This window comes from Streptomyces sp. NPDC024698 (assembly GCF_055559015.1).
In genome coordinates this window covers 338,533-394,494 of the sequence record NZ_JBVHLK010000002.1, presented here as the reverse complement: position 1 = coordinate 394,494, position 55,962 = coordinate 338,533, and the positions used below count along the sequence as shown (strand labels likewise).

Genomic DNA, 55,962 nt, shown 5'->3' with positions numbered 1-55,962 from the left:
GTTCTTCTCCAGGCCGAAGTCGGTCGACCGGTGTCGCGCGAACTCGTCGAACTCGACGAAGGAACCGTCGTCCATGAGCAGTTCGATGCGCTCACGAGCCGTCAACTTGCCCTTGGCGTGCTGCTTTTCGACAGCGCGCTCCGAGCCGGCGTGCGTCGCTTCCTGGATACGGCGCTGAAGATCCGCGAGCTTGCCCGCGGTGGTGTGGATGTCGGGGTGGTGCAGCTCTTCCGGCTCGGACATCGGGATGCGGCTCCCTGCCTGATCTAAGGGGACGTGAGGGTGACTGCTCGGAAAACACGGCGCTCGGGGACGAGACGCCCGGAAACGGGATGCTCGGAAACGGGTGCTCAGAAGGGGGGCTTGCTACTCATCCGTAGCGTAGTGGCGGGCCTACCGATCGGCAGTGCGGCGTTTACCACACCTAGGCTGGGTTGCATGACGCCGCGAGATGCAGCAGACGCGAACGACAACCGGTGGTCCGACCTGGACCGCCCGCCGCTGAACGGGGCCGCCCTGCGCAGGGCGCTGGTCCGCGACGGCGGCCTGTGGCGCGACGTGGAGGTGGTGGACCGTACCGGTTCGACCAACACCGATCTGGCCGCCGTCGTCACCGGAGCGAAGGGGGCCGACGAGGGCACGGTCCTCGTCGCCGAGGAACAGAACGCCGGGCGCGGCCGCCTCGACCGCAGTTGGACGGCTCCCGCCCGCTCCGGCCTCTTCTTCTCCGTGGTCCTGAAACCCGTCGGAGTACCCGTCGAACGCTGGGGCTGGCTGCCGCTGCTCACCGGCGTCGCCGTCGCGACGGCGCTCTCGCGCTCCGCGGGCGTCGACACGGCGCTCAAGTGGCCCAACGACCTGCTGGTCACCGTGGACGGCGAGGAGCGCAAGGCCGGCGGCATCCTCGCCGAACGCGCGGGCTCCGACGCGGTCGTGGTCGGCATCGGCGTCAACGTCTCCCTGCGCGCCGACGAACTGCCCGTGCCCGGCGCCGGATCGCTGGCGCTCGCGGGTGCGACGACCACGGACCGTGACACCGTGCTGCGGGCCGTGCTCCGCTCCCTGGAGGAGTGGTACGGGCGCTGGCGCGACGCGGGCGGCGACCCGGTCGCCTCCGGCCTCCAGGAGACGTACGCGGCCGGTTGCGCGACGCTCGGGCGCGCGGTGCGGGCCGAACTGCCCGGCGGCCGGTCGGTCGTCGGGGAGGCGGTGGCCCTGGACGGAGACGGACGGCTGGTCATCGCGACCGCGGACGGCGCGCGGGAGCCGGTGGGCGCGGGGGATGTGGTGCACCTGCGCCCCGCGTGAGCCGGACCCGCGTGAGCCGCCCCGGCGACCGCTGACCCGCGTGGGTCGTCTGCCCTGCCGACTTGATGGCCCGCGCGGGGTGCCGGCCCTGTCGGCCCGTCGGCCCGCGTGAGCCGTCCGCCGCCTCCCGGTGCGTCCGGCCGGGACGGTCGGGGTTTCCGGGCGTCGTCCCCCGCCCGGTCGAACCTGCCTTCGGCCTTCGCGGGACCGGTTCCGGTGGGTGGCCGCCGGGGGCGTGAAGGGTGCGGTCCGGCGCGGTGGGCGGGAGAGGGCGCGCTGTCGCGCGGCGGGCGGGGTGAGGGTGTGGTCGGGTGAGGGGTGGGACGGCGTGCGGCCACGGGTGGTCCAGACCTTCGGCACCGTCCCTGGCCTCGGTCCCGCCATCGGGAGTGAGCCAGCGCACACCTGCCGTAGAGTTGAGCGCGGTCGAACCTGACCACGGCAGATCGGAAGGGCAGCAGGAGTGACCGTCGACGACACCGGCTCCGGCACGGGTGCCCATCCCGCCCCCGGCGGCGAGCCCGGCCGCAGCGCCGGGCCGGTCACGGACGCGACCGCCGCACGGGCCGCCGCGGACGGTGAGGCCCGGCAGGACGGCCGTCCCGACGCCGGGACCGGCTCCCGCCCGCAGGACCGCCCGGACCACCGCCCCGACGCGGGCGGCGACCTCGTCGAGGACGACCACGGCACAGCGGTCGGCGACACGCGAAGGGACGTCCGGCCCGACGCACGGCACGAGGCGAACGGCCGGGTGGACCCCCAGGCCGAGCCCGACTCCGGTGAGGACCCGCTCGCGCTGCGCCTGGAGGGGCTGATCCTCGGCGCCGAGCGGCGCTACACCCCGTTCCAGGCCGCCCGTAGCGCGGGCGTGTCCATGGAGCTGGCCTCCCGCTTCTGGCGCGCGATGGGCTTCGCGGACATCGGCCAGGCCAAGGCGCTGACCGAGGCCGACGTGCTCGCCCTGCGCCGCCTCGCCGGTCTCGTCGAGGCGGGCCTGCTGAGCGAGGCCATGGCCGTGCAGGTCGCCCGGTCCACCGGGCAGACCACCGCCCGTCTGGCCGAATGGCAGATCGATTCCTTCCTGGAGGGTCTGACCGAGCCCCCGGAGCCGGGGATGACCCGCACCGAGGTGACATACCCCCTGATCGAACTGCTCCTGCCCGAGCTGGAGGAGTTCCTCGTCTACGTCTGGCGCCGCCAGCTCGCCGCGGCCACCGGCCGGGTCGTGCAGGCGGCCGACGACGAGGAGATGGTCGACCGCCGGCTCGCCGTCGGCTTCGCCGACCTGGTCGGCTTCACCCGGCTGACGCGCCGCATGGAGGAGGAGGAACTCGGCGAGCTCGTCGAGGCCTTCGAGACCACCGCGGCGGACCTGGTGGCGGCCCACGGCGGCCGGCTCATCAAGACCCTCGGCGACGAGGTGCTCTACTCCGCGGACGACGCCGGCGTCGCCGCCGAGATCGCGCTGCGGCTCATCGAGACCATGGCCAACGACGAGACGATGCCCGAACTGCGCGTCGGCATCGCCTTCGGCACGGTCACCACCCGGATGGGCGACGTGTTCGGCACGACCGTGAACCTGGCGAGCCGGCTCACGTCGATAGCGCCGCGCGACGCCGTCCTCGTCGACGGTGCCCTGGCCGAGGAACTGACCCGCACCGGTGACGCGCCCGCCTCCGAGGCGGAGGCCGCCGAGGCCGCGGCCGCCGCGGAGAAGGAGGGCGAGGAGCCCCCCTCGTACCGCTTCGCGCTCCAGCCGATGTGGCAGCGGCCCGTGCGCGGGCTCGGCGTCATCGAGCCCTGGCTGCTGGCCCGCCGCTCCGACGAGTCGTAGCACCCCCCGGTCACTGTTCGTCCTGGCCGGGTGAGAGCAACCCGTTCACACAGATCCCCACGATCGGTACGCACACGTCCGGCGGCCGGTGGGACGGCGCTGACGTGGCCGGGGCCGGGGACGGGGTGTGCCGGGGTGCCTCGGCGGTCGGGGTGGCCGCCGGTGTCGGCCGGGCGGCGGGCGGTGTCGTCACGGGAGCCGTGGGGATGCCGGTGGTGCCCGGTGCCGCCGTGGCGGGGTGCTCACCGCGGGCCGCGGGGATCGCCGCCGCGGAGCTCGCGACCGGCGCCGGGATCCGGTCCGTGTCCGAGGTGGGCGCCGGGCTCGTCCCGCCCATCGCGGGGCTCGCCGGTGCGGCTCCCGCCCCCGTGGGCGAGGGCATGGCCGCGACGGTGGGGACGGCGTCGCCCGCCGTGTCGTTGTCGGTGGCCGTCGCGACGGGGTCGGCCTCCGCGTTCCCGCCGGCCGTGCCCCCGGTCACCGCGTCCGGTGTCATCCGGGCGAGGGTCAGCACCCCCGCGGCGAGCGCGAGCCCGCCCGCGGCGAAGAGCACCCGGCGCCGACGGGGCTTGCGGTGCCGGCCCCGGACGGTACGCAGCCGCACCGGCGCGGTCTCGTCCCCACCGGGCTCGTACGGGCTTCCGTGCGCGCCGGCCGACCGCGGCGGCGGAACGATCCCTCGCGCGGCACCGCCGGTCGCGCCCGAAGCCTCCCGAACGCCCACACCGGTCGCGCCCACTGCCCCTCGAACGCCCGCATCGGTTGCGCCCGACGCCTCCCGAACGCCCACGGCGGTCGCGCCCACCGCCTCCCGAACGCCCGCACCGGTTGAGCCCACTGCCCCTCGAACGCCGGCACCGGCTGCGCCCGACGCCTCCCGAACGCCGGCACCGGTTGCGCCCGACGCCCCTCGGACGCCCGCACCCGCTGCGGCCTCCGCCGCGGTCGGCTTCGGCTCGGTCTCCGCGCCCTGGGGGCTCGTGACCCCGAGCGCCCTGGTCCCGGTGCCCGACGCAGGAATACGCGCCGCAGCCGCGGCCGCGGGCGCCCCGGCCTCGGCCCGCCGAGCCCCCGCCGCGACGGATTCCGCGCCTCGGACGGCGGTCGTGTCACCGGCCGCGCGCTTCTCGGCCCGGGCCTCCGGCTCCTGCGCGTCAGCCGAGACTCGGGCGTTCCGTGACCCAGCCCCGGATTCCGTCGTGTTCGCGTTCGCCGTGATGGTGGCCTCGCCCGTGGCCGCGGCGGATTCCGCCTCGCGGGCGTCGTGCGCCCCGGCCTGCGGAGCACGAGCGCCCGTCGCGGCACCGGCCGTTCGGGGCTGGGTCGCGGTTGTCGTCGCGCGGGTCCCCGTCTCCTGGACGTCTGCCGCGAGCGTGCCCTCACGTGCTCCGGTCCTTGCTCCGGTCTCGCGTGTCGTCCCGTTCGTCGTGGCCGCCGCGGACCCGGTCGCGGGGGCCCAGGCCTTCGCGGCCCGCTCCGGCGCGGTCCCGGGCTTCCCGATGGCGGCGTCCGCCCGCTTCCTGGCGTCCGCCAGGGTCGCGCCCATCCCCGCCGTGGGCGTCCTCACGGCGGCCGCGTCCCGCAGCGTCGGGGCGGGCATCGCCTTGCTGAGCGGTGTGACGCGGATCCATCCGTCGTCCGCCGGAGCCGGCGAGGTGCCGGGCGAGGTGTCCGGGGCGGTGACCTCGGAGGCCGTCCTCTGGGCCGGCGGTCGCGTGAGTGCGGTGCGTCGGCCCGGCCGGGTGCCGGCGGCCTGCGGTGTCTCGCGGTTCGTCATGGTCGTCCCTCCCCGGTGAGCCGGTGTCCCTGATGCGCTGCGGCGGTGCGCAGGTTATGCACGGTGTGAGAGCGCGGAAACGAAGTTGGGCGCCATGTCACTCGAACGAGGACATACGGCTGGAGGGCACGGCTTTCGCCCGACGGTCCGGGCTGCGATGATCGGGTCATCGATTGTTAACCCGCGTTAACCGGGAGGGTGTCATGGCGGAGCAAGAGGCGGAGCGGTCGGCGGAGCCGGCCGAGCGCAGGTTCGGGGAGTTCGTGGCCGTGCGGCGCCACGGACACGTCGCCGAGCTCGTCCTCGACCGGCCCAAGGCCATGAACGCCGTGTCCACGGACATGGCGCGCTCGATCGCCGGCGCCTGCGAGGCACTCGCCGCCGACCGGGACGTACGTGTCGTGGTGCTGACCTCCACCCACGAGCGCGCCTTCTGCGTCGGCGCCGACCTGAAGGAGCGCAACTCCTTCACCGACGCCGACCTGGTACGACAGCGGCCCCTCGCGCGATCCGCGTACACCGGGGTCCTGGAACTGCCGATGCCGACCGTCGCCGCCGTGCACGGCTTCGCGCTGGGCGGCGGGTTCGAGCTGGCGCTGTCCTGCGACCTGATCGTGGCCGACCGTTCGGCCGTGGTCGGGCTGCCCGAGGTGTCCGTCGGCGTGATTCCCGGAGGCGGCGGCACGCAGCTGCTGCCGCGCCGGGTTGGGGCCGCGCGCGCCGCCGAGCTCATCTTCTCGGCACGCCGTCTGGAGGCCGCCGAGGCGCGGGAGTTGGGTCTGGTGGACGAGCTGGTCGAGGCCGGGCAGGACCGGGCCGAAGCACTCGCCCTGGCCGCCCGTATCGCCGCGAACTCCCCGGTCGGGCTGCGGGCCGCCAAGCGGGCCCTGCGCCTCGGCCACGGACTCGACCTGCGCGCCGGTCTGGAGGTCGAGGACGCGGCCTGGCGGTCCGTCGCCTTCTCCGGTGACCGGGCGGAAGGCGTCGCCGCCTTCAACGAGAAGCGCAGGCCGGAGTGGCCGGGGGAGTAGCCCACGGGGCCCGCGCTCGTACGCCCGTACCCCTGTTCGCCCCACCGATGTCCCAAATGCGGGCAAATATACCTAGCCTGGGATGATGGGTGAGGACAGTCGGCTGAGGGCCGTGGTGACGCTGGCGCAGGGCATGGCGGCGGCGCACACCCCCCGGGAGTCGTGGCGGGCCGCGGCGCTCGGCGCGTGTCACGCGCTGGCCGGGAGCTTCGCCGCGCTCTCCGTGTGGGAGCGCGAGCTCGGCCGGCTGCGGGTGCTGGTCAATGTGGGCGACCGCGCGCCGGACGAGGAGGAGTTCCCCGAGGGGGAGGCCTATCCGGTGCACCAGTTCCCGGAGATCGCCGAGTTCCTGCACGAGCGCTGGGCGGGCGGCGGCGAACCCAACGCCTGGGTCGAGACCGCCGACGGCCCGGCGGCCGGGCCCGCCGGGTACTGCCACCAGCGCGTGGCGGCTCTGCGCAGGCGGGGCCGCGGCTGCTGCGTCGTCGCGCCCGTCGTGCTGCACGGACGGGCGTGGGGCGAGCTCTACGTGGCCCGCCCGGCCGGAGTCCCCGTCTTCGGCCCGCAGGACGCCGACTTCGCGACCGTCCTCGCCTCTGTCGTCGCCGCCGGGATCGCCCAGACCGAGCGTCTGGAGGAGGCCCGGCGCCTCGCGTACACCGACTCCCTGACCGGACTCGCCAACCGCCGCGCCGTGGACGTACGGCTGGACGAGGCGGTCGAGCGGCACCGGGAGGACGGTGTCGTGGTCAGTCTCGTCGTCTGCGACCTCAACGGGCTCAAGCGCGTCAACGACACCCTCGGGCACGCCGTCGGCGACCGGCTCCTCGAACGGTTCGGGTCGGTGCTCTCGCTCTGCGGGGCCATGCTCCCCGGCACCCTCGCGGCGCGGCTGGGCGGTGACGAGTTCTGTCTGCTCGCGGTGGGCCCGAAGGCGGACGACGTGGTCCGTATCGCCGGTGAACTCTGCGTCCGCGCGGCCGAGTTGGAGTTCGGGGAGGGAGTGGCGTGCGGGGTCGCCTCGACCGGGGACCCGATCGGACCCGTACGGTCGGCGCGCCGGCTGTTCCGGCTGGCGGACGCGGCCCAGTACCGGGCGAAGGCCGTCCGTGCCGCGAAGCCCGTGGTCGCCGGGCGCGAGGGTCCCGACGACCCGGTCGTACGGCTCGCGGACGCGCCCCCGCCCACGGCGGGCGAACGCCGCAGGTTCCGCGGCCGCCACGACCGGCCCCGTGCGTGACGGCCCGTGCGTGATCGTGGCCGACGCCGGTCCGGCCGTTGTGACGTACGCCGGAGTAAGGGGTCAACCCGCCACCCACTAGTGACATCAAGGAATTCACTGCGTACGCTCCTGAATATGGATATGCACACTGTGGTGGTGGGGACGTCCGGAGTGACCGCGTCCGACGTTCTCGCCGTGGCGCGCGAAGGCGCCCGGATCGAGCTCTCCGGCGAGGCGGTGGCGGCCCTGGCCGCGGCCCGCGCGATCGTGGACGCGCTGGCCGCGAAGCCGGAGCCCGTCTACGGCGTCTCCACCGGTTTCGGCGCCCTGGCCAGCCGGCACATCAGCCCGGAGCTGCGCGCCCAGTTGCAGCGCAACATCGTCCGCTCGCACGCCGCCGGCATGGGTCCGCGCGTCGAGCGCGAGGTCGTCCGCGCGCTGATGTTCCTGCGGCTCAAGACCGTCTGCTCCGGGCACACCGGCGTGCGGCCCGAGGTCGCGCAGACCATGGCGGACATCCTGAACGCGGGCATCACCCCCGTCGTGCACGAGTACGGCTCGCTCGGCTGCTCCGGCGACCTTGCGCCGCTGTCCCACTGCGCCCTGACCCTGATGGGCGAGGGTGACGCCGAAGGCCCCGACGGCGTCGTGCGGCCCGCCGGCGAACTGCTCGCCGAGGCCGGCATCACCCCCGTCGAGCTGCGCGAGAAGGAGGGCCTCGCCCTGCTCAACGGCACCGACGGCATGCTCGGCATGCTGGTCATGGCCCTCGCCGACCTGGAGGCGCTCTACAAGTCGGCCGACGTCACCGCCGCGCTGTCCCTCGAAGCGCTCCTCGGCACCGACAAGGTCCTCGCCCCCGAGCTGCACGCCATCCGCCCGCACCCCGGCCAGAGCGCCAGCGCCGCCAACATGCTGGCCGTGCTGAAGGGTTCGGAACTCACCGGCCACCACCAGGACGACGCCCCGCGCGTCCAGGACGCCTACTCCGTGCGCTGCGCCCCGCAGGTCGCGGGCGCCGGCCGGGACACCCTCGCGCACGCCCGCACGGTCGCCGAGCGCGAGCTGGCCTCCGCCGTAGACAACCCCGTCGTGCTGCCCGACGGCCGCGTCGAGTCGAACGGCAACTTCCACGGCGCCCCCGTCGCCTACGTCCTCGACTTCCTCGCCATCGCCGCCGCCGACCTCGGCTCGATCGCCGAGCGCCGCACCGACCGGCTGCTCGACAAGAACCGCAGCCACGGTCTGCCGCCGTTCCTCGCGGACGACGCCGGCGTCGACTCGGGTCTGATGATCGCCCAGTACACGCAGGCCGCTCTGGTCAGCGAGATGAAGCGGCTCGCCGTACCGGCCTCCGCCGACTCCATCCCCTCCTCCGCGATGCAGGAGGACCACGTCTCCATGGGCTGGTCGGCGGCGCGCAAGCTGCGCACCTCCGTCGACAACCTGACCCGGATCGTGGCCATCGAGCTGTACGCCGCCACCCGCGCGATCGAACTGCGCGAGGGCCTGACCCCGGCCCCGGCCTCGCGGGCGGTCATCGACGCGGTCCGCGCGGCCGGCGTCCAGGGCCCGGGCCCCGACCGCTTCCTCGCCCCCGACCTGGCGGCGGCGGACGCGTTCGTGCGCGCCGGCGGTGTCGTGGCCGCGGTGGAGCCGGTGACCGGCCCGCTCGCCTAGCCGAGTCGAACGCGTAGGGTGGGCCGGGTGTGTCCCGGCCCACACGGCTCTCCTCGCCCTCTGGTATCAGGGTGTGCTACTGTCTCATTGATACGTTTTTGGTACCCATTTACTTTGTGCGCCTGATCGGAATCCTCCGCAGGCGCGTTTTGTTTTACCGGCATCTCCGGCATTACCCGGTGCATCTCCGGATGGGGGCCCAACTACCTGTTCAGGAGAACAACATGGCTACTGGCACCGTGAAGTGGTTCAACTCGGAAAAGGGCTTCGGCTTCATCGAGCAGGACGGCGGCGGCCCGGACGTCTTCGCCCACTACTCGAACATCGCCAGCTCCGGTTTCCGTGAGCTCGTCGAGGGCCAGAAGGTCTCCTTCGAGGTCACGCAGGGCCAGAAGGGCCTCCAGGCGGAGAACATCGTTCCCGCCTAGTTCGAACGCGCTTTTCCAGAGCCGGGTCCCGCGCCTTCGGGTGCGGGATCCGGCTCAGCGCTGTGACAGCTCATGCAGTCGGTGAGCGCTGTGTGTGCAGTCCGTGGGCCCAGGAAGGAAACCAGATCCAGCATGACTCGATCCGAACGTCCCGTCCGTAAGCGGCCGGCGAACGCACGCGCCGACCGCGCCGGCGGCTCCGCGAAGAGCGCGGGCCGGGGAGCCGGCCGCGCCGGCGCCCGCAAGGTCGCGCCTCCGCAGGAGTTCTCCCTGCCCGAGACGATCACTCCGGCGCTGCCCGCGGTCGACTCGTTCGGCGCGCTGGACATGCCGGCCGCCCTGACGAAGACCCTCGTGGCCCAGGGCGTCACCGAGCCGTTCCCGATCCAGGGCGCCACCCTGCCCAACTCCCTCGCCGGGCGCGATGTCCTCGGCCGGGGACGCACCGGTTCCGGCAAGACGCTCGCCTTCGGCCTCGCGCTCCTCGCCCGCACCGCCGGACGCCGTGCCGAGCCGCGCCACCCGCTCGCGCTCGTCCTCGTCCCCACCCGTGAACTCGCCCAGCAGGTCGACGACGCGCTGACCCCGTACGCCACCGCCGTCAACCTGCGCGTGACCACGGCCGTCGGCGGGATGTCGATCGGCCGCCAGGCCGGCACGCTGCGCCGCGGAGTCGAGGTCCTCGTGGCCACCCCCGGGCGGCTGAAGGACCTCATCGAGCGCGGCGACTGCGCCCTCGGCCAGGTCGCGATCACCGTGCTCGACGAGGCCGACCAGATGGCCGACATGGGCTTCATGCCGCAGGTCACCGCGCTGCTCAAGCAGGTCGAGGCGGGCGGCCAGCGGCTGCTCTTCTCGGCGACGCTCGACAAGAACATCGACCGGCTCGTCAAGATGTTCCTCACCGACCCCGTGGTGCACTCCGTCGACCCGTCCGCGGGCGCGGTGACGACCATGGAGCACCACGTGCTGCACGTCGCCGACGAGACCGACAAGAAGGCCGTCGCCACGCGCATCGCCGCGCGTGACGGCCGGGTCATCCTCTTCGTCGACACCAAGCGCGGCGCCGACCGCTTCACCAAGCGGCTGCTCGCCAGCGGTGTCCGGGCCTCGGCCCTGCACGGCGGGCGCAGCCAGCCGCAGCGCAACCGCACGCTCGACCAGTTCAAGAACGGCCAGGTCACCGCGCTCGTGGCGACCAACGTGGCGGCGCGTGGCATTCACATCGACGACCTCGACCTCGTGGTCAACGTCGACCCGCCGACCGACCACAAGGACTACCTCCACCGCGGCGGCCGTACCGCCCGCGCCGGTGAGTCCGGCAGCGTCGTCACGCTGGTGCTCCCCGAGCAGAAGCGTGAGATGACCCGGCTGATGGCGGACGCCGGCATCACGCCGCGCACCGCCCGCGTCAAGTCCAGCGACGAGGAGCTCTCCCGGCTCACCGGCGCCCGTGAGCCCTCCGGCGTCCCGGTCGTCATCGAGGTCCCGCAGCCCGTCGTCGAGCAGCCGAAGGCGCGCTCCAAGACGCGGCGTGCGACCGGTGGCGGGGCCAGGCGCCCGGCGGTCGGCGGCGGCGACACGGCCGGACGCACGGGCGGCGGGTCGGACGGCCAGGCTCGCCGGCAGCGTGCCGGACGTCCGGGCACCGGCGCCGCGACAGGCGCCGCGGGTACCGGACGCCGTACGAGCACCGGGGGAGCGGCCGCGGGCCGTCGTGGCGAGGCCGGCGCGGGCACGGGCCGCCGTGCGGACGCGGGAGGCGCGGCCACGGGCCGTCGCGGTGAGGCCGGGGGCGGCTCCGGCCGTCGTACGGACGCCGCCGGCGGTTCGGGTGCCGGTCGTTCCGGCGGCCGCGGGCGCGCTCCGCAGCGCGGCGGCCAGAACGGCGGCCAGGGCGGCGGCCGCAGGGCCGCCTGACCCGACCGGATACCTTCGGCGTTCACGCCGCGGCCCCGCGACCCCCGGCCCTCGGCTGCGGGGCGCGGGGCCGCGGCGTGAACGGGGCTTCGTGGCGCGGGAGTTCGGACGTCAGAGGTACGGGGGTACGGGGGTACGGGGGTACGGGGGTAAGGCGGGACGGGTTCAGACGTCGCCCAGGAACCCCGGGTCCACTCCGTCCAGCTTCAGGGCGAAGTCCCGGTGCAGGCGGAGCAGTTCGGCCAGCGGCACCGCGCGCCGGCTGGTCGACTGGAGGTCGCGGCGCGCCTCGGCCGACCACAGGAACGGCACCACGGACAGCCCCTGCGTGCCCGTGAGGGCGCCCGACTCGGCCCGCCAGCCGGGCCAGCGCAGTGTGTCGTAGAACTGGTCCGTGCCCTCGTCGAGGAGCCACTGGAGCCATGCCCCGTGGCCCACTTCGAGCGTCTCCCACTTCAGTGAGTCGGGCGCGAAGTACACGATCTCGCCCGGACGGCCGGGGCGCCCCACCGACTCCGGGTCGGGTCCGTTGAGGACGAACACCCCGCCCAGCACGTCGTGTCCGACGACGAGTCCGCCGTCCCGCGGGCGCCAGTGGGGATCGAAGTACTCGGGGAATCCGTTGACCTCGGCGAGCGAGGGCAGGTCCGTCGTCCCGCTGGGCACCCCCGTCGGGGGCTCCTCGGCCGGACTGCCGTAGATCCGCAGCCATCCGCTGTCCAGCACCACGCCGCCGCAGTTGAGCACCATCCCGCCCAGCCAGGACCGTGCGGTGACCTGGAGCTGGTGCAGACTCGCCCGGCCCAGATCGGGGTCCACCGGCGGAACGTCCATGGACACCCCGCTGGCGGAGAGCGCCTTGGACAGCAGCGGCCAGGCCGGTTCCTCGACTTCGGTCAGCTCGCTCAGCTCTCGCATGGCTTCCCTGTGGGTTGTCAGGCGCGCGGTCGATGCGCTCAGTAGGCCATCATGCGCTCTCTGCGCACGGAATACGTCACGAATCCGGCGCCCAGACCGAGGAAGAGCGTCCCGCCGACGAGGTACGGCGTCGTGTCCACGGCACCGGTGTCCGCGAGCCGGGTCTCGTCGTCACCGGAGAGTGCGCGCGGTCCGCCGTCACCCGAGGGCGTGCCCGTGCCGCTGTCGCCGGAGAGCGCCCGGGTGCCGTTGTCGTCCGATCCGGCGGACTTCCGTGTCGCCGTGCTGACGGCCGGTGCGGACGCCGGCCCCGTCGGGGACGCCGGCCCCGTCGCGGTCGGTGTGGGTACGTCCTGGGACGCGTTGGCGGACGGGACGAACCACAGGGCACCCAGGAGGGTCCCCGCTGCGGTGGCGGTCAGCAACGATCGACGTGCGGCGGACACGAAATATCGATCCCCTTGTGGCGCTTGCGAATTGGCCGTGTGGCCCGATGCTAATGAAAGGCACGGGTCGCGGGAAAGTCGCGCATGCCACGGGCCGTACGCTCCCTCTCATGACTACCCCTGAGACCGCACGGTTTGTCCGGCTTCGTGTCGAACTCGTGCTGGAGATCGACGATGCCGACGCCGTCACCCGGGCCGCGCTGGAGCGGATCGGCGACGACACGGACATGCCGGCCGAGGAAAGGGCGCACGCCGAGGGTGCGGTGACGGAAGACACGGCGGAGGCGCTGGCCTATCTCGTCGACCCGTTCGACCTGGTCAGCGAGGTGCCCGGAATCGAACTCGCCCAGGCTTCCTGGAGCAGCGAACCCATCGACTACGACCCCGATTCGCCGGATTGGGACATCGACGAGGATGATGCCGGGGAGGACGACGAGGAAGACGTGCACGGCTGACGCGGTCCGGGAGGCATGACCCCGGCCGGTGACCGCCGTCCGGGGCCCTTCGTTCCGGCGTGGCACGAGCCGCCTCCGCATCGCACCCGCGATCCGCTTCGGTCCTCGCGCCCGAGCGCGGTGGACGTGGCGTGGGCCACACTTCCGCGGGAAGTGGAACGGGGCGAACCGGTTGCGGCGTTGAGACATTGACGGGGCTTCCGTGGTCCTTTCGGGAATCGGCGACGATGGAGAAGCGTGTGATGACGAACAGTAAGCGGCGCAAGCGTCTGACGACTGCGTCCGTACTGCTCGGCGGGGTGCTGGTGCTCTCTGCGTGCAGCGGGGGCGGAGGCGGAGACAAGGCCGGCGCTTCGGGCGGCGGCGACCCCACGTCGCAGGCCAAGGTCGACGAGGCGGCGGCCAAGAAGACGTCCGAGGCCCAGATCAGGATCACGCCCAAGGACGGCTCCGACAACGCCTCGATCAACAACGGCACCGCCGTCACGGTCAGCAAGGGCTCGCTCACGTCCGTCACGATGAAGACCGCGACCGGCACCGCCGTCGCCGGTCAGATATCGGCCGACAAGAAGAGCTGGAAGCCCCTGAACGGGCTGGCGCGCGCCACCACGTACAAGATCGCGGCCGAGGCCGCCGACTCCGCCGGCCGCACGGCCCACGAGAACGCGTCGTTCACCACGGTCTCCCCGGCCAACAGCTTCATCGGCAACTTCACGCCCGAGGACGGCTCCACCGTCGGCGTCGGCATGCCGGTCTCGATCAACTTCGACAAGGCGATCACCGACAAGGCCGCCGTGCAGAAGGGGATCACCGTCTCCTCCAGCAGCGGCCAGGAGGTCGTCGGCCACTGGTTCAACGCCAACCGCCTGGACTTCCGCCCCGAGAGCTACTGGACCGGCGGCTCCACCGTCACCCTCAAGCTGAACCTCGACGGGGTCCAGGGCGCGAGCGGTGTCTACGGCGTCCAGCAGAAGACGGTCACCTTCAAGGTCGGCCGCAACCAGGTCTCCGTCGTCGACGCCAAGACCAAGACGATGCAGGTCATGCAGGACGGCAAGGTCGTCAAGACCATCCCCGTCTCCGCGGGCGCTCCTGACCACACCACGTACCAGGGCCAGATGGTGATCTCCGAGAAGTTCAAGGAGACCCGGATGGACGGCTCGACGGTCGGCTTCACGAACGACGACGGCAAGGGCGAGTACGACATCAAGGACGTGCCGCACGCGATGCGTCTGTCGAACTCCGGCACCTTCATCCACGGCAACTACTGGGGCGCGAAGTCCATCTTCGGCTCCGTCAACACCAGCCACGGCTGTGTCGGCCTGTCCGACACGAAGGGCGCCGGCGACGCGAACACCCCCGCCGCGTGGTTCTTCGACCACTCCCTGGTCGGTGACGTGGTCGTCGTCAAGAACACCGGCGACAAGACCATCGCCCCGGACAACGGCCTCAACGGCTGGAACCTGGACTGGGCGGCCTGGAAGGCCGGTTCGGCCGTCTGAGACAGCCGGGACGGACCGGGACGAGAGCGAACATCGATGCGGCGGTGACCCCCGGGCCACCGCCGCATCGGCGTCTCCCACGGGTTTCCTGGCCCGGCCACAGCCTTCTCATGGTTCTCTTATTTCAGGCTTATTCCTTCATCACGCGCCGTAACTAGCTTGCGGCACATGTTCTTCACCTACCTGAGGCGCGAACTGCGCCGCCGCAGAAAGGCGGCCCTCGTCGTCGCCTCCGGGCTCGCCCTGGGCATCGCGCTGGTCATCGTGGTCAGTTCCGTGTCCTCGGGCATGGAGAAGGCCCAGGGCAAGGTTCTCCAGTCGCTGTACGGGCTGGGGACCGACATGACGGTCACCAAGGCCGCCGCCGCGAGCGGCACCAGTGACCGCCCGCGCTTCAACTTCGACGCGAAGGACAGCGCCTCCGGCACGGACCAGAGCAGCGACCGCGTCATGGTCCAGGGCTTCCAGACCCTGGCCTCCTCGACCGTCTCCAAGGTCGACGCGCAGAAGGGCGTCGCGGACTCCGTCGGCGGTCTGAGCCTCACGGTCATCCGCATCAACGGCCAGTTCACCCGAGGCCAGTTCAAGCAGGACCCGAGCAGCGGCGGCACCCGGCAGCGGGGCGGCGGGCAGCAGCCCCCGCAGGGCCGCGTCGAGGGCGGCGGCGCCAACTTCGACGTCAACAACTACACGGTCTACGGCACCGACGTCACCAAGCCGTCCCTGGGCCCGCTGACCTCGTCGAAGATCACCAGCGGCCGTACGTTCAAGACCTCCGAGACGAACGCCAAGGTCGTCGTCGCGGACAAGTCGTACGCCAAGGAGAAGAAGCTCAAGCTCGGTGGCACCGTCACCATCAAGAGCGTCAAGTACACGATCATCGGCATCGCGACGCCCGACAGCGGCGACGCGGCGGCCAACCTCTACATCCCGCTCCAGCAGGCGCAGACGCTCAGCGGCTCCAAGAACAAGGTCACGACGATCTACGTCAAGGCCTCGGACTCGCAGCAGATCGCCGGCGTCAAGAGCACCATCCAGAAGAACATCTCGGGTACGACGGTCACCACCTCCGCGGACCTCGCGAGCACCGTCTCCGGTTCCCTGTCCACCGCCTCCGACCTCGCCTCGAACGTGGGCAAGTGGCTCTCGATCGCGGTGCTCGTGGCCGCGTTCCTGGTCGCCGGTCTGCTCACCTCCTCCGCCGTCTCCCGCCGGGTACGTGAGTTCGGCACCCTCAAGGCACTCGGCTGGAAGTCGAGCCGGGTGACCCGCCAGGTGGTCGGCGAGGCCATCGTCAACGGCCTGGTCGGCGGCGTCCTCGGCATCGCCCTCGGCCTCGCGGGCGCCTATGTGGTCACCGAGATCAGCCCCAGCCTCTCGGCGCAGGTGGCTTCCGTGGGCCGTGGCGGTCCTGGCGGCGGAGGCGGCGGCTTCGGTGGCGGCGGCTTCGGCGGCCCGGCACGGCAGAGCGCCTCCAAGGCCCTCGACGTCGCGCTCACCGCGCCCGTCAGCGTCGACACGATCGTCCTCGCCGTCGCCCTGGCCGTGGCCGGCGGTCTGATCGCCGGTGCCTTCGGCGGCTGGCGCGCCTCCCGGCTGCGCCCCGCCGACGCCCTGCGCCGCGTCGAATAAGCCCCGCCCCACGTACTCACGTATCCCAGGAGTAGCACCATGTACGAACTCAGAGGCGTCACCAAGCGCTATGCGCGGGGCAAGGAATCGATCAACGCGCTCGCCGGGATCGATCTGACCATCGGCGACGGCGACCGGCTCGTCATCCAGGGCCCCACCGGCGGCGGCAAGTCCACCCTGCTCCAGATGCTCGGCGGGCTCGACCGTCCCACCGAGGGCAGCGTCGAACTCGACGGCGTCGACATGGCGAAGCTGTCCGAGGCGAAGCTCACCCGGGTGCGCAGCGAGAACATCGGCTTCGTCTTCCAGAGCTTCAACCTGATCCCCACGCTCACCGCCCAGGAGAACGTCGAGACCGCGCTCGTACCGCTGCGGGTCAAGGCGAAGGAACGGCGTGAGCGGGCCGCCGCGGCCCTGGAGTCCGTGGGGCTCTCCGAGCGCCTCGGGCACCTGCCCGCCGAGCTCTCGGGCGGCCAGCAGCAGCGGGTGGCGATCGCTCGCGCCCTGGTCAAGCAGCCCAAGGTGCTGCTCGCCGACGAGCCCACCGGCAACCTCGACGAGGGCATGCGCGACGAGATCATGGACGTGCTCGAAGCCATGTGGAAGGAGCACGGGCTGACCTTCATCATGGTCACCCACGACTCCGCGATCGCGAAGAAGGCCCCGCGCGTCGCGACGATCCGCAAGGGGAAGATCACCGTCAAGGAGAACGCGGGAGCCTAGCGCGCCGTCGCCCGGCCTCGGCGCGGGAGTGAGCCCGCAGCGAAAGGGCCACCGGAAAGAGAGCCTCCGGTGGCCCTTCCGTGTTTGTGTGGGGACATGACCGTCTCGACAGTCGAATACATCCGGTACCGCATTCCCGAGGACCAGTCGGCCGAGTTCCTTGCCGCCTACACCCGTGCCGCCCGCCTGCTCGCCGAGGCGCCGCAGTGCGTGGACTACGAACTCGCGCGCTGCGAGGAGGACTTCGAGCACTTCGTCCTGAGGATCACCTGGACCTCGACCGAGGACCACATCGAGGGCTTCCGCACCTCCGAGCTCTTCCCGGACTTCCTCGCCGAGATCCGCCCGTACATCGGCAGCATCGAGGAGATGCGTCACTACAAGCCCACGTCCGTGCGCGGCCGGGGCGCCTCCGAGCCCACGCTCTACGCCTGGGCGGGCGGCGCCGAGGCCTTCTCCCGCCTCACCGAGCAGTTCTACGACAAGGTCCTCAAGGACGACCTCCTCGCGCCGCTGTTCGCCGGTCTCGCGCCCGAGCACGCCGCCCACGTCGCCCTCTGGCTCGGCGAGGTCTTCGGCGGACCGGCCGCCTACTCCGAGACCCAGGGCGGCCACGGCCACATGGTCACCAAGCATCTGGGCAAGGGCATCACGGAGCCGCAGCGCCGCCGGTGGGTCAATCTGCTCCAGGACGCCGCCGACGACGCGGGACTGCCCACCGACGCCGAGTTCCGCTCCGCCTTCCTCGCGTACGCGGAGTGGGGCACGCGGCTGGCCGTGTACTACTCAGGCCCGGACGCGACACCTCCGGCCGAGCAGCCCGTACCGCGGTGGACCTGGGGAGCGGCACCGCCCTACCAGCCGTGAGCCGCGGCGCGGGGCCGTGAGCCCGGGTGCGGGAGACGAGCCGTGAGCCCGGGGGCCGGCCGAGGCGGGTGCCGGCCGGGGCCGCGGGCCGGAGCCTCGGGCGGGAGCGCTCACCGGGGAGCGGACGAGCCCGCGCGGGTCGCGTCCGTTCCCCACGACGCCAGCAGCCGCAGCGCCCCGGCCGAACTCGACTCCGGCTCCGCGTGATACGTGACCAGCGCCAGCTCGCTGTCGCCGATCAGCCGGAACGACTCGAACTGCAACGCCAGGTCGCCCACCAGCGGATGCCGCAGCAGCTTCACCCCGTGGCTCTTCTCCTTCACGTCGTGCGTCGCCCACAGCCGCCGGAAGTCCTCGCTCTTCACCGACAGCTCCCCGACCAGCGCGGCCAGCCGCGGATCGTCCGGATGACAGCCCGCGTCCATGCGCAGCAGACAGACGATGTCGATCGCCTTCTGCTCCCACTCCACGAACAGCTCCCGGTACTCGGGCCGCAGGAAGACCATCCGCGCCCAGTTCCGCTCCTGCGGCGGCAGCTCCGACCAGTCCCCGAAGACGGCCGCGGCCATCCGGTTCCAGACCAGCACGTCGGAGCGCCGCCCGGTGATGTACGCGGGGACGCCGTCGAGCGTGTCGAGCAGCTGGCGCAGGGAGCCGCGCACCTGCTGCGGCCTGGCCGTCTGCTTCTTCTTGTGCTGCTTGGGCTTCGCGAGATGCGTGAGGTGATTGTGCTCGGCGTCCGTCAGACGCAGCGCCCGCGCGATGGCGTCCAGCACCTCCGCCGACACATTGCGGCCCTGGCCCTGTTCGAGGCGCGTGTAGTAGGCCACGGACACCCCGGCGAGCTGGGCCAGCTCCTCGCGGCGCAGACCCGGAACCCGGCGGTGCCGCCCGAAGTCGGGCATCCCGACGTCCTCCGGCTTCAGCCGGGCCCGGCGGCTGCGCAGGAACTCGCTCAGTTCGGCGCGCCGGTCGAGGGAGTGGGCCGCCTCACCTGCGGGGGCCGCGGAGGGCTGTTCATCCATATGTCCAGTATCAACGGTCGTACGACACGGAGCCTGACCCCGCCAGTGGTAGGACCAGCGGACGTACGCAGAGCCGTGGTCTGGGTGAAACCCGTGGGACCGGGCAGGCTGGACGCCGTGCCCGGAGCGAGACCGCCGGGCACGGACCACCCCCCTCCCGAGGAGAACCCCGGCATGACCACTGTCGTCGCGTACGCCGCACCCGCCGCCAAGGCTCCGCTGGAGCGCACCACGATCGAGCGCCGCGCGGTCAGGGAGCACGACGTCCTGATCGACATCAAGTTCGCCGGCATCTGCCACTCCGACATCCACCAGGCCCGCGAGGGCTGGGGCAAGGCCGCCTTCCCGATGGTGCCGGGCCACGAGATCGCCGGCATCGTCGCCGAGGTCGGATCCGGCGTCACCAAGTTCAAGGTCGGCGACCGCGTGGGCGTCGGCTGCCTGGTCGACTCCTGCCGTGAGTGCGACAACTGCGAGGCCGGCCTGGAGCAGTACTGCACCGGCGGCGGTGTCGGCACGTACAACTCCGTCGGCAAGGACGGCGAGCCCACCTACGGCGGCTACTCCCAGAAGATCGTCGTCGACGAGAACTACACCCTGCGCATCCCCGACGGCATCTCCCTCGATGTCGCCGCGCCGCTGCTCTGCGCCGGTATCACCACGTACTCCCCGCTCAAGCACTGGAACGCGGGCCCCGGCAAGAGGGTCGCGGTCCTCGGCATGGGCGGTCTCGGCCACATGGGCGTCAAGATCGCGCACGCGCTCGGCGCCGAGGTCACCGTGCTCTCCCAGTCGCTGCGCAAGAAGGACGACGGCCTGAAGCTGGGCGCCGACCACTACTACGCCACCAGCGACCCGGAGACCTTCAAGGAACTGCGCGGCACCTTCGACCTGATCCTGTCCACCGTCTCCGCGCCGCTGGACCTGGACGCCTACCTCTCCCTGCTGCGCACGGACGGCGCGTTCGTGAACGTGGGCGCCCCCGAGGAGCCGGTCCGGCTCAACCTGTTCTCGGTGATCGGCGGCCGCAAGACCCTCGCGGGCTCCGGCATCGGCGGCATCCGCGAGACCCAGGAGATGCTGGACTTCTGCGCCGAGCACGGCTTCGGCGCCGAGATCGAGCTCATCGAGGCCTCCGAGATCAACGAGGCGTACGAGCGGGTGCTGGCGAGCGACGTCCGCTACCGCTTCGTGATCGACGCGGCCACGATCTAGTCGCGGCCGGCCCGACGCGTCCCGCCGCCGCGCGAGGCGTCCGGGAGACCACGAAAGGTGCCGCTCCGGTCGTACGACCGGAGCGGCACCCTCATGTCAGCGTCCGACGACCGCGCCGGCGTAGACGTTGTCCGGGGTCACGATCTGGGTGACGGCCCTGGCGATCAGCGTCGAGGGTTCCTGGCCCTGGTAGGTGATGTCGGTGTTGATCATGACGACCAGGGTGGCCTTCTTCGCGGGCAGATAGACGGTCACGGTCTCGTATCCCGGGATGGAGCCGTTGTGGCCGATCCATCCGCTCGCGTTGAAGATGCCGAGGCCGTACGACGTGCCCGGGAAGCCGGTCGGCAGCGTCTTCAGGCGCTGGGCCAGGGTCTCGGGGCTCAGCAGCGTGCCGGTGGCGACGACCTTCGCCCAGTGCCGCAGGTCGTGCAGGTTCGAGATCATCGCCCCGGCGGCCCAGGCCCAGCTCGGGTTCCAGTTGGTGGAGTTCGCGACCGAGCCGCTCAGCGTCTGGTTCGTGTAGCCCTGCGGGTGCGGATCGGGGATCGCGTTCCCCTTCGGGAAGAGCGTGTGGCGCAGCCCGGCGGGCCGCAGGACGCGCCGGTGGATGACGTCGCGCAGCCCCTGCCCGGTGACCTTCTCGACGACCAGGCCCAGCAGGATGAGGTTGGTGTTGGAGTACTCGAACTGCGCGCCGGGCGCGAACGTGTTGCGGTGCTTGAAGCCGTAGGCGAGCAGTTGCCGCGGGGTGAAGACCCGCTGGGGGTCGCTCAGCAGGTCGTGCACGAAGTCCGGATCGGACGTGTACGGGAACAGTCCGCTGCGCATCTCGGCCAGTTGGCGCAGGGTGATGTGCCGGCCGTTCGGGACGCCGGGGATGTAGCGGGAGATCGGGTCGTCCAGGCGGACCCGGTGCCGGTCAACGAGTTGGAGCAGCGCGGTGACGGTGAAGGTCTTGGTCTCGCTGCCGATCCGGACGTAGGAGTCGACGGACATCGGCTTGCGGGTGGCGGTGTCGGCGACACCGGTCGCGCGGACGTAGTTCCCCTTGCCGGGCATCCACAGTCCGACGACGACGCCGGGGATGTTCGCCTGCCGGCGGACGTCCGCGATGGCCTTGTCCAGCCGTGCGCTCAGCGCCGGGCTCAGGCTGTCGCGCGCGCTGTCGTCCTTGCCGTATCCGCCGGTGTCCGCCGCGTGGGCGACGGTGGTGCCGACGCCCGTCGGGTGGAGGGCCGCCGCGGGGGTGGCCGTCATCGGGGCCAGCACGGTCGCCGCGAGCAGGGCCGCGGCGAACGGGCGGCGGTAGGAGGGATGTCGCATGGGGGCGCCTCTTCCGGATCAGGTCCAGGTCACTGGGGACACGGGAACAGACGGCAACACCACCACCCGGGCCACCGACAGGAGCTCCGGTCCGATCAACGTTCCGGCAAGTCCACTCGATCGGCGGCAGACGCTGGGGCGGCGCCCGCTGCCCGCAACCATTCGGGGCACTCGTGGGTCTGCTGTACGTCGTGGGAGATCAGGCCGGACCGTGATCCGGGCGGGAGCGGGAGCAGGCGCCGGTACGGGATCGGGGCGGGAGCGGGCGCTGCAACGTGATCGGGAACGGGAACGGGAACGGGGGACGGGATGACGGGACGGACGAGCGGCCGGGAACGGCTGCGGCGGCAGAAGCCGGCGTGGTCCCTGCTCCTCGTGATCGCCGGTCTGTTCGCCGTCGGCACCGCCATCACCTGGCCGGCGGTGACGCATGTCGCCTATGCCTCGGGTCTGGCGGGCACGTCGGGCCATCTCAAGATCGAGGCCTGCACCTGGACCCGGAGCGGAGGCCACCGGTATCCGCACTGCCACGGCGTCTTCCGCTCCGACGACGGGACGGTGGTGGACCCGGACGCCACGATCGACAGCCGGCTGTCCGTCGGCCGCACGATCGGCCTGAGCCGGACGTCCTCAGGCGGCTACGACCGCACGGGCGTGGGCGCCGTGTTCGGCTGGCTGGCGATCTCCCTGTTCGGCCTGGTCGTCCTGGTCCTGGGCACCGCGGTGACGAGCACCGCGGCCGGCGCCCGCGGCAGCACCCGCCCGCTGATGAGACTGCTCGCCGTACTCCTGGCCGCGACACTGGTGTGCGCGTTCATCGGAGGAGCGACGGAGATCGCGGAGGCACTGGGAGCCTGAGACCGAAGCGGACAGCCCCACCCCGGCCACCGCACCTGCCCCCCACGCGTAGCCGCCGCAGCCTCCACAGAAGAACTGTGCTGCCATGTGACCCCTGGATGACGCCGGCCGTTGTGTCCGGACTGCCGGTCAGAGGTTGAGGTGGGCGGGTAGTTCCTCACCGGCGAGGTATTCCCGCTCCTGAGGAAGCAGTCGGGCGGCCGATTCCAGTTCGCGGTCCCTGACGAGCGCGTGGATCTCGTGGGCGAGCTGGGTCACGTCGCTCATGGACACGATCCACTCGTCCGCGTAACGCGTGGACGCCTCGCCCGAGAGCCCCAGTTGGAGCGAGCGGTGCGGCAAAGGACGCAGGTGCAGATCGCGTTCGGGATCCCACTGGACACGGGCCGGTGCGCGCTTGAGGTCACGCTGCCAGGTGACGCGATCGGGATGCAGTCCGCGGACGTAGTGCGACAGGCACGCGTTGCGCAGCGCCCAGTCGAAGCCGTCGCGGGTGATCTCGACGGCGAGGACGGTCTCCTGGCCCTCCTTCGTGCCCCAGCCGGAGCGGTACATCATCCACAGGAAACTGGGCTTGATCCACGTCATTCGGTCAGGCTTCCACGCGGCGGGAAAACGACCGTCGCGAGCGGCGGGTCCGCCGATCTCCGGGCGGTACGCCTGATAGACGGTGATCGTGGACGCCGTGTGGAGCGCGCGGATCCTGCGGAGCGGTTCTTCCATGACGTACAGCGTGGGCTCGGCCGGCTTCGGCGACCACCGATTTTCGACGGTTGCCCGTCGCCGTGAAGCACCCCGGCCGCGGGCGGTCGTGGTGCGGGAGTCGTCCGTGCCCAAGCGCTGAGGTCTCGTTCGCTTCCGGACCGCAGGTGATCCGCGGGGGTACTATCCGCGAACGCCGTGGCCCGTTCGGGCTGGTAGAACCATGTGGCTGGGGGGTTTTCGATGTCGTTTCGGCTGCGTGCGGTCCGTGCGTTCATGTTGTCGGTCGGCTTCCATCTGACGGGAGTCGGCCTGTTGTCGGCCCTCGCGGTGCTCGACTGGCTGCTGATGACACGGCTGTTCACCGCGCGGGCGGCCTGGTTCGAAGGCACGGTTCTGACCGTCACCGTCCTGTTGGCGACGGCGATCCTGCGGGGTCTGTTCGCCTTTCTGCGGGCAGGACGCCTGGGTCCGGTGCCCCACGGGGTGGCGGTCACACCCCAGGAACAGCCCGAGCTGTGGGGGCAGATACAAGCCGCCGCCGAAGTGACGGGGCAACGGCCGCCCGATGAGGTCTACCTGGTCGCCGGGGTCAACGCGGGGGTCGCCGAACAGAGCCGCCTGCTGGGCCTGCTGCCCGGACGACGCCGCATGCTCCTGGGCCTGCCGCTGCTGGGCGGTCTGACCGTCACGCAGCTGCGCGCCGTCCTGGCCCACGAGTTCGGGCACTACGGCAACCTCGACACCCGGCTCGGCGCTGTCACGATGAGAGGCCGGGAGGGACTGCTGCACACGGTGGAGGCCTTCCAGGAGGGCAGCACTCGGTTCCACCACGCGATCGGTGTCCTGTACGTCGGCTACGCCCGGATGTTCCTGCGGACCTCGCAGTCCGTGGCCCGCCACCAGGAGCTCGTCGCGGACCGGACGGCGGCCCGGCATGCGGGCCGTGACGCGACGGCCGCCGCACTACGGGCCCTTCCGGTGCTCGCCGCCGCGTACACCCACTACCTGGAGACGTACGCCGCGATGGGTACGCCGCTGGGAGCGCTACCGCCCGAGGGCGAGGTGCACGGCGGATTCCGGCGACTGCTCGCCGCCCGAACCGGGGAGCGGCTCGCTCTGCTCTCCTCCGGGCAGCGTCCGCCGCGCCCGCACCAGTACGACTCACACCCGCCGACAGCCGAACGGATCGCCCTGATCGAGAAGCTGCCCGCCGATGGCCTGCCCGACAGCGCGACCGACGAGCCGGCCGCGCTGACTCTGCTGCGCGACCCGGACCGGCTGTTCGCCGCGTTGGAGGCGCTCACGCTGACGCGGGAGGCGGCGCGGCTACCGCGCATGAGTTGGGACGACCTCGTCATGGCCCGCGCGATCGCTGATGCCGAGGACTGGTCCCGGCCGCTGCGGGTCGCCGTGGCCAGGGCACTTCACTCATCGGCACAGGTCACAGGCAAGACGGCGACCGCACACCGAACCGCCACGAGCGAAGCGGCGGCCGACAGCGAGTTGCCCGCCTTGGAAGAGGTACTCGACGCGTTCGACCGCGGCCTGCTGTGGATGGAGGTCGCCGACCGCATGCCCAAACCGCATCAGGCGGCGCGACTGTCCGGGCTGTCCGCACGCAACTTCATTCGGCCCAAGATCTTCGACGGGCTCGCGGGCATGGTCCACCTGCGCCTCGTCGAGTCCGGATTCGCGAAACCGGACATCGCCTGGTCGGGGCAGCCTGGACTCGCTCTGCCCGAGTCCTGGGAGAAGGGCATGGACGACGCCATGGACGCGGCCGTCGCAGACACTCCCGACACGGCCCCGCTCCGCGCCCTGCTCGCAAGCTCCCACCGTGTTTCCGCCCAGGGAGCGTTCTAGAGCAGTCGGTGGAGTGCTCCGGAGGCCAGGTGTGCGCCGTGGACGGTCTGGAGAGACGCGTTTGGCCTTCAGCCACTGTCAGTGGTCCCGTATACGGTTCGCCAAGGGGTCGTCAGCGGTCGGCGCCTCGCCAAGAGGACGACTTCACAGACCGGGAGACCGGGCAACGCTCCCTGCGAGCCGGCGATACCGGTAGGTGCGTTCCACGGATGCGCGCATCCTGCCTGGAGGGAGATCACGCGTGAGTGAAACTCCGAGGCACGGGGCAGGAGACGTGCGAGAGGCGTGGGGCCGCGTGACCGCGTGGCTTGAACGGAACGACACTGAAGCTCTCGCTGCGCTAGGCGGCCCGGGGAGCCGTGCGGCCATTCGCGAAGCCGAACTGCACATGGGTCTGAAGCTGCGGGAGGAGATGTGGCAGTGGCTGCGGGCGAACGGCATCGACGCCGGCAGGCAACCCGATGGCCCATCGTGTCTGGTGGCGTTGGGGCGCGAGATGGCAGCCGTCCCCGGCGGCCGGCTCCTTCTTGGCCTGACGGATATTCAGCGGGTCTACCTCAGCCGGATGGGCTTGGAGGAGATGCAGCCGTCCGCAGACCTCGACCATCCGTTCTGGCGTCGTGAGTGGGTGCCCATCGCCGCGGAGTGCGACGGTCTCTACGGGACGTTTCTGGACACGCTCAACGGAACCATCGGAACCTGGGCTGAAGCATACGGTCCCGAGGAGGGCGTATACGCCTCGTTGTTCGCCTTCTTCCAAGAGGTAGCGGACCGGCTGGAAGGGGCCTCCTCGGGAGACCGGAGAGGCCCCGGCGAGTCTGCTGGACCCCGCAGGCTCGATCCCTGTCCGAAAGACGAGCCGATACGCCTCTGGGCACGCGCCAACGGCTATCTGGTCAATGATCGTGGACGTGTCCCTGCGGCCGTCCGCGAGGCTTACGAGGCATCACAGGGGTGAGTACCAGATCCGGCCGTACCGGCCGGGGCGCTTCCAGGAACAGGACTACCGCCTTGAACCGTTCGCCGGGATCTTCGTGAGCCGGGAGTCCTGGCCGCCCAGGTCGAGGCGGAAGGGCGGGTACGCGTCGGTCAGCAACGTGGCGTAGGCGGCGACCCGTGCGAGCCAGCGGGCCAGACCGAGCAGGAAGTCGAAGAGGTGGGCCGGGTAACGGCCCGTGAACGCCAGGATGATCACGGCGACCAGGGAGAGGAAGGGGATCAGGCCGACGCCGCGCCAGCTGTCCGTCCCGTCCCAGCCACCGACGAAGATCCCGACGACGATGTACTGAGGGATGGCCAACAGCCACCATTTCACCAGGACCAGACCCCGCGAGAGGCGTTCGGGATAGGCGACATCGAGACGCGCCGGGTAGTCGGGCACGTCCGCGAGGGTGAACGGGGGGTACTGGTCGGTGCCGAGCGCGGTGTGGGCGTAGTAGCCGACGCGCCAGTTCCAACGCAGCACGCCGACGGAGAAGTCGAAGAGGGACCGGGGGTAGCGGCCGGTGAACAGGATGGCGAAGAACGCGACGAAGGTCACGAAGGCGAACGCGATCCACAGGAAGAACAGCACGATGTAGTGCGGGATGGCGAGGAACCACTTCACCAGCCACATCCACCGGGACAGCCGAGGATCGACGAACGCCTCGACGCGCACGGGTGACGCGGTGACAGGATTCATGCGGCCCACATCCTTTCGAGCGTCCCCGCCCGGCGGCCGTCCGCAGCTGCCGTCACCCGAACAGGCGGGCAGGCGATCGCCTGATCATGAATGCAGGCTCGCACGCGAGGTGGAGGGCCGCGACTCGGGTGCGTCCGCCCACCTGGGAAGAACGGCGCGCTCGGCACCGACCGGGACGTGAAGGCGGGGCGAGCGTCGCCTTCCGTGGCCGGGAGAGCGGTGACGCGGGTCGTCGGGCGCCATGACCCCGTCAGTGCGACAGCGTGGCCGGACTGCCGCCGTTCGCCTCGTAGCCCGCCACCGCCAGGGCGCGGTATATCGCGTAGTCCGAGGCCGGGTCGGGGCTCAGGGTCCAGGGCAGGGCGCCCACGTGACCGTCCACGTGCACCAGTTGATCCATCGCCTCGGCCCAGCGCTCGCCGCGGACCAGGAAGCAGACCAGCAGATGGCGTACGTGGGCGAGCATCGGGTCGTCCGGGCGGGCCACGTGGACCGCGTACAGCGCGCCGTGGACGGCCTTGGTCACGACCTCGCTCTGGTAGAAGCTGCGGACCAGGTTCACCTCGGGAAGGTGCTCGAAGACCGCGAAGAGCGGCATCGCCGCGAGGAGGGAGCCCTGCGGCGCGCGGGCCGCGGCGGCCTCCGCGAACGCCTGCGCCGTCTCCCGGGAACCGTGCCACTTGTCGCACCAGTAGTGCAGGGCCGACAGATGCGCGCCCATGTGGGAGGGCGCGCGGTCCAGGATCTTCAGCCAGAGATTCTCGAACTCCGCCTGGGAGTACCCGAGTCCGCGCCCCACCGACAGCTCGATGATGTACGGGACCGGGTCACCGGGGGACAGCAGGGCCGCGTCGCCGCACGCGGACCGCGCCTCCTCCATGATGATCCGGAAGTCGTCGGTCCCCGGGGTCGACGTCCGCCAGGCCTGCTGCACCAGGAACTCGGCGTGCACCGCGGCACCGCCGGCGTCCTTGGGGGCCTCGGCACGCCACACGCGCAGCCACTGGCCGCCCGGTGTCTCGCTGACCCCGCCGGGCCGCTGCTGGAGCTCCAGCGAAGCGGCGCCCGCGAAGGCCTGCACCCGCTGCCAGCGCGTCTCGCCCTCGGTCTCCGTGCCGGCCAGCAGCTGCGAGGCCGCGCGGTAGTCCTGGGTCCGCTGCACCACGTCCAGCACGCTCAGCAGATCCGCGTCGGGTCCGGGCATACGGATGTCCAGCTCCTCCTGGCGCAGGAAGCCGTACTCCGCCGGGTCCGCGGCGTCGGGGTCGCCGGGCGACACCAGCCGCAGACCGTTGCGCGAGCGCCGCAGCACCGGCAGCAGGACCAGGCTGAACATGGCCAGCGCCATCAGGACCCAGAGAATCTCCATGGCCCAAGCGAACCAGACGGGTCCGACAATTGGCCAACCCGGTCCCGCGGCGGCTTCGAGGACAGTCCCGTCACGACGTCATGAACATCCGGAGAGCACTACGCTCGGGACTCATGAGCGACAGGCACATCAGTCAGCATTTCGAGACGATCGCGATCCACGCGGGCAACACCGCCGATCCCCTCACCGGAGCGGTCGTCCCGCCGATCTACCAGGTCTCCACCTACAAGCAGGACGGCGTCGGCGGGCTGCGCGGCGGCTACGAGTACAGCCGCAGCGCCAACCCCACCAGGACCGCCCTGGAAGAGAACCTCGCGGCTCTGGAGGGCGGTCGCCGCGGCCTCGCGTTCGCGTCGGGACTGGCGGCCGAGGACTGCCTGTTGCGTACGCTGCTCAGCCCCGGTGACCACGTGGTGATCCCCAACGACGCCTACGGCGGCACCTTCCGGCTCTTCGCCAAGGTCGTCTCCCGCTGGGGCGTGGAATGGTCGGTGGCCGACACCAGCGACCCCGAGTCGGTGCGGGCCGCCCTGACCCCCAAGACCAAGGTGATCTGGGTCGAGACGCCCTCCAACCCGCTCCTCGGCATCACGGACATCGCCGTGGTCGCGCAGATCGCGCGCGAGGCGGGCGCCCGGCTCGTCGTCGACAACACCTTCGCGACGCCCTACCTCCAGCAGCCGCTCGCGCTCGGCGCGGACGTCGTCGTGCACTCCCTGACCAAGTACATGGGCGGCCACTCGGACGTCGTCGGCGGCGCCCTGATCACCGGGGACCAGGAACTCGGCGAGGAGCTGGCGTACCACCAGAACGCGATGGGCGCGGTCGCCGGGCCCTTCGACTCCTGGCTGGTGCTCCGCGGCACCAAGACGCTCTCCGTGCGTATGGACCGGCACAGCGAGAACGCGGGCCGGATCGCCGAGATGCTCACCCGGCACGCGCGCGTGACCCGTGTTCTGTACCCGGGCCTCCCGGAGCACCCCGGTCACGAGACCGCCGCCAAGCAGATGCGGGCGTTCGGCGGCATGGTCTCCTTCCAGGTCGCCGGCGGCGAGGAGGCGGCCGTCGAGGTCTGCAACCGCGCCAAGATCTTCACGCTCGGTGAGTCGCTGGGCGGGGTGGAGTCCCTGATCGAGCACCCCGGACGCATGACGCACGCCTCGGTCGCCGGTTCGGCGCTGGAGGTCCCCGCCGACCTGGTCCGTATCTCCGTGGGCATCGAGAACATCGACGACCTGCTCCAGGACCTCCAGCAGGCCCTGGGCTGAGCCTGAGGGACCCGCGTGGGGCCGGCGCCGGCACCCGCCGTCCGCCGGCCCGGATCACCGGGTCGCGGGCGGCGGCCACCGTCGGCGGCGGCCGGTCACCTCACCCGCGCGGGCCTGCCGGTCACCAGTCCGTCACGAGGGGAGTCGTCTCCGACGGCGGCTCCACCCACGGGCGGGCCGTGGCCGCCCAGACCGCGAAGACGACGACCGCGCCGAGCAGCGCCAGCCACAGCAGCCGCCGCACGGCCCTTCCGCGCCGCAGCATGCGGCCGCCGCGCCGGACGACCTCGCCGTACAGGTCGGGCGGCACCACGGGCGGCGGCGCCTGCTCCAGGAGCCGCCGTACGGTCGCCTCGCGCTCCGACAGGTTCATGACCGCGCCACCTGGATCCGTGGGTTCACGGCCACCCCCTCGATCCGCAGGTTCATGATCGCCACCTCGATCCGCTGGTTCATGACCGCCGTCTCGATCCGCGGGTTCACGACGGTGCCACCTCCATCCGGGCGGGCGCCGGGCCGCGCGGCGGGTGCAGCAGCGTCGCCATGGCGCGGGCGCAGATCGCCCGTACGCGTTCCGCCGGGAGACCGAGCAGGGCCGCCGCCTGCTCCTCGGCGACCCCCTCGTACAGCCGCAGGACGAGGATCAGCCGCTCCTGGGGCGTGAGCCGGGCCAGGACGTGGTCGGGGGAGGCGCGCCGGTGCCCGAAGCTCCCGTACTGGTGCCAGGCCGTGCGCTGGAACCGCGCGGCCAGCTCCCGGCGGGCGCTGTCGTAGGGATCCTCGCCGTGCAGCCGGTCCCAGGAGGCGTACGTACGGGCCAGGGCCAGCGTCAGCAGCCGCCGCGCGCGCGGGTTGGCGTCCCGGGGCTCCGCCGTGAGCAGCGTGGCGGTGTGCAGCAGCCGCCCCGCCGCGCCCGCCACGAACGCCTCGAACTCCCTGGCCCGGCGCACGCCTTGGGAGGCACGCCGTTCTCGCACCACGCCTCCCGCCCGAGGACCGCTCTGAGAAGGGGTCCACGGCCGCGTGCGACCCGTCGCACCCCGTACGACGAGGACCCGGTCTCATATGAGGCCAGGTGGCGCCTTCCGGTCAAGAGTCCGGCGCACACACGCGCGCGCGGGGGAGGCATACGGAGGCCGGGGACACCGGGCGCGGGAGGTGACCGAGAGGCCCGGGGACACCGGGCGCGGGAGGTGACGGGGAGGCCCGGGGACACCGGGCGCGGCCCACCGCCTCCCCGCAGATGCGCTCAGGAGGCGGGCTCGGACTCCGCGGTCGGCATGCCCTGGGTCGCCTGGCGGGCGGAGAGCGCGCCGTTGAACCGGGTGAGGAGCGCGCAGAACACCTCACGCTCCTCCGGTGCCCAATCGTGTGTCAGCTCGGCCATCAACTGACGCCGGGAGGTGCGTACTTCGTCGAGGCGGGACTGGCCGCGCGGGGACAGCTGGAGCACGACGGCGCGGCCGTCCTCGGGGTGCGAGGTGCGCTTGACGAGGCCGGTGTCGACCAGCGGGGCGACCTGCCGGGTGACCGTCGAGGAGTCGATGCCCATGCTCGCCGCGAGCGCCTTGACGCCCATCGGACCTTCCTTGTCCAGGCGGTTGAGCAGCAGGTAGGCGGCCCGGTCCATGGAGTTGCGCACCTGCCCCACCCCGCCGAGCCGGGTCTGTTCCGCACGGCGCGCGAAGACCGCGACCTCGTGCTGAAGGGATTCGAGAAGACCGGTGTCACCGACGGTCGTCATGTCCATCGACATCTCTGGTGTAGTGGGCATGGCCGGGGGCTCAATTCATGCGTGGGGAGCTGGGTTGGGGGACAGGTTACGCGGCCGGGGCGCGGGCCGTACCGGCGCTGCGCAAACCGGGTCTCGGAGCGTGGTCACCCCGGAGGCGCGCCCGTGTGAACTGCGAGACTGGTGGTCATGAGCTACAGCACGGCTGACTCCTTTCCCAGTGTGACTCTCGACGACGTGCGCGGCGCGCAGAAGATGCTCTCGGGTGTGGCGCGGGTGACCGCGATGGAGGGCAGCAGGTATCTGTCCCAGCTGGTGGGCGCGCCGGTGCAGTTCAAGTGCGAGAACCTCCAGCGGACGGGATCGTTCAAGCTGCGCGGCGCGTACGTGCGGATCGCGGGCCTGCTCCCGGAGGAACGCGCCGCCGGGGTCGTCGCGGCGAGCGCGGGCAACCACGCGCAGGGCGTCGCGCTCGCCTCCGCGCTGCTCGGCGTGCGCTCCACCGTCTTCATGCCGAACGGCGCCCCGCTGCCGAAGGTCGCCGCCACCCGTGACTACGGCGCCGAGGTGAGGCTGCACGGGCAGGTGGTCGACGAGACCCTGGCCGCCGCCCAGGAGTACGCGCGGCGGACGGGCGCGGTGTTCATCCACCCCTTCGACCACCCGGACATCATCGCGGGCCAGGGCACGGTGGGCCTGGAGATCCTGGAACAGTGCCCGGAGGTGCGCACGATCGTCCTGGGGATCGGCGGCGGCGGGCTCGCGGCGGGCGTGGCCGTCGCGGTGAAGTCGCTGCGTCCGGACGTACGGATCATCGGGGTGCAGGCCGAGGGGGCGGCTGCGTACCCGCCCTCGCTCGCGGCCGGGCGGCCGGTGTCCATCCAGAACCCGGCCACGATGGCCGACGGCATCAAGGTCGGCCGTCCGGGCGACGTGCCGTTCCGGCTGGTCGAGGAGCTGGTCGACGAGGTCCGCACGGTCTCCGAGAACGACCTGTCCAGTGCGCTGCTGCTGTGCCTGGAGCGGGCCAAGCTGGTCGTCGAACCGGCCGGCGCGAGTTCGGTCGCGGCGCTGCTGAGCGAGCCCGGAAGTTTCGAGGGCCCGGTGGTGGCGCTGCTGTCGGGCGGGAACGTGGATCCGCTGCTGATGCAGCGCATCCTGCGGCACGGCATGGCGGCGGGCGGCCGCTACCTGGCCGTCACGCTGCGGCTGACCGACCGGCCCGGAGCCCTGGCCACGCTTCTGGGGGTGTTGTCAGTGGCGGACGCTAACGTCCTGGACGTGAGCCATGTACGGACCGATCCACGGCTGGGGCTCACCGAGGTGGAGGTCGAGCTGCACCTGGAGACGAAGGGCCACGAGCACTGCGCCGAGGTGAACCTGGCGCTGCGCGAGGCGGGCTACACCGTCATCGACTGAGGCCGGAGCCGCCCGCGGACCCGGTCGACCCGATCGGTGAAAATGCGTTGAGTGACGCGATACATCGCGTTACGGTGTGAGTCCGGACCGGTGTGACGGGGCCGGGCCGGTTCCGATGACTTTTCCGTCCGTCGCAAGTCCCCAGTACGCGTACATCCGCAAGCACACGCACATCCGAAAATTCCCCAACGACGTGGAGAACACTCATGCCAGGCGCCATCTACGCCGAAGGCCTGGTGAAGACCTTCGGTGACGTAAGGGCTCTGGACGGCGTCGACCTCGATGTCCCCGAGGGCACCGTGCTCGGCCTGCTCGGGCCGAACGGCGCGGGCAAGACGACCGCGGTCCGCTGTCTGACGACCCTGCTGCGCCCCGACAGCGGCAAGGCCGTCGTCGCGGGCGTCGACGTGCTCAAGGACCCCGACGCCGTACGGCGCAGGGTCGGCCTCTCCGGGCAGTTCGCGGCCGTCGACGAATATCTGACCGGCCGCGAGAACCTCCAGATGGTCGGCCAGCTCTATCAGATGAAGGCGAAGGCCGCGAAGGTCCGCGCGGAGGAGCTGCTGGAGCAGTTCAACCTCGCCGACGCCGCCGACCGCACCGCGAAGACGTACTCGGGCGGCATGCGGCGCCGGCTCGACCTGGCGGCCGCCCTGGTCGTGTCGCCCCCGGTGATGTTCATGGACGAGCCGACCACCGGCCTCGACCCGCGCAACCGCCAGCAGCTGTGGGACGTCATCAAGCGGCTCGTCTCCGGCGGTACGACGCTGCTGCTGACCACCCAGTATCTGGAAGAGGCCGACCACCTCGCGCACGACATCTGCGTGGTCGACCACGGCCGGGTCATCGCCCGCGGCACCGCCGACGAGCTCAAGGCGCAGACGGGCGGCGAGCGCGTCGAGGTCGTCGTGCACGAACGCGAGCACATCGCGACCGCCTCCGAGGTGCTGCGCGGCTTCGGCAAGGGCGACACGAAGGTCGAGGAGCACACCCGCAAGCTCACCGTGCCCGTCACCGGTGGTGCCAAGCTCCTCGCGGAGGTGATCCGCGAGCTGGACGGCCGCGGCATCGAGATCGACGACATCGGCCTGCGCCGCCCCACCCTCGACGACGTCTTCCTCTCCCTCACCGGTCATGTGGCCGAGGAGAAGTCCGAGGAGAACGGCGCGCCGGCGGACACCCGGACGGGCAAGAGCAAGAAGGAGGCCGCGAAGTGAGCGCCGTCAGTGACGCCGTGCAGGTCACGGCACCCTCGAACCCGGTCTACCAATCCATCCGGGACTCCCTGGTCATCGCCAAGCGGAACCTGATCAGGATGTCCAGGATCCCGGAGATGGTGATCTTCGGACTGATCCAGCCGATCATGTTCGTGGTGCTGTTCACCTATGTCTTCGGCGGGTCCATGAAGATCGGCGGCAGCACCAGCGCCACCGCCTACACCAACTTCCTGATGGCCGGCATCTTCGCCCAGACGGTCACCTTCGCCACCGCGGGCGCCGGCGCGGGCATCGCCGACGACATGCACAAGGGCCTCATCGACCGCTTCCGGTCGCTGCCCATGGCGCGCGGCGCGGTGCTCACCGGCCGCACGCTGGCCGACCTCGTGCAGACCGCGCTGACCCTGCTGGTCCTCGCGGTGGTCGCCGTACTGGTCGGCTGGCGGGTCGGCTCGGACGGCAGCACCAACGCGTTCCGGGTCGTCGGCGCCTTCGGGCTGCTGCTCCTGCTCGGGTACGCGTTCACCTGGATCGGCGCGCTCATCGGCCTGTCCGTGCGCACACCCGAGGCGGCGACCTCCGGCGGGCTGATCTGGCTCTTCCCGGTCACGTTCATCTCGAACGCGTTCGTGGACACCAGCAACATGACCCCCTGGCTGCGGCATGTCGCGGACTGGAACCCGTTCAGCGCCACCGTGCAGGCCTGCCGTGTGCTGTTCGCCAACCCCGGGGTGTCGACCTCCGACGCCTGGCCCATGCAGCACCCCGTCTGGGCCTCGGTGATCTACTCGGTCCTGATCGTGGTGATCTTCCGGACGCTCGCCGTCAGAAAGTACCGCTCGGCGACGGCCTGACGCGGACATGGCGATGCCCCCGGCGTGCGGCCGGGGGCATCGTCCTCGTCGGTCCTGAGCTCAGCCCCGGTGCGGCTCGGCCTTGAGGATCTTCACCGAGGCGAGCTTGCCGTTCGGCAGCTCGTACTGGGCGTCCTCGCCGACCTTCTTGCCGTTCACTCCGGAGCCGAGCGGCGACTGCGGAGAGTACGTCTCCAGGTCGGAGCTCGCGTACTCGCGGGAACCGAGCAGGAAGTCCAGGGTGTCGTCCTCGTCGCCGTCGAAGGCGATGGTCACGATCATGCCCGGTGCGACCACGCCGTCCGCCGCGGGAGCCTCGCCGACCTTGGCGTTCTCCAGGAGCTGGGTCAGCTGGCGCACACGGAGCTCCTGCTTGCCCTGCTCTTCCTTGGCCGCGTGGTACCCGCCGTTCTCGCGCAGGTCGCCCTCCTCGCGCGCGGCCGCGATCTTGGCGGCGATCTCCGTGCGCGCAGGACCAGACAGGTACTCCAGCTCGGCCCTGAGCTGGTTGTACGCCTCCTGGGTCAGCCAGGTGACGTTCTCGCTGGTCTGGGTCACAGGTGCTCCTCGTAGGTACTGGGAATACAAAGCATCGCCCTACCCAGAAGCATGTTCTCTCACGGGTGGGCGAAACCACGAGCCTAACAATTCAGAGGCTCCGAGGGGAGGACATAAGGCATCAGAATTTCGTCGACGCAGGTCAGCCCTGGTCGCCCAGAGTGACTCCGGCCGTGGTCGACGGCGTCGGGCCGGGGGCGGCGGTGCCGATCAGTCCGCGTGACAGCCGAGGAGTTCAGCCGTGGAGCCCCGGGCCGTCGTACGCAGGGTGACGACCTTGTCGAGGCGGGACGTGTGCTGGTCGAAGCGGAAGTCCGCGCGGCCCACCTCGACGCCGTCCGCGCTCTGCGACCGCAGCGTGCAGTAGCCCTTCGTGCCCGCGTCCTTGTGCACCTCCAGGTGCGCCTCGACCGCGCTGTCCGAGACCGCCTCGAAGGTGATCACCTGGGCACTGATCTTGGCACCCGCGATGTAGTCGTAGCCGAACCAGCCCACCACACCGATCAGGGCGACCCCCAGGACGCCGCCGACGATCCTGAGCTTGCGGTCGGCACGCTCGTCGGCGGAGCGGCCGTACCGGCCCTCGGGCAGCTGCGCGCTCGCCGTACTCATGATCGTCCTCTCGGCTGGGGTTCCTGGGGCGGACCCCGGAATTATTCGCCCCCCGATTCCGTCACTATAGAAGCCGCCCGCAGCGCGGAATCACGCCGGGCGCCGACAGCCGACCCACTCAGGCGACAGCCGACTGACCGAGGATTGTGTCTTGACTGACCAGCTGCGACTGATGGCCGTACACGCCCACCCCGACGACGAGTCGAGCAAGGGCGCGGCCACCATGGCGAAGTACGTGTCCGAGGGGGTGGACGTGCTGGTCGTGACCTGCACGGGTGGGGAGCGCGGCTCCATCCTCAATCCCAAGCTCCAGGGCGACACGTACATCGAGGAGAACATCCACGAGGTGCGCAAGAAGGAGATGGACGAGGCCCGCGAGATCCTCGGGGTCAAGCAGGAGTGGCTCGGCTTCGTCGACTCGGGTCTGCCCGAGGGCGACCCGCTGCCGCCGCTGCCCGAGGGCTGCTTCGCGCTGGAGGACATCGACAAGGCGGCCGGCGAGCTGGTCAAGCAGATCCGCTCGTTCCGCCCGCAGGTGATCACCACGTACGACGAGAACGGCGGCTACCCGCACCCCGACCACATCATGACCCACAAGATCACGATGGTGGCCTTCGAGGGCGCGACGGACACCGAGAAGTACCCGGAGTCCGAGTTCGGGCCGGCGTTCCAGCCGCGGAAGCTGTACTACAACCAGGGCTTCAACCGCCCCCGCACCGAGGCGCTGCACCACGCGCTCCTGGACCGCGGGATGGAGTCGCCGTACGGGGACTGGCTGAAGCGCTGGAGCGAGTTCGAGCGCGCCGAGCGCACGCTGACCACGCACGTCCCGTGCGCGGACTTCTTCGAGATCCGTGACAAGGCGCTGATCGCGCACGCCACGCAGATCGACCCCGACGGCGGCTGGTTCAAGGTCCCCATGGACGTCCAGCGCGAGGTCTGGCCGACCGAGGAGTACGAGCTCGCGAAGTCCCTCGTGGACACATCCCTCCCCGAGGACGACCTCTTTGCGGGCATCCGCGACAATGCCTGACATGAGCGCAAGCCTGGCACTGACGCACCTCGTCCCCCTCGCCAAGGAGGTCGACGAGAACAAGGTCACCCCCGGCGTCCTCGGCTTCATCGTCTTCGCGGTGATGGCCCTGGCCGTCTGGGGCCTGATGAAGTCCATGAGCCGTCACATGGGCAAGGTCACCTTCGAGCAGGACCCCGAGGCCGGGGCGGAGGGTCCCGCCGACGCGGGCCGCTCCCCCTCCGGCGGGAAGCCCAGCCCGGCCAAGGGCTGAGCGGCCCCTTACGCCGGGACTCCTCGGCCCCGGGTACGACGGGAACTCCCCGGCCCCCCGGGGCACGGCGGGAGCTCTCCGGTCCCCGGGTACGGCGGGAGCTCTCCGGTCCCCGCGAGTGGCGCCGCCCTCGCGGGGCACCGGTTCGTCCGGGCCCGGTCGGGGTCGGACCCCCGCCGGAGCCCGGCCGCCGCTCACGTCGTCACCGGTACGCCCATCACATCGCGGGCGTGCCGGCCCGGAACCATGCCCAGGCGCCAGGCCTGCCAGCCGGCGTCCAGATCCACTCCGCGCTCCAGCAGCAGCTGATACGCCTCGATGAAGCCGTCCAACCTGCCGTCACGGGTGGCGTGGGCGGCCCGTGAGAGCCGCGACAGCTCCTCCGCCGCCACCGCGGCGCCCACCTCGTGACCGCCGGGCGCCGCGTACGGGAGAAGCGTGCAGCGCAGGAAACGGGCCCAGTCCTCCCCACGGCGGTCGCCGTACGAGGCGAACAGGCCGACGGCCTCGTCGCACAGGTCGAGCGCCTGCTGGGTGCGGGCGTTGCCGGCGTCGACGACGGCGAGCTCCAGACACGTCCACGCCTCGCCGTGCGCCACCCCGATGCGCTGGAAGTCCGCGCGGGCGTCGACGAGCAGCTGGCGGGCGAAGCCCGAGTTCCGCAGCGAACCCGTCTGCGCGGCACGCTGGTCGCGGGTCACCCGGGCCGAGTGATGACGGGCGCAGGCCAGCCCGTACACGTCCCGCATGCGCGAGAACATCGTCCGCGAGCGCTCCAGCTCACGCACCGCCCGGTCCAGATCCCCGGTCTCCTCCAGGGACTGGCCCAGGTAGTAGACCGTCCAGGCCTCGCCGCGCGCGTCCTCGTTCTCGCGGTGCCGGGAGGCCGCCTGGCGCAGCCCGTCGACCGCCGCCGACGGGTCCCCCTCGACGAGCCGGGCCCGGGCCAGCTGCGTGAGCGCCCAGGCCTCGCCACGGGCGTCGCGCGTACGGCCGTACAGATCCAGTGCCGCGCGCAGCTCACGCTCGGCGCGCGGCACGTCGCCCATCCGCAGCCCCAGCTGGCCGAGCTGGAAGTGGGCCCAGGCCTCGCCGTGCACCGAGCCGCTCTCGCGGTGCAGGACCAGGGACTCGGTCAGGAGGCCGAGGGCCTGGCCGAGCCGGGACCGGTCGCGTTCCACCGCCGCCAGCGCGTGCATCGTCCAGGCGCGGTCGGCCGCCAGCTCGGGGGAGGCCTGAAGATCCATGGCCTCCTGGAGCTTGGCCGCCGCCTCGACCAGACCGCCCTGGTGGTGCAGCGTGATGCCGAGCGAGCACAGGGCCCGGGCGGCCCCCGCGTCGTGATGGGCCTCGAAGTACAGGTCCACCACCGCGGCCAGGGTCGTCCGCGCCTTGTCCAGCTCGCCGAGCTGGCGGGCCGCGATACCGGTGCGCCACTGCACCGAGCGGACCAGGAGCCCCTGGTCGACGGCCTGGGTCAGCTCGCTGATCTCGCCCAGCCGGTACAGGTCGCCGCGCAGCAGGCAGTAGTCGCACAGGGCGCCCAGGAGGTGCAGCACCGCCGCCTGGTCCACCCCCTCCGCGTGCCGCAGGGTCGCCGTGATGAAGCTCGACTCGTCGTCCAGCCAGCGCAGGGCGGCGTCCAGCGAGGTGAAGCCGTGCGGTCCGAACTGGTCGGCGCGTGTCGAGGTCTTGCCGTCCACCAGGCGGATCACCGAGTCCGCGAGCTCGGCGTAGTTCACGATCAGGCGTTCCTGCGCCGCCGTGCGCTCCGCGGCCTCCTCCTCGTCGAGGAGACGGGCCGCGGCGAAGGTCCGCACGAGATCGTGCAGGCGGTAGCGGCTGCCGCGCACATGGTCGATCAGGCCCGCCCGGGACAGGGCGGTCAGATGGCGGACGGCCTCCGGCTCGTCCGTCGCGAGCAGGGAGGCGGCCGCCGCCGCGCCCAGCGAGGCCCGCCCCGCCAGGGCCAGCCTGCGCAGCAGCCGCCGCGCCGCCTCCGGCTGGTCGGTGTAGCGCAGCCACAGCACCCGCTCGACGGGCTCCACCGGGCCGTAGGCCGCGAGGTCGCCGGCCAGGGCGCGCGGGGTGCGGGGACCGAGGGAGGAGCCGGCGACCCGCAGGGCCAGCGGCAGGCCGCCGCACAACTCCCTTATCCGGTCGGCGGATTCGGCGTCGTACGGGCCCGACGCGTCCTGCGCCGCCGCGGTCAGCAGCTCCTCGGAGCCCGCCGCGTCCAGCGCGTCCACGGGGAGCTGGTGCACCCAGGCGGCGAGGTCGGCCGGCAGGTCGAGGGGCCCCCGCGGGGTGACCAGTACCAGGCTCTCGGAGCGCTCGGGAACCAGGGTGCGCACCTGTTCGGCGTCGCTCGCGTCGTCCAGCACGATCGTCACGGGCAGGCCCGTCAGATACTGGTGGTACAGCTCGCCCAGCCGTTTGACCTGCTGGTCCTGCGAGGAACGCTCGCGGAAGAGCAGCTGCTCGCGCGGGGCGCCCAGCCGGTTCAGCAGATGGAGCAGCGCGTCGCGGGTGGGGAGCGGCGGATCGTCCGGGCTGTCGCCCCGCAGGTCGACCACGCAGGCCCCGCGGAACTGGTCCTTGAGGGCGTGCGCCGCGCGGACCGCGAGGGTGCTGCGGCCGGAGCCGGGCGCGCCGTGCAGCACCACGACCGTCGGTTTCGTCTCCGTGCTCGCCCGGGCCGCGTGCACCCACTGCGCGATCCGCGCCAACTCGGTCCGGCGCCCGGTGAACGGGCCTTCCTGTTCAGGGAGTTGACCAAAGGAATGCTCAAGCACGCTGCGCCGGCGGGCCGCGGCGCTCTTGTCGGTGCGGCGCAGCTGGGGCGCGCCCTTCTTGGCGCCGGTGGTGGCGCTGAGCACCCGCTGCTGGTCGAGGAACGGGCGTACGCCCCGTACCTCCAGGGCCGTCACCCACTGGAGGCGCAGCTGTTCGGGGCCGCCGGGCTGGCCGAGCGCTCCGGCGCGGCGGCTCGCGGCGGGCACGTGCGCGGCCGTGACCTTGAGGACGGTGGCCGTCGCGCCCGCCACGGCCACCGTCGCTCCCGTGCTCACGGCCGTGCCGGTACCGGTGCCGAGGGCGAGGTCGGCGGCGACGGCCGCGAGCGCGCCGACCGCGGCCACCAGTAAGGCGGTTCCGGACCCCTCGTGCGCGAACCGCTGCCCGAAGGTCTGCCGTCCCGCCTCGGAGGCGTCCAGCGCCCGGGTGAACGCCGTGTACTCCTCGGCGGCCGTCTCCGCCATCGCGTCGAGCGAGGCCCGCGCCCGTGACAACAGGGCGCCGCGGTCCGCGCGCCCCCCTGAGCGGCGCACCTCCTCCTCGACGGCCCGGACCAGCAGCCGCTCGGCCTCCGCCCGATGGCCCTCCCGCATGTGACGTCCCCCTCCGACAGCAACTCCCTGGCCTATGAGTGTCCTTCGGGGGCGACGCGAGCGCGAGGGGGCGTCGATCATTCACCCCGATCGCCGACCCCGGGTATGGGCCCGTCCTGCTGAGCGTCGGGTACGGCAGCTGCAACCGTTGCCAGTGATCTCATAAACGTGCCAATTGACCGTGCTCACACGTCTCTGATGATTACCCGGTTCCCGCAGAGCTTCGACCAGTCGTCACGGTCGGAGGTCAGGACGACTACCGGGGGCGGGACACGCAGCGCGAGCGCGGCGACAAGGGCGTCGATCGCGCACTTGTGTCCGTGCAGTCCGCCTGTGTCCCGAAGCAGCGTCACTGCGGTCAGGGAGTCCTGCCGGCTGACCGGTTCCACCCGCAGCCTGGAGCGCATCCACGTCAAGCGTGCCAGGTCGGTCTTCCCCTGGACGGCTTGAACGATGGTTAGCGCGGACACGATGAAGGGGACTCCGACTTGTCGGGACGCCTCGATGCGAGTCGCCATCCTGCGGTCGTTGCCAGGGTCGCGGAATGCCCTGCGCGCATGTGGCCCGCACCCCCTGCGGAGTGTCCTGCGTCACACGCAGCCTCTTGTCTGTGCGCTGTCGTCGCAGTTCCGTTGAGTCCCTCGGCAGCGGGAGCTGCGGCGCATCTTCGTGAAGAATGCGCAGCGATGCTGCGCATAGAGTTCAAGCAGACTCTCCTGTGCTTGCCGCTGCCAGCGTGCGCGGCTTTTTGTCGCTAACCTTCTAGCGTCTTGCCGATCCTCTCGGGGGTTGCCAGTCGGCGGCAAGAGGAGTCGACGTAATGCGCAGCATTGCTGCGCATCTATGTCTGTCAAAGGAGTCGGGCACAATGAAGGCGTTCATCGAACTGCTGGGCAAGGCGATGCAGAGCACGGGGGCGACGTTGCGGCTGTCCCTGTTGATCGTGGTCACCGCAGCGGCGTGCTTCATCAGCCAGGTGAAGTAGGACGAGGATTTCAAGGAAGAGGCATCCGATGGTCGAAGGAACGGCAGGCCCGGCAGTAGAGGTTGCCGAGCGGCTGTGGCGGGCCTACGCGCCCTACCGGCGGGGCCGCGGTACGGCCGGTGACCTCGATGCGATGCTGGCGATCCTGGTGCTGGCCGCCTTCGCGGAGGCCGAAGACCGAGCCGAAGGCGATGTCGTCAAGCGGTGGAGGCGCGCCTCGGCGTCGGCCACCGCCGGCTTCTCTCCGGTGACCGAACTGCGCGGGGCTCTGCAGGAGGCGGTCCGGCTTCCGGGTTTTCCGCTGTCCTGGTCGGCCGACCTCGACCTGGGGATCGGAGCGGACGATGCTGCCTGGATCACGGCTTTCGTTGCGGCGCTGAACCAAGGCCAGAGTCTCTCGGAGCTTGCCGTGGATGACGTCTGCGAGCTGCTGCTCCAACGGCATGCGGCGGAAGGGGCACTGCCGGGAGGAGAGTTCTACACACCGCGCGAGGTCGCTGATTTGCTCGTCGATCTGACCGATCCCGGCCCCGGAGAGCTGATCATGGATCCGGCCTGTGGTCCTGGAAGCGTGCTCGCAGCTGCCGCCCGGTACCTGGCCGCGCGTGGGATGGCCGGTGACAGCTCGTTCGAGGCGTACGCGGTGGATCGGAGCAACGTGCGCCCAGCGATGTTGAACCTGGCCGTGCACGGGGTGAGCGTGCCGCAGGTGGAGCTGGCGGATCCGGCGACGCTGATGCGGAACCGAGGCCGGGCCGACCGGGTACTGAGCAACCCGCCGTTCAACCAGCGGATCGACGGGTGGGGGCAGCAGCACTTCATGGCGCCACCCGAGTCGAGCGGAAACTTCGCCTGGTTGCAACTTGCCTGGTCCCAGCTCAAGGAGGGTGGGGTCGCGGCGGTCGTGATGCCTGCCCGGGCGGCTTGGGCGGGAGGGGCGGAGGCGATGATCCGCCGCGAGATGATCGCCCATGGCGCGGTTCTCGCGGTCATCGCGCTGCCGACGCACCTCTTCGCGGGTACCAACATCGCAGTTCACGTCTGGGTGCTTGGCCGAGGCACCCAGTCCCGGCCGGCGCGCCGAAGCGATTCCGTGATCCTTGTCGATGCGCGTGACGTGGGGAGCCGGTCGTCGGAGCGGCCCCGGGTGCTGTCGGGTGAGGCTGTCGACCGCATCGCAGATCGCTTCAGACTCTGGCTCGGAGGCTCGCAGGAGGTGGACGAGCCGGGTTTTTCCCGATCGGTTGCCTACGCCGAACTCATCGAGAACGCCGGGAACCTGGATCCGCGGACCTACCTCCGTACGGAGAGCGCGCCGGGCGGGTCCACGGACCTGAGCGCCATGCTGGTCGATTTCGAGCGGCACAACCGCGAGACGTCGGAACTCGGAGCGGAACTGGCGCAGATCGCCGGCGCACAGGATCAGCTGGCGCAGGACAGCATCCGATGCCGGAAGTTGCCGCTGAAGGAGGTGGTCAGCGGCAGGTCGACGGCCAGCGGCCGTCCCGTGCGACTGCTCGCGGGGCCTTCAGGAAGCCTGGTCCGGGCCCAGGACTACGTGGAGGCCGGCGGGGTTCCCGTTGTGATGCCGAAGGACATCTCGGATGTCGGCTTCATTGTGGACGGCATCAAGCACATCTCCGAGCAGCATGCCGAACGGCTGGACCGCTTCCGGTTGAATCGGGGCGACGTCGTGGTCGCCCGCCGGGGCGATCTAGGGCGGTGCGCCGTGGTCGGAGATGAACAGCAGGGCTGGATCTGCGGAACTGGCTGTTTCGTCATCAGTCCTCCTTACATCGTCGACTCTCAATACCTGGCGGCGTTCCTGCGCAGCCCCGAAGCCAGGGAGTGGCTCGACACGCATTCGACCGGGAGTCTGGCGCTGCGGACCGTCTCGCTCGAAGTGCTCGGCATGCTGCCAGTCGCCCTGCCCGATCTCGACACCCAACGGTCCATCGGCGAAGCGATGGCGAGCTTCGACGCCCATGAACGGCGGTTGCTGGACCAGCTGGCAGCGACGCGGGCCATTCGCAGCAAGGCTCTGAACAGCTTCCTGGCGAGATGAGGCGTCCGGCTCCCGTCCCAGGCTGTTCTGCCGAGGGGCGTCGAATCCGTCCGTGAACCCGGCCGAGTTCCTGTGCCTGCCGCCGTGACGTCCATTTCGGCGGCAGGCACTCGAGACGAGCGACTGGCGCTCGCTTCTCGTCGCGGCGGCGGCCATCGCGATGAGCGGCTACCGCAGGAACGGGCTCCGGGGTATCGAGCACTCTGGTCGCGCATCGTGTCGTCGGCGGGAGGACGCCCAGCGGGGGCGCGCCTGGTGAACCTGCGCTTCCGTGCCCTCGCGGGCGCCGTGGGAGAGTGGCAGGGTGAACCGACTGGCCCATGAGACGTCCCCGTATCTGCTCCAGCACGCCGACAACCCCGTCGACTGGTGGCCGTGGTCGGCCGAGGCCTTCGAGGAGGCCCGCGGAAGCAACCGGCCCGTTCTGCTGAGCGTCGGATACAGCAGCTGTCACTGGTGTCATGTCATGGCACACGAGTCCTTCGAGGACGAGGCGACGGCCGCCTATCTGAACGAACACTTCGTCAGCGTCAAGGTCGACCGCGAGGAGAGGCCCGACGTCGACGCCGTCTACATGGAGGCGGTGCAGGCGGCGACCGGGCAGGGCGGCTGGCCGATGACCGTGTTCCTCACCCCGGACGCCGAGCCCTTCTACTTCGGCACCTACTTCCCGCCCCAGCCCCGGCACGGCATGGCCTCCTTCCGTCAGGTCCTGGAGGGCGTCTCGGCCGCCTGGAAGGACCGGCGGGACGAGGTGGCCGAGGTCGCGGGGAAGATCACGCGGGATCTCGCCGAGCGGGAGATGTCCTTCGGGGACAGTCAGGTGCCGGGCGAGGAGGACCTGGCCGGCGCGCTGCTCGGGCTCACCCGGGACTACGACGCCGCGCGCGGCGGCTTCGGCGGCGCGCCCAAGTTCCCGCCGTCCATGGTGATCGAGTTCCTGCTGCGCCACCACGCCAGGACCGGCTCCGAGGGCGCCCTTCAGATGGCCGTGGACACCTGTGAGCGGATGGCGCGCGGCGGTCTGTACGACCAGCTCGGCGGTGGCTTCGCCCGCTACTCCGTCGACCGCGACTGGGTGGTCCCGCACTTCGAAAAAATGCTCTACGACAACGCGCTTCTCTGCCGGGCCTACGCGCATCTCTGGCGTTCCACCGGGTCCGGGCTCGCGCGGCGGGTCGCGTTGGAGACCGCGGACTTCATGGTTCGTGAACTGCGCACCGCCGAGGGCGGGTTCGCCTCCGCGCTCGACGCCGACAGCGACGACGGTGGCGGCCGGCACGTCGAGGGCGCGTACTACGTCTGGACGCCCGCGCAGTTGCGCGAGGTGCTGGGTGAGGCGGACGCCGAACTCGCCGCGCGGTACTTCGGGGTCACCGAGGAGGGCACCTTCGAGGAGGGCGCCTCCGTGCTCCAGCTCCCGCAGCAGGAAGGCGTCTTCGACGCGGAGCGGATCGCCTCCGTGCGGGAGCGGCTGCTCGCGGCACGGGACGGGCGGCCGGCCCCCGGGCGCGACGACAAGGTGGTCGCCGCCTGGAACGGGCTCGCGGTGGCCGCCCTCGCGGAGACGGGAGCCTACTTCGGCCGCCCCGATCTGGTGGAGGCCGCGATCGGCGCCGCCGACCTCCTCGTACGACTGCACATGGACGACCGGGCGCGGCTGGTCCGGACGAGCAAGGACGGCCGGGCCGGCGCGCACGCGGGTGTGCTGGAGGACTACGCGGACGTCGCCGAGGGCTTCCTCGCGCTGACGTCGGTGACCGGGGAAGGGGTCTGGCTGGAGTTCGCCGGGTTCCTGCTCGACCATGTCCTCGCGCAGTTCACGGACGCCGAGTCGGGTGCGCTCTACGACACGGCGGCCGACGCGGAGCGGCTGATCCGCCGACCGCAGGACCCCACCGACAACGCCACGCCCTCGGGTTGGAGCGCGGCGGCCGGGGCGCTGCTCTCGTACAGCGCGCAGACCGGCGCGGAACCCCATCGCACCGCCGCCGAGCGGGCGCTCGGTGTCGTGAAGGCGCTCGGGCCCCGGGCGCCCCGCTTCATCGGGTGGGGGCTCGCGGTGGCCGAGGCGCTGCTCGACGGTCCCCGTGAGGTCGCGGTGGTCGGCGAGGGAGGCCACCCGGACACGACGGCCCTGCGGCGGGCGGCACTTCTGGGCACCATGCCGGGGACCGTGGTGGCGGTGGGGGAGCCGGGCAGTGACGAGCTGCCGCTGCTCGCCGGCCGGCCGGCGGTGGACGGGAAGCCGACCGCGTACGTCTGCCGCGGATTCGTCTGCGACGCCCCGACGACCGATCCCGAACGGCTCCGCGTGGTGCTGAACGCCCCGAACGCGTAGGGCGGCCGGGCGGGAGGTGAGGGTTCCGGCGGGCCCGTCCGTCAGGTTCCGAACTCCGCGAGGGCGCGTTCCACGACGGTCTCCAGCCGGTCGTGGTGCGCGCCCTTCCAGTAGGCGCGCCCGCATTCGGCGCACTGCGCGAAGACGTCGTACGAGCGCTGCGTGCCGCTCTCCAGCTGGTCGGCGACCTGCTCCTTGGTGGCCTTGGCGAGCAGGCCGTTGCACGCCGTGCAGCGGGTCCAGGGCCGAAGCTCGGGGGCGAACCGGCCCAGTACGTCGCGGAGTTGGTCGTCGGGGCGGGTGCTGTAGACGAAGCCGCCGGCCCACAGTTCGCGGCGCCGCAGCAGCCCGCGGTCGCGGCTGAGCAGGACGCGACGTTCGGCCGCCGAACGGGCGGCGAGGGCCGGGTCGCCGATGTCGGTGAACTCGTACGCCGTGTCGACGCCCAGCAGGCGCATCCGGCGGGCGAGGGTGCCGAGATGGACGTCCAGGAGGAAGCGCAGCGGCGCGCCGGGCACCCGTTGCGGGCGTTCGACGGCGTGGACCCGCACGGACTCGCCCGCCGCCGGGATGTGCGAGAAGGGCACCTCGTGACCGTCCACGACCAGGGCGCCGACCTCCGTGAGCGGGACGCCCAGCGACTCGACGACATGGCCGAGGGTGGACGAGCCGTCGGTGCCGACGGGGGTGGCCTGGGCGCGGCGGGCGTGCGGGACGAACAGCCCCAGTTCGGGGGCGAATTCGATGTGGATCTCGGGTCCGTTCACGCGGTCAGGATGTCACGCGGGGTGCTCCCGGGGCCTCCGGGTTTCGCGGTGGCAGACCGTGCTCCAGGACGTCCACCGCGCGGTCGACGAGCTCGGCGAAGTCGTCCCGGTGGCCGTTGTCGGCCCAGTAGAGGGAGACCTCCATCAGACCGCCGATCAGGGCCATCGCGAAGACGCGGACCTCCAGGCTGTCGGGGTCCCGGCCGGTGCGCTCCGCGACGGCCCGGCTCAGCAGCCGTCCGGTGACGGACGCGCTCTCCATCATCCGGGACCGCACCGCGGGGACCTCGGCCATGAGCTGCGTCCGGAGCCGGCTGACCCGGGCGTCCTCGGAATCGCCCAGGCCGACGGCCTTGCCGAGCACATGGCGCAGGGAGTCGAACCACGGCTCGTCCGCGGGGCGTTCGCGCAGTTCCTGTTCGAGGAGCGGGTCGTACTCGTCCGTGAGGACGATGTCCTCCTTGGTCGGGAAGTAGCGGAACACCGTGGACGGGGAGACCTCGGCCGCCTCCGCGATCTGCTCGATCGTCGTGCCGTCGTACCCCTGCCGCTCGATCAGCCGGTACGTCGCCTCGCGGATCGCGATGCGGGTCTTGATCTTCTTCCGCTCGCGGAGCCCCGGCTGGGGTTCCGCGGCGGGAGCGGAGGTCTGTGCGGTGGCGGCCATACCCCTTATTGTCCGGCATCCGCCGGGGCCGGGGCCATGCCGGTGTCCTCCCGCCGCGCCGGGGCGGGCTGCCGCGGGCTCGGCAGCAGCGCCGCCGCCAGCAGCGCGGTGACCAGCGCGGCGATCCCGCTGACCAGGAGGACCAGGTCCATGCCGTGGATGTAGGCGGCGTTCGCGGAGGCTTCGAGGGCCCGGTCGCCGAGCCGGCCGGCGACGACGTGGGCGCCGACCACCGAGCCGTCGGCGGCCCGCGCGGCGGCTGGCGGCAGCGCGGAGGTGTCGAGGCGGTCGGCGTAGGTGCTCGCCAGCAGGGAGCCGAGCAGGGCGATGCCGATCGCGCCGCCCACCTGGCGGACCGTCATCAGCAGACCTGAGCCGCTGCCGGCCCGGTCGCCGGGGAGCGCGCCGAGGGCGGCGGACATGGCGGGCACGACGGCGAAACCGAAGCCGAGACCGGCGACGGACAGCCACAGGGCGGTGGCGCCGTATCCGTCGTCGACGGTCGTGCGGCTGCCGAGGAACGCGGCGAGGGCGAGGACGAGGAGGCCCGCGCCGATCACCGCGCGGGCTCCGAACCTGGCCACCAGCGGCTGCGCGCCCCGGGAGGCGATCAGCAGTCCGCCCATCATCGGCAGCATGCGCACGCCGGTCGCGAGGGCGTCGTGGCCGAGGACCGCCTGGAGGTACTGGGGCAGCACGAACATCAGGCCGGACAGGATGAACATGACGAGCGTCGCGGCGAGGGTGTTGAGCAGGAAGCCGCGCCGGCCGAGCAGGGCGAGGTCCAGCATCGGACGCGGGTTGCGGCGTTCGCGGACGACGAGCAGGGTGATCAGGGCGGCGGAGGCGGCGAAGCAGCCGAGGACGAGCGGGTCGCCCCAGCCGCGGGACGGGGCTTCGATGATCGCGTAGACGAGGACGCCGAGGCCGACCGCGGTGAACGCGGTGGAGAGGGCGTCGACCTCGGGCGCGGCGGGGTCCCGGGTCTCGGGGAGCAGCAGGACGCAGGCGGTGATGCCGATGGCGGCCATCGGCACGTTGACCAGGAACACCGATCCCCACCAGAAGTGGTTCAGCAGCCAGCCGCCGATGATCGGGCCGAGCGGCAGACCGAGCGCGGAGGCGGCGGAGACGGCGCCGACGGCCCTGGTGCGTTCGTCGGGTCCGAACAGCGAGGGCAGTACGGCGAGGGCCAGCGGCATCACCAGCGCGCCGCCGACGCCCATCAGGGCGCGGGCGAGGATCACCCAGGTGACGTCGTCGACGAGGGAGCCCGCCAGGGAGCCGGCGAGGAAGACCGCGAGGCCGGTGATGAGCATCCGGCGCCGTCCGAAGCGGTCGCCGAGCAGGCCGGCCGGGAGCATCAGCGAGGCGAAGACGACGACGTAGGCGTCCGCCATCCACTGCTGCTGACCGGTGGACGCGCCGAGGTCCCGGGCCATCGTCGGCAGGGCCACGTTCAGGATCGTCATGTCGAAGCCGAGCACCAGCATGCTCGCGACCAGGGCCCCGAGGGCCCACCAGCGCCGGGGATCGCGCCGAACGGCGCCGTCGTTCGTGGGAGTCACCATGAAATGAGAGTAACTCCCAAAAGCTAGATACTGTCAATCGATGGTGACTTTCGGTGGCGTGGAACGAGCAGTGGCCGCGGCTGGGGAGCCGCGGCCACTGAGGGGAGGGATGGGTCGACGCCGGAGGATCAGCCGTGCTGGTAGGCCACCAGGGAGATGCCGACGTAGTGGACGATGAAGGCCGCCAGCGTCAGGGAGTGGAAGACCTCGTGGAAGCCGAACCAGCGCGGTGACGGGTTGGGGCGCTTGATCCCGTAGATCACACCGCCGGCGCTGTAGAGCAGTCCGCCGACGATCACCAGGACCAGGACGGCGATGCCGCCCGTGCGCATGAAGTCGGGCAGGAAGAAGACGGCCGCCCAGCCCATGGCGATGTAGCAGGGCGTGTAGAGCCAGCGTGGCGCGCCGACCCAGAACACCCGGAAGACGATGCCCGCCGCCGCCGCGGCCCAGATGCTCCACAGCAGCCATTGGCCCTTGGCGTCGGGCAGCAGGAGCAGGGTCAGCGGCGTGTAGGTGCCGGCGATGATCAGGAAGATGTTCGCGTGGTCGAGTCTGCGCAGGACGCCGTCCATGCGCGGGCTCCAGTCGCCGCGGTGGTAGAGGGCGCTCACTCCGAACAGGAGGCAGGCCGTCAGGGCGAAGACCCCGCAGGCGATCCGGCCGCGGGTCGAGTCCGCCAGTGCCGTGAGGACCAGTCCGGAGACGAGGGCGGCCGGGAACATGCCGAGGTGCAGCCAGCCGCGGAGCTTGGGCTTGATCTCTTCCGACAGGGAGTGCGCGACGGGCGTCCGGCCGGCGGCCGGCGAGTCCGTGGGCGCGTCGGGGACGGACGCAGTCATGGGGCGAATCGTACCTACGGAACCGTAAGTTAGGCGTCAGTCCCACGTAAGCGGCGGGCAAGAGTGGCCATGATCTCACCCTACCGGGGGGGCGCCGCCGGGGTACCCGTGATGAACCCGGAGTGAGCGGGCGGAAACCTTCCGGGAAGTGGCGATGCTCACTCCGCTCAAGTGTGAGGCTCTCTGGACATATGCGCGGTTCGGTCCGATCATCAAATGAGTGCGGTCGGCACCGGATGAGCGCCAGAGGTCCAGTCATCGAGAAGCATCCGGGTCGCAGCCCCCACGGGGCACAACAACAAAACCCCTCATTTAGGAGCAATCGTGGCGCGCGACATCGCGGCTCCCGTCCCGACCAACCACAAGGAACTGATCTCGTGGGTCAACGAGATCGCCGAACTGACCGAGCCGGACAGTGTGGTCTGGTGCGACGGATCCGAGGCCGAGTACGAGCGACTGAGCGAGGAACTCGTCCGCAAGGGCACCTTCAAGAAGCTCGACCCGATCAAGCGCCCCAACTCCTACTACGCCGCCTCCGACCCGACCGATGTCGCGCGGGTCGAGGACCGGACGTTCATCTGCTCCGAGAAGGAGCAGGACGCGGGCCCGACCAACCACTGGAAGGCCCCCGCCGAGATGCGGGAGATCTTCTCCGGTGAGCAGGGCGTCTTCCGCGGCTCGATGCGCGGCCGGACGATGTACGTCGTCCCGTTCTGCATGGGCCCGCTCGGCTCGGACCTCTCCGCGATCGGCGTCGAGATCACCGACTCCGCCTACGTCGCCGTGTCCATGCGCACCATGACCCGGATGGGACAGCCGGTCCTGGACGAGCTCGGCACCGACGGCTTCTTCGTGCGTGCCGTGCACACGCTCGGAGCGCCGCTGGCCGAGGGCGAGGCGGACGTGCCGTGGCCGTGCAACTCCACGAAGTACATCTCCCACTTCCCCGAGACCCGTGAGATCTGGTCGTACGGCTCCGGCTACGGCGGCAACGCCCTGCTCGGCAAGAAGTGCTACGCCCTGCGCATAGCCTCCGTGATGGCGCGCGACGAGGGCTGGCTCGCCGAGCACATGCTGATCCTCAAGCTGACGCCGCCGCAGGGCGAGTCGAAGTACGTCGCCGCCGCCTTCCCGAGCGCCTGCGGCAAGACCAACCTCGCCATGCTGGAGCCCACGATCTCCGGCTGGACGGTCGAGACCATCGGTGACGACATCGCCTGGATGCGGTTCGGCGAGGACGGCCGCCTCTACGCGATCAACCCCGAGGCCGGCTTCTTCGGCGTCGCGCCCGGCACCGGCGAGCACACCAACGCCAACGCCATGAAGACGCTGTGGGGCAACTCCGTCTTCACCAACGTCGCGCTGACCGACGACAACGACATCTGGTGGGAGGGCATGACGGAGGAGACTCCGGCACACCTGACCGACTGGAAGGGCAACGACTGGACCCCGGAGTCCGCCACGCCCGCCGCGCACCCCAACGCCCGCTTCACGACCCCCGCCTCGCAGTGCCCGATCATCGCGCCCGAGTGGGAGGACCCCAAGGGCGTGCCGATCTCGGCGATCCTCTTCGGCGGCCGCCGCGCCACCGCCGTCCCGCTGGTGACGGAGTCCTTCGACTGGAACCACGGCGTCTTCCTCGGCGCGAACGTCGCCTCCGAGAAGACCGCCGCCGCCGAGGGCAAGGTCGGCGAACTGCGCCGCGACCCCTTCGCCATGCTGCCGTTCTGCGGCTACAACATGGGCGACTACATGGGCCACTGGGTCGACGTCGCCAAGGACAAGGACCAGGCGAAGCTCCCGAAGATCTACTACGTGAACTGGTTCCGCAAGAACGACGCGGGCAAGTTCGTGTGGCCGGGCTTCGGCGAGAACAGCCGTGTCCTGAAGTGGATCGTCGAGCGCCTCGACGGCAGCGCCGAGGGCGTCGAGACCCCGATCGGCGTCCTGCCGACCCGTGAGTCCCTCGACACGAACGGTCTCGAACTGGCCGACGCCGACCTCGACTTCCTGCTCACGGTCGACAAGGAGGTCTGGCGCGAGGAGGCCGCCCTGGTCCCCGACCACCTCAACACCTTCGGCGATCACACGCCCAAGGAGCTGTGGGACGAGTACCGCGCTCTGGTGCAGCGCCTGGGCTGAGGCCCCCAACCGCTCCGCGGCCGACCCGAGTTGCCCTGACCTGCGACCGATGCGGCGTCGGCCGCGGTGACCGCGCCCGCCGGGGTTCCGCGCACATCCGTGCGGAACCCCGGCTTTTTCGTGCCCTGTGCCCCGCCCGTGCCGGAACGGCTGAAAAAGCGCCGGTTTCGAGGGACACTCCTGACATCCTGCACTGGACCCGAAATGAGGTGGGCGGGGTGCGTACGCCTGTCAGCGACCCCATGAAGATCGGTCCGTACCGGATCGTGGGCCGGCTCGGCTCCGGTGGCATGGGATGGGTGTATCTCGGCCGCTCGCCCGCAGGGCGCGAGGTCGCGGTCAAGGTGGTGCGGCCCGAACTGGCCGCGGAGGGCGAGTTCCGGGAGCGTTTCGCACGCGAGGTCGCGGCGGCCCGCGTGGTCAGTGGCGCCTACACCGCGGCGGTGGTCGACGCCGACACCGAGGCCGAACTGCCGTGGCTGGCAACCCTGTACGTGCCCGGTCCCTCGCTCGCCGAGGCGGTCCACGCCGACGGGCCGCTGCCCGAGCCGCAGGTGCGCCGGCTCGGCGCCGGCCTGGTCGAGGCGCTCCAGGCCATCCACGCGGCCCGCGTGGTGCACCGGGACCTCAAACCGGCCAACGTGCTCCTCGCCGCGGACGGGCCGCGCGTCATCGACTTCGGGATCTCCCGTGTGGACGGCGCCCCCGGCCTCACCCAGGTCGGCGTCGTCGTCGGCACCCCGCCCTTCATGTCGCCCGAGCAGATCAGGGGCGCCGCGGTGGGCCCGGAGAGCGATGTCTTCTCCCTCGGCGGGGTCCTGGTGTACGCGCTCACCGGACGGCCGCCGCACGGCAGCGGAGAGGCCGTCCGCTACCGCGTCGCCTTCGAGGAACCCGAACTCGACGGCATCGACGGGCCGATGCGGGACCTGGTCGCCCGCTGTCTGGCGAAGCGCCCCGAGGACCGGCCCCGGCTGGACCGGCTCCTGGCCGGGCTGCTGGAGCAGGAGCCCCGCCGGGCCGACTGGCCGCCGCCCACCGTCGCCCACAGCATCAAGGCGCGCACCCAGGACCTGATCAAGCGCCGCAAGGAGAGCACCAGCGTGTCCGTACCCTCCTGTCTGCTGTCGCACGCCCAGGCACTGCTCGACGCCGGACTGACCGACGCGATGGTCGCCGAGGCGGTGGGCCGTGGCGACGCCTGACTCCTTTCCGGGCCGGGGCCGGGAGATCCTCGAAATCGGAACGCACTGGCGGCAGCTGGTGCAGAACTGGGTGGCCGGACGCAATTTCCCCACGGAGACCGACACGGTTTCCGTCTCCATGCGATGCGACATCGAGGAAACGGGACGGATGGTTACCGTCCGGTTCATGACGACCAAGCGGCTGCTCGTCGCTTTCGCCACGGACGGGCATTTCCTGCGCAAGGACCAACTGGCCCTCGCCGCCGCCGCGTCGAACGCGTGGAACACCGAACAGCTCCGTCCCATGCTGTCCGTCTGGGACGTACGGGGGCCGCGCCCCTGTCTCGCGGGAGTGTGCGACCTTCCCCTGACCTGCCGTATGACGCAAACAGATTTCGATGCTTTGGCCAGCGATTGGGTGGAACGGGCGAGACAGATGTTCACCCGATGCCATCAGGTGTTCGAGTTGTAGAAGTGAACACCGCCGCATTCCCCAAACCCTTACGGGCGACCGCGGCTTTCCGCCACTATGGGTGCGTGCCTTTCCAGGCCACGGGGGTGTTTTTCTTAGGGCCACGGGGGGTCTTTTCATGCGGCGGCTTTCCTTCCTGATGCTTTCCGGACTCCTGGCCGCGTTCGCCCCCGCGGTGCCCGCGGCAGCGGCCGGCGAGCCGTGCGGGCCGACCTTCGAACAGCACCTCGGCTGCTGGGCCGGCGTGGTCGACGAGGGAACCGTCCGCGTCACCCTCGACCAGAAGCTGGCGTTCGACGGCAGGGCCGACAGCCGCAAGGAGTTCGAACAGACGCTGGCGGCCCAGAGCTACAGACTCCTGGTCGAGGTGCCGTCGGGCGTCCACACCGGCCCGGGAGGATCGGCGCTCCTCGTACTGGCGGACGGCAAGGGCAGACTCGTCGCGGACGACGCCCGCATCGACCGGCTGACGCCCGAGGCCGTGAAGGAGCTGACCGGCCTCGGGGCCTGCCACACCGGCAACCCCAAGGACCTGTGCGTCCGGCTCGGCAAGAGCTCGCTGACCGGACGCCAGCTGATCGACGCGAACCTGGCCGAGAACCTCTCCCGGCACACGTACACCGTCGGCGGTCCCGGGAGCGGCTCGTCCGCCACCTCGACCCCCACGGCGGAGACCACCGCCGCCAAGAACCAGGAGAACGCGAACGCCGACGGCACCGGCCCGGACCACACGGATGCCACCGACTCCGGCTGGGACACCGCCACCCAGGTGCTCACCGTCCTGTGCGCGGCGCTCGTCCTCCTGCTCGGCCTGCTCCTCTTCCTGATCCGCCGCTCCGCCCGGTCCGTCGCCGTCGGCAGCCTCTCCCGGCGCTCGCTCGCCGCGCCCGGCGTCGGAGCCGTACCGGCCGCCTCGGCGCCCCGGCCCCGCGGCCGTCCCCGTACCCATGTGTCCGACGAGGCCACCACCCGTACCCGCGTGTCCGACGAGGCCACCACCCGTACCCGCGTGTCCGACGAGCCCACCACCCGTACCCGCGTGACCGGCGCGGCCGGATCCCGTCCCCGTACGCATGTGCCCGACGAGGCCACCACCCGGCTCCGGGCCACACCGGCGGCCCGGAGCCACGGACGGCGGGTCGGCGCCGTACCGGGGCCCGCCCGGCCCGCCGTCGTCCGCACCGAGTTGCACCCGCAGGGCTATGTCGAGGTGGACCACGTGCTGTACCGGGCGGTGTGGGCCGAGCCGGACCGCCCGCCGCCCGCGCCCGGGGGACTCGTCGATGTCACCGAGGCGGGGGAGCGGGACTCCGACGTCCTCTACGCGTTCCCGCCCATGCCCGGACGGCACGCCGAAGCCGCCCGGCCCTGAGACCAGGAGAGATCCTCATGCACAGCGACTACCCGCCCACCCTGCCGGCGGAATACGCCGACATCGAGTTCGAGAACAACGCGCAGCGGCTGCCGCTCGTCCTGTGCCTCGACATCTCCAGTTCCATGGCGGGCCAGCCCATCCAGACGCTCAACAACGCGCTCGCGGAGTGGACCCGGGAACTGCACGACGACGTCAGCCTCAGCTACAGCGTCGAGGTCGCCCTGGTGACCTTCGGCGGCCAGGGCGTCGCCGCCTGGCGCGGTCCCCAACTCCTGGCCCCGGGTGCCCCGGTGAGCCCCTTCGTGCCGGCGCACATGTTCCACCCGCCGCAGCTCGCCGCCGCCGGGGTCACCCTGATGACCGAGGCCCTCGAACTGTCGATGAACATCATCGCCGCCCGCAAGGCCGAACTGCGCGCCTCCGGACTTCAGTACTACCGGCCGCAGATCTGCCTCGTCACCGACGGACTTCCCACCGACGCCACCGGTCATCTCACCGACTCCTGGCACCGGTTGATCCCGGTGCTCGCCGACGAGCAGCAGGCCCGCCGCTTCCGGCTGTACGCGATCGGGGTCGGCGGCATCACGGACCGGGGCGAGCAGGTGCTCCGGTCGTTCGCGCCGAAGTTCAACGCCCGGCTCCAGGGATTCCCGTTCCGCGAACTGCTCCAGATGATGTCCGCGAGCGCCAACGCCGAGCAGAAGGGCGCGGGCGACGAGGTCTTCGAGAAGATCTTCAGCCAGTTCAAGACACAGCGCCCGGCCTGGGAATCGTGACCGATGACCCGATGGGATGCCTGACTCATGACCGCAGTCGACGAGCGGGAGACGCCGTGGCGGATCCACGGGATGAGCGTCGAGGGATACCGGCACCGCCGCCAGGGGCAGCCCTGCCAGGACGCCTGCGCGTACACGGTGACGCCGTCCGTGGCCGTCCTCGCCGTCGCCGACGGCGCGGGCAGCAGGCCGCGCTCCGAGGAGGGGGCCCGGCTCGCGGTGGAGCTGGCCACCGAGCACTTCGCACGCCGGGCCGCCACCGCGGCGGACCGGCGTCCCGGCCAGGCCGTGCGCGAGCTCATGCGGGACGCCTTCCACGACGTCTGTAAGGTGTTCCTGGACCGGACCGGCCCGGAGGCGGCGGACTTCGCGACCACGCTCACCGTGGTCGTGCTCGCGCCGGGCTGGCTCGCCCATCTGTCCGTGGGGGACGGATTCGTCGTCCTGCGCGCCGGTACGGAGGACGGTGAACGGCAGTTCCATCTGCTGCCGCAGCCCGCCGAGGCCAGCGAGTACAGCAACGAGACGGTGTTCCTGACCTCGCCCGACGCGGCCCGCTGGGTCCACACCGACTGTGTCTCGGACGCCGGGATCGACGGGGTGCTGCTGTCCACCGACGGACTGGCGCAGGCCGCGCTCAACCGGACCACGGGCG

51 protein-coding genes (2 of these 51 cut by a window edge) are annotated in these 55,962 nt (G+C 71.4%); 31 read left to right on the top strand and 20 right to left on the bottom strand.

Annotation, left to right across the window (positions count from 1 at the left end; all coding sequences use genetic code 11):
- A protein-coding gene (locus ACZ4AA_RS06220; RefSeq protein ID WP_467596232.1) for an acyl-CoA carboxylase subunit beta crosses the window boundary here: on the bottom strand, positions 1 to 243 show its 5' end (the start). Its footprint begins 1,350 nt before the window's first position; the window shows 243 of its 1,593 coding nt (coding positions 1-243); its start codon is at positions 241 to 243; its stop codon lies beyond the left edge, outside the window.
- A 195-nt stretch (positions 244 to 438) separates the two neighbouring features.
- Between ACZ4AA_RS06220 and ACZ4AA_RS06215 the strand changes: the two genes are divergently transcribed.
- Together ACZ4AA_RS06215 and ACZ4AA_RS06210 are read left to right on the top strand one after the other, a co-directional pair.
- A complete protein-coding gene (locus ACZ4AA_RS06215; RefSeq protein WP_467596228.1) occupies positions 439 to 1,308 on the top strand; it encodes a biotin--[acetyl-CoA-carboxylase] ligase in 870 nt (289 codons plus the stop codon).
- 463 nt (positions 1,309 to 1,771) lie between these two features.
- Entirely contained in the window at positions 1,772 to 3,142 is a 1,371-nt protein-coding gene (locus ACZ4AA_RS06210; protein ID WP_467596225.1) for an adenylate/guanylate cyclase domain-containing protein, read from the top strand.
- 10 nt (positions 3,143 to 3,152) lie between these two features.
- On the opposite strand, the gene ACZ4AA_RS06205 is transcribed toward ACZ4AA_RS06210, so the two are convergent.
- Positions 3,153 to 3,746, bottom strand: a complete 594-nt coding sequence (locus ACZ4AA_RS06205) for a hypothetical protein (protein WP_467596222.1) — start codon at positions 3,744 to 3,746, stop codon at positions 3,153 to 3,155.
- Between the two features lie 769 nt (positions 3,747 to 4,515).
- Between ACZ4AA_RS06205 and ACZ4AA_RS06200 the strand changes: the two genes are divergently transcribed.
- From ACZ4AA_RS06200 to ACZ4AA_RS06175, 6 genes are all read left to right on the top strand, one after another.
- Positions 4,516 to 4,938: a hypothetical protein gene (locus ACZ4AA_RS06200; protein WP_467596218.1), complete on the top strand. Its 423-nt coding sequence runs from the start codon at positions 4,516 to 4,518 to the stop codon at positions 4,936 to 4,938.
- A gap of 184 nt (positions 4,939 to 5,122) precedes the next feature.
- Positions 5,123 to 5,950: an enoyl-CoA hydratase/isomerase family protein gene (locus ACZ4AA_RS06195; RefSeq protein WP_467596213.1), complete on the top strand. Its 828-nt coding sequence runs from the start codon at positions 5,123 to 5,125 to the stop codon at positions 5,948 to 5,950.
- Positions 5,951 to 6,035: 85 nt separating this feature from the next.
- The gene (locus ACZ4AA_RS06190) at positions 6,036 to 7,190 is read left to right on the top strand and encodes a GGDEF domain-containing protein (protein ID WP_467596209.1); all 1,155 of its coding nucleotides are present in this window, start codon (positions 6,036 to 6,038) and stop codon (positions 7,188 to 7,190) included.
- A gap of 123 nt (positions 7,191 to 7,313) precedes the next feature.
- Complete coding sequence (gene hutH / locus ACZ4AA_RS06185) at positions 7,314 to 8,852, top strand: histidine ammonia-lyase (protein WP_467597067.1); 1,539 nt, start codon at positions 7,314 to 7,316, stop codon at positions 8,850 to 8,852.
- A 224-nt stretch (positions 8,853 to 9,076) separates the two neighbouring features.
- Complete coding sequence (locus ACZ4AA_RS06180; RefSeq protein WP_055556530.1) at positions 9,077 to 9,280, top strand: cold-shock protein; 204 nt, start codon at positions 9,077 to 9,079, stop codon at positions 9,278 to 9,280.
- Positions 9,281 to 9,412: 132 nt separating this feature from the next.
- Complete coding sequence (locus ACZ4AA_RS06175; protein ID WP_467596202.1) at positions 9,413 to 11,200, top strand: DEAD/DEAH box helicase; 1,788 nt, start codon at positions 9,413 to 9,415, stop codon at positions 11,198 to 11,200.
- Between the two features lie 165 nt (positions 11,201 to 11,365).
- On the opposite strand, the gene ACZ4AA_RS06170 is transcribed toward ACZ4AA_RS06175, so the two are convergent.
- A complete protein-coding gene (locus ACZ4AA_RS06170; RefSeq protein WP_467596199.1) occupies positions 11,366 to 12,118 on the bottom strand; it encodes a DUF2625 family protein in 753 nt (250 codons plus the stop codon).
- 38 nt (positions 12,119 to 12,156) lie between these two features.
- Positions 12,157 to 12,564 carry a hypothetical protein gene (locus ACZ4AA_RS06165; RefSeq protein WP_467596193.1) on the bottom strand — a complete coding sequence of 136 codons (408 nt, stop codon included), beginning with the start codon at positions 12,562 to 12,564 and terminating at the stop codon, positions 12,157 to 12,159.
- A gap of 110 nt (positions 12,565 to 12,674) precedes the next feature.
- Between ACZ4AA_RS06165 and ACZ4AA_RS06160 the strand changes: the two genes are divergently transcribed.
- The 5 genes from ACZ4AA_RS06160 (at position 12,675) to ACZ4AA_RS06140 (ending at position 17,743) form a co-directional block, all read left to right on the top strand.
- A complete protein-coding gene (locus tag ACZ4AA_RS06160; RefSeq protein WP_467596188.1) occupies positions 12,675 to 13,019 on the top strand; it encodes a hypothetical protein in 345 nt (114 codons plus the stop codon).
- 227 nt (positions 13,020 to 13,246) lie between these two features.
- Positions 13,247 to 14,521, top strand: coding sequence for a L,D-transpeptidase (locus ACZ4AA_RS06155; protein ID WP_467596184.1), 1,275 nt, complete (start codon positions 13,247 to 13,249; stop codon positions 14,519 to 14,521).
- Positions 14,522 to 14,689: 168 nt separating this feature from the next.
- A complete protein-coding gene (locus tag ACZ4AA_RS06150; RefSeq protein WP_467596180.1) occupies positions 14,690 to 16,153 on the top strand; it encodes an ABC transporter permease in 1,464 nt (487 codons plus the stop codon).
- Positions 16,154 to 16,192: 39 nt separating this feature from the next.
- Positions 16,193 to 16,876, top strand: a complete 684-nt coding sequence (locus ACZ4AA_RS06145; protein ID WP_467596175.1) for an ABC transporter ATP-binding protein — start codon at positions 16,193 to 16,195, stop codon at positions 16,874 to 16,876.
- Positions 16,877 to 16,972: 96 nt separating this feature from the next.
- Positions 16,973 to 17,743: a globin domain-containing protein gene (locus ACZ4AA_RS06140; RefSeq protein WP_467596169.1), complete on the top strand. Its 771-nt coding sequence runs from the start codon at positions 16,973 to 16,975 to the stop codon at positions 17,741 to 17,743.
- Positions 17,744 to 17,853: 110 nt separating this feature from the next.
- Here ACZ4AA_RS06140 and ACZ4AA_RS06135 read toward each other — a convergent pair whose 3' ends face one another.
- A complete protein-coding gene (locus ACZ4AA_RS06135; protein WP_467596164.1) occupies positions 17,854 to 18,768 on the bottom strand; it encodes a helix-turn-helix domain-containing protein in 915 nt (304 codons plus the stop codon).
- 174 nt (positions 18,769 to 18,942) lie between these two features.
- Between ACZ4AA_RS06135 and ACZ4AA_RS06130 the strand changes: the two genes are divergently transcribed.
- Positions 18,943 to 19,983, top strand: a complete 1,041-nt coding sequence (locus ACZ4AA_RS06130) for an NAD(P)-dependent alcohol dehydrogenase (RefSeq protein ID WP_467596160.1) — start codon at positions 18,943 to 18,945, stop codon at positions 19,981 to 19,983.
- Between the two features lie 96 nt (positions 19,984 to 20,079).
- Here the strand turns inward: ACZ4AA_RS06130 and ACZ4AA_RS06125 are convergent, their stop codons facing one another.
- Positions 20,080 to 21,309: a serine hydrolase domain-containing protein gene (locus tag ACZ4AA_RS06125; protein ID WP_467596157.1), complete on the bottom strand. Its 1,230-nt coding sequence runs from the start codon at positions 21,307 to 21,309 to the stop codon at positions 20,080 to 20,082.
- A 309-nt stretch (positions 21,310 to 21,618) separates the two neighbouring features.
- On the opposite strand from ACZ4AA_RS06125, the gene ACZ4AA_RS06120 reads away from it, so the two are divergent.
- A complete protein-coding gene (locus ACZ4AA_RS06120) occupies positions 21,619 to 22,167 on the top strand; it encodes a hypothetical protein (RefSeq protein ID WP_467596154.1) in 549 nt (182 codons plus the stop codon).
- Between the two features lie 129 nt (positions 22,168 to 22,296).
- On the opposite strand, the gene ACZ4AA_RS06115 is transcribed toward ACZ4AA_RS06120, so the two are convergent.
- Positions 22,297 to 22,890, bottom strand: a complete 594-nt coding sequence (locus ACZ4AA_RS06115; protein WP_467596151.1) for a DUF4291 domain-containing protein — start codon at positions 22,888 to 22,890, stop codon at positions 22,297 to 22,299.
- A gap of 222 nt (positions 22,891 to 23,112) precedes the next feature.
- On the opposite strand from ACZ4AA_RS06115, the gene ACZ4AA_RS06110 reads away from it, so the two are divergent.
- Together ACZ4AA_RS06110 and ACZ4AA_RS06105 are read left to right on the top strand one after the other, a co-directional pair.
- Entirely contained in the window at positions 23,113 to 24,735 is a 1,623-nt protein-coding gene (locus tag ACZ4AA_RS06110) for a M48 family metallopeptidase (protein WP_467596147.1), read from the top strand.
- Between the two features lie 241 nt (positions 24,736 to 24,976).
- The gene (locus ACZ4AA_RS06105; protein WP_467596143.1) at positions 24,977 to 25,693 is read left to right on the top strand and encodes an Lsr2 family DNA-binding protein; all 717 of its coding nucleotides are present in this window, start codon (positions 24,977 to 24,979) and stop codon (positions 25,691 to 25,693) included.
- A 45-nt stretch (positions 25,694 to 25,738) separates the two neighbouring features.
- On the opposite strand, the gene ACZ4AA_RS06100 is transcribed toward ACZ4AA_RS06105, so the two are convergent.
- Positions 25,739 to 26,416: a DUF4389 domain-containing protein gene (locus tag ACZ4AA_RS06100; RefSeq protein ID WP_467596138.1), complete on the bottom strand. Its 678-nt coding sequence runs from the start codon at positions 26,414 to 26,416 to the stop codon at positions 25,739 to 25,741.
- A 250-nt stretch (positions 26,417 to 26,666) separates the two neighbouring features.
- Positions 26,667 to 27,785 (bottom strand): hypothetical protein, encoded by a 1,119-nt coding sequence (locus ACZ4AA_RS06095; protein WP_467596135.1) that lies wholly within the window; start codon positions 27,783 to 27,785, stop codon positions 26,667 to 26,669.
- Positions 27,786 to 27,898: 113 nt separating this feature from the next.
- Between ACZ4AA_RS06095 and ACZ4AA_RS06090 the strand changes: the two genes are divergently transcribed.
- The gene (locus tag ACZ4AA_RS06090; protein ID WP_467596132.1) at positions 27,899 to 29,053 is read left to right on the top strand and encodes a cystathionine gamma-synthase; all 1,155 of its coding nucleotides are present in this window, start codon (positions 27,899 to 27,901) and stop codon (positions 29,051 to 29,053) included.
- Positions 29,054 to 29,174: 121 nt separating this feature from the next.
- Here ACZ4AA_RS06090 and ACZ4AA_RS06085 read toward each other — a convergent pair whose 3' ends face one another.
- From ACZ4AA_RS06085 to ACZ4AA_RS06075, 3 genes are all read right to left on the bottom strand, one after another.
- Entirely contained in the window at positions 29,175 to 29,426 is a 252-nt protein-coding gene (locus tag ACZ4AA_RS06085; protein WP_467596129.1) for a hypothetical protein, read from the bottom strand.
- A gap of 106 nt (positions 29,427 to 29,532) precedes the next feature.
- Positions 29,533 to 30,030 carry a sigma factor-like helix-turn-helix DNA-binding protein gene (locus tag ACZ4AA_RS06080; RefSeq protein ID WP_467596125.1) on the bottom strand — a complete coding sequence of 166 codons (498 nt, stop codon included), beginning with the start codon at positions 30,028 to 30,030 and terminating at the stop codon, positions 29,533 to 29,535.
- A 272-nt stretch (positions 30,031 to 30,302) separates the two neighbouring features.
- Positions 30,303 to 30,809 (bottom strand): MarR family winged helix-turn-helix transcriptional regulator, encoded by a 507-nt coding sequence (locus ACZ4AA_RS06075; protein ID WP_467597064.1) that lies wholly within the window; start codon positions 30,807 to 30,809, stop codon positions 30,303 to 30,305.
- A 165-nt stretch (positions 30,810 to 30,974) separates the two neighbouring features.
- Between ACZ4AA_RS06075 and ilvA the strand changes: the two genes are divergently transcribed.
- The 3 genes from ilvA to ACZ4AA_RS06060 all read left to right on the top strand — a co-directional run bounded on the left by ilvA (position 30,975) and on the right by ACZ4AA_RS06060 (position 34,275).
- Positions 30,975 to 32,204 carry a threonine ammonia-lyase gene (ilvA, locus tag ACZ4AA_RS06070; protein WP_467596120.1) on the top strand — a complete coding sequence of 410 codons (1,230 nt, stop codon included), beginning with the start codon at positions 30,975 to 30,977 and terminating at the stop codon, positions 32,202 to 32,204.
- Positions 32,205 to 32,410: 206 nt separating this feature from the next.
- Positions 32,411 to 33,421, top strand: coding sequence for an ATP-binding cassette domain-containing protein (locus ACZ4AA_RS06065; protein WP_467596115.1), 1,011 nt, complete (start codon positions 32,411 to 32,413; stop codon positions 33,419 to 33,421).
- On the top strand, positions 33,418 to 34,275 hold the full coding sequence (locus ACZ4AA_RS06060) for an ABC transporter permease (RefSeq protein WP_467596111.1): 858 nt from the start codon (positions 33,418 to 33,420) through the stop codon (positions 34,273 to 34,275). Before ACZ4AA_RS06065 ends, ACZ4AA_RS06060 begins: the two co-directional genes overlap by 4 nt.
- 60 nt (positions 34,276 to 34,335) lie before the next feature.
- Here ACZ4AA_RS06060 and greA read toward each other — a convergent pair whose 3' ends face one another.
- Positions 34,336 to 34,833 carry a transcription elongation factor GreA gene (gene greA / locus ACZ4AA_RS06055; RefSeq protein WP_362397256.1) on the bottom strand — a complete coding sequence of 166 codons (498 nt, stop codon included), beginning with the start codon at positions 34,831 to 34,833 and terminating at the stop codon, positions 34,336 to 34,338.
- A gap of 210 nt (positions 34,834 to 35,043) precedes the next feature.
- On the bottom strand, positions 35,044 to 35,445 hold the full coding sequence (locus ACZ4AA_RS06050) for a DUF4307 domain-containing protein (RefSeq protein ID WP_467596103.1): 402 nt from the start codon (positions 35,443 to 35,445) through the stop codon (positions 35,044 to 35,046).
- A gap of 172 nt (positions 35,446 to 35,617) precedes the next feature.
- On the opposite strand from ACZ4AA_RS06050, the gene mca reads away from it, so the two are divergent.
- On the top strand, positions 35,618 to 36,478 hold the full coding sequence (gene mca, locus ACZ4AA_RS06045) for a mycothiol conjugate amidase Mca (protein WP_467597061.1): 861 nt from the start codon (positions 35,618 to 35,620) through the stop codon (positions 36,476 to 36,478).
- Entirely contained in the window at positions 36,471 to 36,731 is a 261-nt protein-coding gene (locus ACZ4AA_RS06040) for a hypothetical protein (protein WP_467596100.1), read from the top strand. The genes mca and ACZ4AA_RS06040 overlap by 8 nt, the downstream gene beginning before the upstream one ends.
- Before the next feature lie 194 nt (positions 36,732 to 36,925).
- Here the strand turns inward: ACZ4AA_RS06040 and ACZ4AA_RS06035 are convergent, their stop codons facing one another.
- Together ACZ4AA_RS06035 and ACZ4AA_RS06030 are read right to left on the bottom strand one after the other, a co-directional pair.
- A complete protein-coding gene (locus ACZ4AA_RS06035) occupies positions 36,926 to 40,120 on the bottom strand; it encodes a tetratricopeptide repeat protein (RefSeq protein WP_467596097.1) in 3,195 nt (1,064 codons plus the stop codon).
- A 185-nt stretch (positions 40,121 to 40,305) separates the two neighbouring features.
- Positions 40,306 to 40,638, bottom strand: a complete 333-nt coding sequence (locus ACZ4AA_RS06030) for a DNA-binding protein (RefSeq protein WP_467596094.1) — start codon at positions 40,636 to 40,638, stop codon at positions 40,306 to 40,308.
- Positions 40,639 to 41,133: 495 nt separating this feature from the next.
- Here ACZ4AA_RS06030 and ACZ4AA_RS06025 point away from each other — a divergent pair, with 495 nt between their 5' ends.
- A complete protein-coding gene (locus tag ACZ4AA_RS06025; RefSeq protein ID WP_467596091.1) occupies positions 41,134 to 43,170 on the top strand; it encodes a type I restriction-modification system subunit M/S in 2,037 nt (678 codons plus the stop codon).
- Between the two features lie 304 nt (positions 43,171 to 43,474).
- A complete protein-coding gene (locus ACZ4AA_RS06020) occupies positions 43,475 to 45,511 on the top strand; it encodes a thioredoxin domain-containing protein (RefSeq protein WP_467596088.1) in 2,037 nt (678 codons plus the stop codon).
- Positions 45,512 to 45,552: 41 nt separating this feature from the next.
- Here ACZ4AA_RS06020 and ACZ4AA_RS06015 read toward each other — a convergent pair whose 3' ends face one another.
- From ACZ4AA_RS06015 to trhA, 4 genes are all read right to left on the bottom strand, one after another.
- Positions 45,553 to 46,278, bottom strand: coding sequence for a Mut7-C RNAse domain-containing protein (locus ACZ4AA_RS06015; RefSeq protein ID WP_467596085.1), 726 nt, complete (start codon positions 46,276 to 46,278; stop codon positions 45,553 to 45,555).
- Between the two features lie 4 nt (positions 46,279 to 46,282).
- Complete coding sequence (locus tag ACZ4AA_RS06010; protein WP_467596081.1) at positions 46,283 to 46,945, bottom strand: TetR/AcrR family transcriptional regulator; 663 nt, start codon at positions 46,943 to 46,945, stop codon at positions 46,283 to 46,285.
- Positions 46,946 to 46,950: 5 nt separating this feature from the next.
- A complete protein-coding gene (locus ACZ4AA_RS06005; protein WP_467596078.1) occupies positions 46,951 to 48,516 on the bottom strand; it encodes an MFS transporter in 1,566 nt (521 codons plus the stop codon).
- Between the two features lie 128 nt (positions 48,517 to 48,644).
- Positions 48,645 to 49,358: a PAQR family membrane homeostasis protein TrhA gene (gene trhA, locus ACZ4AA_RS06000; protein WP_467596075.1), complete on the bottom strand. Its 714-nt coding sequence runs from the start codon at positions 49,356 to 49,358 to the stop codon at positions 48,645 to 48,647.
- A gap of 324 nt (positions 49,359 to 49,682) precedes the next feature.
- Between trhA and ACZ4AA_RS05995 the strand changes: the two genes are divergently transcribed.
- From ACZ4AA_RS05995 to ACZ4AA_RS05970, 6 genes are all read left to right on the top strand, one after another.
- Positions 49,683 to 51,500 carry a phosphoenolpyruvate carboxykinase (GTP) gene (locus ACZ4AA_RS05995; RefSeq protein ID WP_467596072.1) on the top strand — a complete coding sequence of 606 codons (1,818 nt, stop codon included), beginning with the start codon at positions 49,683 to 49,685 and terminating at the stop codon, positions 51,498 to 51,500.
- Between the two features lie 218 nt (positions 51,501 to 51,718).
- Complete coding sequence (locus tag ACZ4AA_RS05990; protein WP_467596069.1) at positions 51,719 to 52,705, top strand: serine/threonine-protein kinase; 987 nt, start codon at positions 51,719 to 51,721, stop codon at positions 52,703 to 52,705.
- Positions 52,692 to 53,156 (top strand): hypothetical protein, encoded by a 465-nt coding sequence (locus ACZ4AA_RS05985; protein ID WP_467596065.1) that lies wholly within the window; start codon positions 52,692 to 52,694, stop codon positions 53,154 to 53,156. The genes ACZ4AA_RS05990 and ACZ4AA_RS05985 overlap by 14 nt, the downstream gene beginning before the upstream one ends.
- A gap of 118 nt (positions 53,157 to 53,274) precedes the next feature.
- Positions 53,275 to 54,528 (top strand): hypothetical protein, encoded by a 1,254-nt coding sequence (locus ACZ4AA_RS05980; RefSeq protein WP_467596062.1) that lies wholly within the window; start codon positions 53,275 to 53,277, stop codon positions 54,526 to 54,528.
- 17 nt (positions 54,529 to 54,545) lie between these two features.
- Complete coding sequence (locus ACZ4AA_RS05975; RefSeq protein ID WP_467596059.1) at positions 54,546 to 55,307, top strand: vWA domain-containing protein; 762 nt, start codon at positions 54,546 to 54,548, stop codon at positions 55,305 to 55,307.
- A gap of 27 nt (positions 55,308 to 55,334) precedes the next feature.
- Positions 55,335 to 55,962, top strand: the 5' portion of a protein-coding gene (locus tag ACZ4AA_RS05970) for a PP2C family serine/threonine-protein phosphatase (protein WP_467596056.1). Its footprint extends 179 nt past the window's final position; the window shows 628 of its 807 coding nt (coding positions 1-628); the start codon lies at positions 55,335 to 55,337; the stop codon falls past the right edge of the window.

Excerpts from the sequence above, each read along its gene's own strand:
- ACZ4AA_RS06215 (WP_467596228.1), top strand. The coding sequence starts at position 439 with ATGACGCCGCGAGATGCAGCAGACGCGAACGACAACCGGTGGTCCGAC.
- ACZ4AA_RS06195 (WP_467596213.1), top strand. The coding sequence starts at position 5,123 with ATGGCGGAGCAAGAGGCGGAGCGGTCGGCGGAGCCGGCCGAGCGCAGG.
- ACZ4AA_RS06190 (WP_467596209.1), top strand. The coding sequence starts at position 6,036 with ATGGGTGAGGACAGTCGGCTGAGGGCCGTGGTGACGCTGGCGCAGGGC.
- hutH (WP_467597067.1), top strand. The coding sequence starts at position 7,314 with ATGCACACTGTGGTGGTGGGGACGTCCGGAGTGACCGCGTCCGACGTT.
- ACZ4AA_RS06180 (WP_055556530.1), top strand. The coding sequence starts at position 9,077 with ATGGCTACTGGCACCGTGAAGTGGTTCAACTCGGAAAAGGGCTTCGGC.
- ACZ4AA_RS06175 (WP_467596202.1), top strand. The coding sequence starts at position 9,413 with ATGACTCGATCCGAACGTCCCGTCCGTAAGCGGCCGGCGAACGCACGC.
- ACZ4AA_RS06170 (WP_467596199.1), bottom strand. The coding sequence starts at position 12,118 with ATGCGAGAGCTGAGCGAGCTGACCGAAGTCGAGGAACCGGCCTGGCCG.
- ACZ4AA_RS06160 (WP_467596188.1), top strand. The coding sequence starts at position 12,675 with ATGACTACCCCTGAGACCGCACGGTTTGTCCGGCTTCGTGTCGAACTC.
- ACZ4AA_RS06155 (WP_467596184.1), top strand. The coding sequence starts at position 13,247 with ATGGAGAAGCGTGTGATGACGAACAGTAAGCGGCGCAAGCGTCTGACG.
- ACZ4AA_RS06150 (WP_467596180.1), top strand. The coding sequence starts at position 14,690 with ATGTTCTTCACCTACCTGAGGCGCGAACTGCGCCGCCGCAGAAAGGCG.
- ACZ4AA_RS06145 (WP_467596175.1), top strand. The coding sequence starts at position 16,193 with ATGTACGAACTCAGAGGCGTCACCAAGCGCTATGCGCGGGGCAAGGAA.
- ACZ4AA_RS06140 (WP_467596169.1), top strand. The coding sequence starts at position 16,973 with ATGACCGTCTCGACAGTCGAATACATCCGGTACCGCATTCCCGAGGAC.
- ACZ4AA_RS06135 (WP_467596164.1), bottom strand. The coding sequence starts at position 18,768 with ATGGATGAACAGCCCTCCGCGGCCCCCGCAGGTGAGGCGGCCCACTCC.
- ACZ4AA_RS06130 (WP_467596160.1), top strand. The coding sequence starts at position 18,943 with ATGACCACTGTCGTCGCGTACGCCGCACCCGCCGCCAAGGCTCCGCTG.
- ACZ4AA_RS06125 (WP_467596157.1), bottom strand. The coding sequence starts at position 21,309 with ATGCGACATCCCTCCTACCGCCGCCCGTTCGCCGCGGCCCTGCTCGCG.
- ACZ4AA_RS06120 (WP_467596154.1), top strand. The coding sequence starts at position 21,619 with ATGACGGGACGGACGAGCGGCCGGGAACGGCTGCGGCGGCAGAAGCCG.
- ACZ4AA_RS06115 (WP_467596151.1), bottom strand. The coding sequence starts at position 22,890 with ATGGAAGAACCGCTCCGCAGGATCCGCGCGCTCCACACGGCGTCCACG.
- ACZ4AA_RS06110 (WP_467596147.1), top strand. The coding sequence starts at position 23,113 with ATGTCGTTTCGGCTGCGTGCGGTCCGTGCGTTCATGTTGTCGGTCGGC.
- ACZ4AA_RS06100 (WP_467596138.1), bottom strand. The coding sequence starts at position 26,416 with ATGAATCCTGTCACCGCGTCACCCGTGCGCGTCGAGGCGTTCGTCGAT.
- ACZ4AA_RS06095 (WP_467596135.1), bottom strand. The coding sequence starts at position 27,785 with ATGGAGATTCTCTGGGTCCTGATGGCGCTGGCCATGTTCAGCCTGGTC.
- ACZ4AA_RS06090 (WP_467596132.1), top strand. The coding sequence starts at position 27,899 with ATGAGCGACAGGCACATCAGTCAGCATTTCGAGACGATCGCGATCCAC.
- ACZ4AA_RS06085 (WP_467596129.1), bottom strand. The coding sequence starts at position 29,426 with ATGAACCTGTCGGAGCGCGAGGCGACCGTACGGCGGCTCCTGGAGCAG.
- ACZ4AA_RS06075 (WP_467597064.1), bottom strand. The coding sequence starts at position 30,809 with ATGTCGATGGACATGACGACCGTCGGTGACACCGGTCTTCTCGAATCC.
- ilvA (WP_467596120.1), top strand. The coding sequence starts at position 30,975 with ATGAGCTACAGCACGGCTGACTCCTTTCCCAGTGTGACTCTCGACGAC.
- ACZ4AA_RS06065 (WP_467596115.1), top strand. The coding sequence starts at position 32,411 with ATGCCAGGCGCCATCTACGCCGAAGGCCTGGTGAAGACCTTCGGTGAC.
- ACZ4AA_RS06050 (WP_467596103.1), bottom strand. The coding sequence starts at position 35,445 with ATGAGTACGGCGAGCGCGCAGCTGCCCGAGGGCCGGTACGGCCGCTCC.
- mca (WP_467597061.1), top strand. The coding sequence starts at position 35,618 with ATGGCCGTACACGCCCACCCCGACGACGAGTCGAGCAAGGGCGCGGCC.
- ACZ4AA_RS06040 (WP_467596100.1), top strand. The coding sequence starts at position 36,471 with ATGCCTGACATGAGCGCAAGCCTGGCACTGACGCACCTCGTCCCCCTC.
- ACZ4AA_RS06035 (WP_467596097.1), bottom strand. The coding sequence starts at position 40,120 with ATGCGGGAGGGCCATCGGGCGGAGGCCGAGCGGCTGCTGGTCCGGGCC.
- ACZ4AA_RS06030 (WP_467596094.1), bottom strand. The coding sequence starts at position 40,638 with ATGGCGACTCGCATCGAGGCGTCCCGACAAGTCGGAGTCCCCTTCATC.
- ACZ4AA_RS06025 (WP_467596091.1), top strand. The coding sequence starts at position 41,134 with ATGGTCGAAGGAACGGCAGGCCCGGCAGTAGAGGTTGCCGAGCGGCTG.
- ACZ4AA_RS06010 (WP_467596081.1), bottom strand. The coding sequence starts at position 46,945 with ATGGCCGCCACCGCACAGACCTCCGCTCCCGCCGCGGAACCCCAGCCG.
- ACZ4AA_RS06005 (WP_467596078.1), bottom strand. The coding sequence starts at position 48,516 with ATGGTGACTCCCACGAACGACGGCGCCGTTCGGCGCGATCCCCGGCGC.
- trhA (WP_467596075.1), bottom strand. The coding sequence starts at position 49,358 with ATGACTGCGTCCGTCCCCGACGCGCCCACGGACTCGCCGGCCGCCGGC.
- ACZ4AA_RS05980 (WP_467596062.1), top strand. The coding sequence starts at position 53,275 with ATGCGGCGGCTTTCCTTCCTGATGCTTTCCGGACTCCTGGCCGCGTTC.
- ACZ4AA_RS05975 (WP_467596059.1), top strand. The coding sequence starts at position 54,546 with ATGCACAGCGACTACCCGCCCACCCTGCCGGCGGAATACGCCGACATC.